The 57,671-nt window shown below is 37.9% G+C and carries 43 protein-coding genes; 25 read left to right on the forward strand and 18 right to left on the reverse strand.

Annotation, left to right across the window (positions count from 1 at the left end; translation table 11 throughout):
* Positions 1-84: 84 nt before the first annotated feature.
* Genes DU508_RS22780 through DU508_RS22790 form a run of 3 tightly spaced genes read right to left on the reverse strand, consistent with a single transcriptional unit; the run spans position 85 to position 5,497 of the window.
* Positions 85-1,506 (reverse strand): DUF6850 family outer membrane beta-barrel protein, encoded by a 1,422-nt coding sequence (locus DU508_RS22780; RefSeq protein WP_115404978.1) that lies wholly within the window; start codon positions 1,504-1,506, stop codon positions 85-87.
* A 5-nt stretch (positions 1,507-1,511) separates the two neighbouring features.
* Positions 1,512-2,846, reverse strand: coding sequence for a DUF4876 domain-containing protein (locus DU508_RS22785; RefSeq protein ID WP_115404979.1), 1,335 nt, complete (start codon positions 2,844-2,846; stop codon positions 1,512-1,514).
* A 2-nt stretch (positions 2,847-2,848) separates the two neighbouring features.
* Positions 2,849-5,497 (reverse strand): TonB-dependent receptor, encoded by a 2,649-nt coding sequence (locus DU508_RS22790; protein WP_115404980.1) that lies wholly within the window; start codon positions 5,495-5,497, stop codon positions 2,849-2,851.
* Positions 5,498-5,757: 260 nt separating this feature from the next.
* Here DU508_RS22790 and DU508_RS22795 point away from each other — a divergent pair, with 260 nt between their 5' ends.
* Positions 5,758-7,659 carry an amidophosphoribosyltransferase gene (locus DU508_RS22795; protein WP_115404981.1) on the forward strand — a complete coding sequence of 634 codons (1,902 nt, stop codon included), beginning with the start codon at positions 5,758-5,760 and terminating at the stop codon, positions 7,657-7,659.
* A gap of 1,645 nt (positions 7,660-9,304) precedes the next feature.
* Here DU508_RS22795 and DU508_RS22800 read toward each other — a convergent pair.
* Positions 9,305-9,931, reverse strand: a complete 627-nt coding sequence (locus DU508_RS22800) for a LysE family translocator (RefSeq protein WP_115404982.1) — start codon at positions 9,929-9,931, stop codon at positions 9,305-9,307.
* 152 nt (positions 9,932-10,083) lie between these two features.
* Here DU508_RS22800 and DU508_RS22805 point away from each other — a divergent pair, with 152 nt between their 5' ends.
* The 7 genes from DU508_RS22805 to DU508_RS22835 all read left to right on the forward strand — a co-directional run bounded on the left by DU508_RS22805 (position 10,084) and on the right by DU508_RS22835 (position 17,220).
* A complete protein-coding gene (locus DU508_RS22805; RefSeq protein ID WP_115404983.1) occupies positions 10,084-11,691 on the forward strand; it encodes an MFS transporter in 1,608 nt (535 codons plus the stop codon).
* A 65-nt stretch (positions 11,692-11,756) separates the two neighbouring features.
* Positions 11,757-12,212 carry a deoxycytidylate deaminase gene (locus DU508_RS22810; RefSeq protein ID WP_115404984.1) on the forward strand — a complete coding sequence of 152 codons (456 nt, stop codon included), beginning with the start codon at positions 11,757-11,759 and terminating at the stop codon, positions 12,210-12,212.
* A 275-nt stretch (positions 12,213-12,487) separates the two neighbouring features.
* Positions 12,488-12,724 (forward strand): type II toxin-antitoxin system Phd/YefM family antitoxin, encoded by a 237-nt coding sequence (locus DU508_RS22815; protein ID WP_115404985.1) that lies wholly within the window; start codon positions 12,488-12,490, stop codon positions 12,722-12,724.
* Entirely contained in the window at positions 12,721-13,119 is a 399-nt protein-coding gene (locus tag DU508_RS22820) for a type II toxin-antitoxin system VapC family toxin (protein ID WP_115404986.1), read from the forward strand. The genes DU508_RS22815 and DU508_RS22820 overlap by 4 nt, the downstream gene beginning before the upstream one ends.
* A 60-nt stretch (positions 13,120-13,179) precedes the next feature.
* Positions 13,180-14,709, forward strand: coding sequence for a glutamine-hydrolyzing GMP synthase (gene guaA / locus DU508_RS22825; protein WP_115404987.1), 1,530 nt, complete (start codon positions 13,180-13,182; stop codon positions 14,707-14,709).
* A gap of 109 nt (positions 14,710-14,818) precedes the next feature.
* Positions 14,819-16,030 (forward strand): type 1 periplasmic-binding domain-containing protein, encoded by a 1,212-nt coding sequence (locus tag DU508_RS22830; RefSeq protein ID WP_115405027.1) that lies wholly within the window; start codon positions 14,819-14,821, stop codon positions 16,028-16,030.
* 23 nt (positions 16,031-16,053) lie between these two features.
* Entirely contained in the window at positions 16,054-17,220 is a 1,167-nt protein-coding gene (locus tag DU508_RS22835; RefSeq protein ID WP_115404988.1) for an RsmB/NOP family class I SAM-dependent RNA methyltransferase, read from the forward strand.
* A 655-nt stretch (positions 17,221-17,875) separates the two neighbouring features.
* Here the strand turns inward: DU508_RS22835 and DU508_RS22840 are convergent.
* The 4 genes from DU508_RS22840 to DU508_RS22855 form a co-directional block, all read right to left on the reverse strand.
* Positions 17,876-18,442 carry a MarC family protein gene (locus DU508_RS22840; RefSeq protein WP_115405028.1) on the reverse strand — a complete coding sequence of 189 codons (567 nt, stop codon included), beginning with the start codon at positions 18,440-18,442 and terminating at the stop codon, positions 17,876-17,878.
* A gap of 77 nt (positions 18,443-18,519) precedes the next feature.
* The gene (locus tag DU508_RS22845) at positions 18,520-19,857 is read right to left on the reverse strand and encodes a porin (protein ID WP_115404989.1); all 1,338 of its coding nucleotides are present in this window, start codon (positions 19,855-19,857) and stop codon (positions 18,520-18,522) included.
* 92 nt (positions 19,858-19,949) lie between these two features.
* Positions 19,950-21,407 (reverse strand): amino acid permease, encoded by a 1,458-nt coding sequence (locus DU508_RS22850; protein WP_115404990.1) that lies wholly within the window; start codon positions 21,405-21,407, stop codon positions 19,950-19,952.
* Positions 21,408-21,538: 131 nt separating this feature from the next.
* Positions 21,539-23,785, reverse strand: coding sequence for a sodium-translocating pyrophosphatase (locus DU508_RS22855; protein WP_115404991.1), 2,247 nt, complete (start codon positions 23,783-23,785; stop codon positions 21,539-21,541).
* Positions 23,786-24,013: 228 nt separating this feature from the next.
* Between DU508_RS22855 and DU508_RS22860 the strand changes: the two genes are divergently transcribed.
* The 5 genes from DU508_RS22860 to DU508_RS22880 all read left to right on the forward strand — a co-directional run bounded on the left by DU508_RS22860 (position 24,014) and on the right by DU508_RS22880 (position 30,124).
* Complete coding sequence (locus DU508_RS22860; RefSeq protein ID WP_115404992.1) at positions 24,014-25,438, forward strand: APC family permease; 1,425 nt, start codon at positions 24,014-24,016, stop codon at positions 25,436-25,438.
* Positions 25,439-25,721: 283 nt separating this feature from the next.
* On the forward strand, positions 25,722-26,669 hold the full coding sequence (locus DU508_RS22865) for a TIGR01212 family radical SAM protein (protein ID WP_115405029.1): 948 nt from the start codon (positions 25,722-25,724) through the stop codon (positions 26,667-26,669).
* A gap of 347 nt (positions 26,670-27,016) precedes the next feature.
* Positions 27,017-28,405, forward strand: coding sequence for an ammonium transporter (locus DU508_RS22870; protein ID WP_115404993.1), 1,389 nt, complete (start codon positions 27,017-27,019; stop codon positions 28,403-28,405).
* Positions 28,406-28,442: 37 nt separating this feature from the next.
* The gene (locus DU508_RS22875; protein WP_115404994.1) at positions 28,443-29,462 is read left to right on the forward strand and encodes a porin; all 1,020 of its coding nucleotides are present in this window, start codon (positions 28,443-28,445) and stop codon (positions 29,460-29,462) included.
* An 83-nt stretch (positions 29,463-29,545) separates the two neighbouring features.
* A complete protein-coding gene (locus tag DU508_RS22880) occupies positions 29,546-30,124 on the forward strand; it encodes a DUF4468 domain-containing protein (protein ID WP_147273676.1) in 579 nt (192 codons plus the stop codon).
* A gap of 17 nt (positions 30,125-30,141) precedes the next feature.
* Here DU508_RS22880 and DU508_RS22885 read toward each other — a convergent pair whose 3' ends face one another.
* From DU508_RS22885 to DU508_RS22895, 3 genes are all read right to left on the reverse strand, one after another.
* Complete coding sequence (locus DU508_RS22885; protein ID WP_233509714.1) at positions 30,142-30,609, reverse strand: SRPBCC family protein; 468 nt, start codon at positions 30,607-30,609, stop codon at positions 30,142-30,144.
* A gap of 32 nt (positions 30,610-30,641) precedes the next feature.
* Positions 30,642-31,169 (reverse strand): TlpA family protein disulfide reductase, encoded by a 528-nt coding sequence (locus tag DU508_RS22890; protein ID WP_115404996.1) that lies wholly within the window; start codon positions 31,167-31,169, stop codon positions 30,642-30,644.
* 480 nt (positions 31,170-31,649) lie between these two features.
* Positions 31,650-32,123: a ribonuclease H-like YkuK family protein gene (locus DU508_RS22895; protein ID WP_115404997.1), complete on the reverse strand. Its 474-nt coding sequence runs from the start codon at positions 32,121-32,123 to the stop codon at positions 31,650-31,652.
* A 220-nt stretch (positions 32,124-32,343) separates the two neighbouring features.
* On the opposite strand from DU508_RS22895, the gene DU508_RS22900 reads away from it, so the two are divergent.
* The 6 genes from DU508_RS22900 to DU508_RS22930 all read left to right on the forward strand — a co-directional run bounded on the left by DU508_RS22900 (position 32,344) and on the right by DU508_RS22930 (position 37,012).
* Positions 32,344-32,562 (forward strand): hypothetical protein, encoded by a 219-nt coding sequence (locus tag DU508_RS22900; protein WP_115404998.1) that lies wholly within the window; start codon positions 32,344-32,346, stop codon positions 32,560-32,562.
* Positions 32,563-32,607: 45 nt separating this feature from the next.
* A complete protein-coding gene (locus tag DU508_RS22905) occupies positions 32,608-33,912 on the forward strand; it encodes a DEAD/DEAH box helicase (protein ID WP_115405031.1) in 1,305 nt (434 codons plus the stop codon).
* 164 nt (positions 33,913-34,076) lie between these two features.
* Positions 34,077-34,307 carry a DUF1456 family protein gene (locus tag DU508_RS22910; RefSeq protein ID WP_047798500.1) on the forward strand — a complete coding sequence of 77 codons (231 nt, stop codon included), beginning with the start codon at positions 34,077-34,079 and terminating at the stop codon, positions 34,305-34,307.
* A 28-nt stretch (positions 34,308-34,335) separates the two neighbouring features.
* Positions 34,336-35,040 (forward strand): GDSL-type esterase/lipase family protein, encoded by a 705-nt coding sequence (locus DU508_RS22915; protein WP_115404999.1) that lies wholly within the window; start codon positions 34,336-34,338, stop codon positions 35,038-35,040.
* Between the two features lie 431 nt (positions 35,041-35,471).
* On the forward strand, positions 35,472-35,747 hold the full coding sequence (locus DU508_RS22920) for a hypothetical protein (RefSeq protein WP_115405000.1): 276 nt from the start codon (positions 35,472-35,474) through the stop codon (positions 35,745-35,747).
* Between the two features lie 860 nt (positions 35,748-36,607).
* Positions 36,608-37,012, forward strand: coding sequence for a DUF1573 domain-containing protein (locus tag DU508_RS22930; protein ID WP_115405002.1), 405 nt, complete (start codon positions 36,608-36,610; stop codon positions 37,010-37,012).
* A 340-nt stretch (positions 37,013-37,352) separates the two neighbouring features.
* On the opposite strand, the gene DU508_RS22940 is transcribed toward DU508_RS22930, so the two are convergent.
* The 5 genes from DU508_RS22940 to DU508_RS22960 all read right to left on the reverse strand — a co-directional run bounded on the left by DU508_RS22940 (position 37,353) and on the right by DU508_RS22960 (position 44,174).
* Positions 37,353-37,649 carry a hypothetical protein gene (locus tag DU508_RS22940; RefSeq protein ID WP_115405004.1) on the reverse strand — a complete coding sequence of 99 codons (297 nt, stop codon included), beginning with the start codon at positions 37,647-37,649 and terminating at the stop codon, positions 37,353-37,355.
* Entirely contained in the window at positions 37,650-38,108 is a 459-nt protein-coding gene (locus DU508_RS22945; RefSeq protein ID WP_115405005.1) for a hypothetical protein, read from the reverse strand. It abuts the gene before it with no gap.
* Between the two features lie 910 nt (positions 38,109-39,018).
* On the reverse strand, positions 39,019-40,695 hold the full coding sequence (gene ettA, locus DU508_RS22950; protein WP_115405006.1) for an energy-dependent translational throttle protein EttA: 1,677 nt from the start codon (positions 40,693-40,695) through the stop codon (positions 39,019-39,021).
* Positions 40,696-41,152: 457 nt separating this feature from the next.
* Positions 41,153-41,341, reverse strand: a complete 189-nt coding sequence (locus DU508_RS22955) for a hypothetical protein (RefSeq protein WP_147273677.1) — start codon at positions 41,339-41,341, stop codon at positions 41,153-41,155.
* Between the two features lie 28 nt (positions 41,342-41,369).
* Positions 41,370-44,174 (reverse strand): substrate-binding domain-containing protein, encoded by a 2,805-nt coding sequence (locus DU508_RS22960; protein ID WP_233509715.1) that lies wholly within the window; start codon positions 44,172-44,174, stop codon positions 41,370-41,372.
* A gap of 281 nt (positions 44,175-44,455) precedes the next feature.
* On the opposite strand from DU508_RS22960, the gene DU508_RS22965 reads away from it, so the two are divergent.
* From DU508_RS22965 to DU508_RS22990, 6 genes are all read left to right on the forward strand, one after another.
* Positions 44,456-45,790: a sugar porter family MFS transporter gene (locus DU508_RS22965; protein ID WP_115405008.1), complete on the forward strand. Its 1,335-nt coding sequence runs from the start codon at positions 44,456-44,458 to the stop codon at positions 45,788-45,790.
* A 1-nt stretch (position 45,791) separates the two neighbouring features.
* The gene (locus DU508_RS22970) at positions 45,792-46,682 is read left to right on the forward strand and encodes a carbohydrate kinase family protein (protein WP_115405009.1); all 891 of its coding nucleotides are present in this window, start codon (positions 45,792-45,794) and stop codon (positions 46,680-46,682) included.
* Between the two features lie 70 nt (positions 46,683-46,752).
* Positions 46,753-49,836, forward strand: coding sequence for a SusC/RagA family TonB-linked outer membrane protein (locus tag DU508_RS22975; protein WP_115405010.1), 3,084 nt, complete (start codon positions 46,753-46,755; stop codon positions 49,834-49,836).
* Between the two features lie 13 nt (positions 49,837-49,849).
* Positions 49,850-51,565 carry a RagB/SusD family nutrient uptake outer membrane protein gene (locus DU508_RS22980; RefSeq protein ID WP_115405011.1) on the forward strand — a complete coding sequence of 572 codons (1,716 nt, stop codon included), beginning with the start codon at positions 49,850-49,852 and terminating at the stop codon, positions 51,563-51,565.
* A 54-nt stretch (positions 51,566-51,619) separates the two neighbouring features.
* The gene (locus DU508_RS22985) at positions 51,620-53,218 is read left to right on the forward strand and encodes a glycoside hydrolase family 172 protein (protein ID WP_115405012.1); all 1,599 of its coding nucleotides are present in this window, start codon (positions 51,620-51,622) and stop codon (positions 53,216-53,218) included.
* A 50-nt stretch (positions 53,219-53,268) separates the two neighbouring features.
* Positions 53,269-54,918, forward strand: a complete 1,650-nt coding sequence (locus DU508_RS22990) for a 2,6-beta-D-fructofuranosidase (RefSeq protein ID WP_115405013.1) — start codon at positions 53,269-53,271, stop codon at positions 54,916-54,918.
* A 494-nt stretch (positions 54,919-55,412) separates the two neighbouring features.
* Here DU508_RS22990 and DU508_RS22995 read toward each other — a convergent pair whose 3' ends face one another.
* The gene (locus DU508_RS22995; protein WP_115405014.1) at positions 55,413-56,939 is read right to left on the reverse strand and encodes a DUF4394 domain-containing protein; all 1,527 of its coding nucleotides are present in this window, start codon (positions 56,937-56,939) and stop codon (positions 55,413-55,415) included.
* A gap of 50 nt (positions 56,940-56,989) precedes the next feature.
* The gene (locus tag DU508_RS23000) at positions 56,990-57,310 is read right to left on the reverse strand and encodes a hypothetical protein (protein WP_115405015.1); all 321 of its coding nucleotides are present in this window, start codon (positions 57,308-57,310) and stop codon (positions 56,990-56,992) included.
* Positions 57,311-57,671: the final 361 nt, after the last annotated feature.

The following is a 57,671-nucleotide window of genomic DNA, read 5'->3' on the forward strand; positions in this document are numbered from 1 at the left end:
AATTGGGCTACAACTGCTCAGAAACTTGCCATTTGGTTTCCTGATAGAATGATATTAGATTTGAATTGATTTTTTTGAGAAGCATTATTTTAGATTGACACAGTTTATTTTACAAAGCCCTGTGGTATAGTTAACACGCATTTTTATCTCGCCAACCTTACTACTCCAATATAGGTAGTCGGGATAAGCTACGCCACGTGTAAAGATATTGACTTGTGTTGCTGGTACGATTACTTCTGTACTTAGAGGTAAACGAGTACCTACATTGAGTTCTGTTGAAAGAAAATCGTCTTTTACTTTGTTCCAATAAATTATTCCTCCAATTTTAGGATTTATATAACTATACCTAAGAGTATGATTCGCAGCAGCATCCTTCTGGTAAAAATCCTTGTAATTGGCTTTAACAAACCATGTAATAGAATTGCTATTCATGATCGATTTATAGTGGCTATACATCAGATTAACATCAGTTATCTTCAGTGTATAATTTCTTGCTTTAAGCCGTACCAAATCATCATCTCCAGTAGTTTGGCAAGCTCCTAAAGCGATTTGATGGCTAACTTTGCCTAACCTTTTATTAATAATAACATTTGCTTTATATGTTTCCAGTTGAAAAGTGCCAAAGGTTTCATCCTCAATTGATCTTTCTTTTACTAACTGATTAGCTTCTTTCGATATCAGATAAGCAAGTCGGCTACTGAAATCCCAATTAATAAATTTTCCTGTGTAGTTTAATTTTAAACCCGTATATGTATTTCTTCTGATGAAATTGGTTGTGTTAATTTCTAAAAATCCATAGCCATAATTCAAGTATGAAATTCGGTCGGGATAAAGCTGTGAGCCTGCAAAATCTCTGTTTTTATAGCCTATTTCAACTTTTTCATCACCATAGCCTGCAATGACTCCTAGGCCTAGCGTATTTTGATTAAATTTATACGAAACTTCAGGGCTGAAAGTAATTTTGTAAGTTGTTACCAAAGATCTGGGATCGACAGATCGGGCAGTAGAATTGTAAAGATAATCGATTCCCGTTCCGATGAATAATTTGTTTTTTAAAATATTGTAAGAAATCAGGCCGCCGCCCAGGTATTTTTGACGTTCAAAGGTGCCTGCTTTACCGGCGACAAAATAATAAGGTGTATAGGAATCTTCTACTCCTTTCAGGCTAAAAGCTAAACTATCTTGCCAGGTTCTGGCGAAAGAGAAGTAACCATAAAGTTTAAAACGATCAATTGTACTGATACCTTCGCTTGCAAAATATGCTTGTGTAGTTTTTTCAGCTTGTTGTGCCTGCCTGAAATGACCTTTTTGGTAATTGTAATTTAAGTTCAGATAAGCAACTTTATTAATATCAGTGCTAGTCAATTGTGTAATTCCCCATTTTAAAGATTTAAAGTTAACTTCAGCTTGCTTAAACAAATAAATACTATCAGTGGTTGTTTGCTCTTGTGCGCGAACAACTACTGATAGAAATATGATAAAATTGATCGTTATTAAAAACCTCACAATAATTATTTAAAAACTGTTTTTGTAGGATCAGCGATTGTTAGATAATCGAAATCTGCTGTTGAGTTATTAGTGTCTTTTAGGATTCTTCTACCGCCCGCAGTGGTTGAAGTTCTGCGAATAACTGACTGGGATGAGTAAGAACCGCCAGGGGTAAAAATAAATCCAGCGTCCAATGCATCAGGGATTCTTTTTGCAGCACGACTAGAAGCTGTTGTATGAGCGATATCAACAGCATCAATTACCAAGCTGTTTGGTAGTTGCTTATAAAATATTGTTGCACTGGTAATGGCTTTGGTTTCGGGAGAAGGAAATGCAGCAAGCTTTGAAGGATCGTCCATTTTGAAAATTGCAATTGCTTCGTAACCATTGCTATTCAGGATCATATCTCTATCGTCAGTCATTAATACTTTTACATTTGGAACATTTGGATTGTCACTGTCAGATGCTAATGGATTAATTCCAGGGATATCCCCATAATATGTTTCAAAGTCCGCCTTACTTAAGTCAATTGTTAAATCAGGGTTTTTTACTGTAATGGTTTTTCCGTCAGATCCTGTATAAGCACCTTTGTGATTTTGTGCGTTTTGAGCAATTATCAAACTAGTACCAGGTTGAACTGGGTATTGTTTGCCAGTGCCTGGAATCATAAAAAAGCTTTTTATATAGATGAAATCTTCATTTGGTTTGCTTGAAGTCATGCCAATTGAGCTTGCCCAGTTGAGTTGACCATTTGACTGATACGCTGATTGGGTTATATCGACACCAGAAACCTTTGTGTTTTTTCCATAAATAAGTGCTATATATAAGCTGTCGGCGTATAAAACTTCATTTGAATTATTAAAAACTTCAATAAACTGATCACGAAATACAGCACCATTGGAAGCGCTTGAGCCACCATAATAAATTTGCTTAATTACCCAATTTCCTAAAGTTCCAGACTTTAATGTTATGGCTAAATTACCACTAGCGGCAGTTACATTAGTTTCCAAACTACCATTAAAAACAATATCTTGTGCAATATAAGTTCCGGTAATATTTGTATAATCTGCTGCTTTGATTGTTAAGCTCGCTATGGCGCTATAATTTCCTGGAACTATACTTGCAAAAACAACTTTACCATCTTTGTCAGCTTTAGCTTTGTTCACAGTCCCATCCATTTTATTTGTTAGAGTAATTTCTGCATTTGTCAAAGCTAAGCCTAAATCTTTGGTAGCAGCATCAAAGCTTAATTGAAAATTTGCTTGAACGGGCTGTACCTCATCCAGTACATTTTTTTTACATGCTGCAAAGCAAATAACTAAGCAGGCTAAAAAAGGAAGTAGTGATTTTTTCATCATGATTAAAATTTAATAGATAATTCTGCCCCAACACTTGTCGGATAGGAATAAATTGTTACATTACCTGTGTCAGGATTATAGTATCTATATCTGACATTTAAAAAATTGTATGCGTTAACTGATAATCTTAAATTCTGCTTTATTTCTTTTGAGATACGGATTGACATGTTTACATAAGAGAAGGGTAATTTAGTTTTACTGTTTGCAGCACTGGTCAAACTTAAATAACCGTATTCTGGATTATTCCGATCAAAGGATGGTATTTCATGCCTAACCATATCGATATCGTAATAGGCAATGGGAAGATAACTGTCGGATAAAGTTTTGCTAATCGTTTGCCAAGAGATATCCGCAAGTAGATTAATCACGAACCCTAGTTTTGGGATGTGGGTAGTGGAACTGAATTTACTCATTAATGTCCAATCATAATATTCGTTGGCAGGATAAATACCAAACCATGCCACTTTGCCCAAATCAATGTTGTTTTGACTGGTAGGTACAACTCTTTGAGTAGAATTGTGATATATGCTATAATTAAATGAGGTGTTAATATTAAAGATAGTTTGAATTGCTTCTATTTTCTTTAAGGCTAATCCCCATTCTAATCCATAATTTTTCGAATTAAGATCATTGCCAACGGTATTTATTCCAACATATCTTCTGCTGTAAGTTCCATTGGGTTTAACAATTGGTCGACTACCTTGAACATATGTATAATCATATTGAGGTAAAACATAGGTCTTGTATACAGTATTATTGCTGAAACCATTTGTATTACTTTTGAAATAGCCAAATAATGAGGTATTAAAAAGTGGTTTTTTCATTCTAAATCCAAATTCAAACTGGTTGGATTGACTTGATTTTAAGTTTGTGTTATCAGGAATAATCCGATCGGTATATACTAATAATATACTTTCATCCACATAGCCTGTGTATTTATTGAGTAAAATAAGGTCTATGTAAGTTGGAGCAGGATAGCGATGAGCAAGTGTAGGTCCTTTTGTTGAAATGCCGTAAGCAGTATTAAATTCGATATCGTTGCTCAATTTATAATTGGCACTTAATCTAGGTTGAATATTGCCTTGCTCATTTTGTATGTCATATCTAAGACCCAGATTGAAACTCAGATCCCTTTTAAAAAACCTAACTTTAAAATTATCTTGAACATATACACCATAATTGACGATATTCGGAAGACTTTCAAAGTCGTAAGGTCTATCGTTTTGATACGCTGTATTTGCCCATCTTGGTTTAGTTGGGTCTACAATTACACCCATTCCAGCATTTCGTGAATAATAGGCATTTCCACCAATGCTGATCTGATGCAGTAGACCACCCGTATAAATTTCATTTGCTAAACTAATGTTGCCATTAAAGTTTAGTGGTTTTCCTGAAATGTGTTCTACAGCTAAGTAATTCCCTGGAATGTAGTACCCTTCGTAAATTACTCCAGATGTATCTTTATCTGTTATACCTTTGGTTGCTCCGTTAAGATATCTTTGATTGTAGGTTTCTTGATATCCAGAACTGTAACCTAAACTGGCATTCAGAGATTTAATAATATTATGGTTGATGTTTAATGATGTTCGGTTACTAACACTTAGATTTCTGCCCTTAGAATAAGTCATTAGTTCCGTTCCATCATCTGGATCTTGTTTCACATTATCAATTTTATAACTGTAATCAATAGATAATGTGTTTTTTAAGCCCTTTAAGAAATAACTTGTCCACATAATGTTTCCACTTACTCGATCGTAAACTTTCGTTTTGTCGCTAGGATTTTCATTAGATTTAAGATAATTCGTGCCAACATTGATCGCTCCCCATTTATTATCAAGTTTATAGCCTTTAGAGATTGAAAAATTAGTTGAACCCCCATTAATACGTGTACTGAATTGATAAGGCAGTTTTCCTGCTTGTCTGTTAATGATCACTGCGCCATCCGTTAAATCACCATATTTTGCAGGAGCAACACCTTGAATAACTTCTATACTTTCAATATTGTCTACAGGAATATCTCTTATATCTAAACCGCTAAATGGCACATCAAAAGTTCCATAGGTTGCACTTCCTATATTTGAACCAACACCCCATTTGCTTACATTTCTATTTTGCATATTGGCATTGTTGGACTGCTGTATGTCATCAATGATAATGGCTATCCCTAAAGAGTTATTTAACGACTGTAAACCTTTAGCCTCGCTTCGCAATGTAATGGTTTGCGGGTTCTGTAAATCAGGCGCAACTAGTTTTTTACCCGGTAAATTGTTTAAAACATCGGTTAAACTAAAAGCCTGTGTTTGCTCAAGTGCTTGCCTATCAAAAACAATGGATGAATTGGAGTTTTGGGTTTTTCTGACTTGATTTACCTCAACATCTTTTAGGGTTAAGCTTAAATCAACCATTTTAAATATTAATTGAGAAGATAGATTTCCTAATGGAATTTTAGCTTCAATTGCCTTTTTGCCTACATAACTAATTTTAAATTCAAAATCAGTAATATGAGTTTTTGATGGGATAGAAAAACTAAACATACCAAGTGTATCAGTATAGGTGTACCGCTCAATATTTGTAAGATTAACAATAGCAAAGGGTATTGGCTGATTTTTCTCATCTACAACCCTTCCTCTTAAATTAATGTTTTGCGCCATCCCAGTGAAACAAATCAAAGTCAATAATATTAAAATATAAAGTTTCTTCAATTTAGACTAATTCTAATTTATTTTGCAAAGGTGTAAAATTTACACTTATTAAGCAAATTATTTAGAAAGATTCTAATTAGTTATACAGGATTTAACAATTAATATCTCAATTATTTTCTGTCAGTGTAACCTCATCATTAAAAAAGAAAACACTTTTGTTTAGGTTGTAATCATATAAAAGGATAACTTTGCGGCTTCAATCCCACACAATGAGTGATCAGATAAAACACGAATGCGGAATCGCTTTTATTCGCCTGTTAAAACCACTTTCTTACTACCAGCAAAAGTACGGTACAGCACTTTACGGCCTTAACAAATTATACCTTTTAATGGAAAAGCAACATAACCGGGGCCAGGATGGCGCGGGCATTGCAACCATTAAACTGGATATGAAACCGGGTAGCAGATACATTAGCCGATATCGAAGCATGGCATCCAACGCGGTGGCAGATATCTTTGAATACGTGCAGAACAAGTTTGTAGATATACAAGAAAATACGCCTGAATTAATGCAGGATACAGAATGGCTCAAAAACAATGTTAGCTTTATCGGCGAGGTGTTATTGGGCCATTTGCGCTATGGTACACATGGCAAAAACAGCATTGAAAACTGCCATCCTTTTTTAAGGCAAAATAACTGGATGACCCGTAACCTGGTTATTGCCGGTAACTTCAACATGACCAATGTTGATGAATTATTAGAGCAATTGTACGAGTTGGGTCAGCATCCGAAAGAAAAAGCAGATACAGTTACTGTATTGGAAAAAATCGGCCACTTTTTAGATGATGAAAACCAGGAGCTTTTTGATGAGTACAAAAAAGAAGGACATGACAATATAGCCATCACGCACAAAATTTCTGAAAACCTGGATATCGCCAATATCCTTCGCCGCTCGGCCAAAACCTGGGATGGGGGTTATTCGATTTGTGGTATGGTTGGTAATGGCGATTCATTCGTCATGCGTGATCCGGCTGGTATTCGCCCGGCATATTACTACTACGATGATGAAATTGTAGTGGCTGCTTCTGAAAGACCGGCATTGCAAACCGCTTTCAACATCCAGTTTAAAGATGTTAAAGAAATCGACCCGGGGCATGCTTTAATTATCAAGAAAAACGGCGAAGTGAGCATGGAGCAATTCCGTGAGCCTACTGAAAGATTATCCTGTTCATTTGAGCGGATTTATTTCTCAAAAGGCAGTGATGTGGAAATTTACCGCGAGCGTAAACAGCTGGGTCGTTTGTTGAGTGATAAAATTCTTCAGGCGGTTAATTATGATTTGAAAAACACGGTTTTCTCATTTATTCCGAATACAGCAGAAGTGGCCTTTTTTGGAATGGTGGATGGTGTTCAGCAGTATGTTCGGAAGCATCAAAAAGATACACTTTTACACAAAAAAGAGCAGCTAACTGATGAGCAACTGGATGATTTATTATCCATGGCGCCCCGAGTGGAAAAACTTGCCGTAAAGGATGTGAAATTGAGGACATTTATTACGCAGGATGCAGATCGCAGCGAAATGGTTGCTCACGTTTATGATACTACTTATGGAATCATTAACAACCATACGGATACTTTGGTTGCACTTGATGATTCGATTGTTCGCGGTACAACATTAAAGCAGAGTATCATTAAAATCGTAGATCGTTTACACCCTAAGAAAATCATCATTGTTTCTTCTGCACCTCAAATTCGTTATCCGGATTGCTATGGTATTGATATGAGTAGAATGGGACAGTTTGTTGCTTTCGATGCCGCCATTCAATTGCTCACTGAACGTGGGATGTGGCAGGTTATAGAAGATGTTTATACAAAATGTAAAGCATCACTGCTATTACCTAAAGAAGAAATCATAAATCACGTTAAAGATATTTATAAGCCATTTACTCCTGAAGAAATTTCGGCTAAAATTGCTCAGATCATTACACCAAAAGGAACGGTTGCCGAGGTTGAGGTTATCTATCAGAGTTTAGAAAACCTGCACGAAGCTTGTCCGAAGAACAAGGGAGATTGGTATTTCTCTGGTAATTATCCAACTCCTGGTGGTAACAAAGTGGTCAATAAGGCATTTGTTAACTGGAAAGAAGGAAATAATCAAAGGGCTTATTAAGCACGAAACAGATCAAAAATAGCTCACATTTAATGTGGGCTATTTTTTTGTTTTAAAAATGAGCCGGTTACTGGCTTTGTTTTTTAAGAGGTGCGGTGCTGAGTTAAAGTTTGTGTTTCATCGCTTTGAGGTTCTTCGCGATGCTCAGAATGACAGGTATATTCGGGTTTTGTCATTGCACTCAGAATGACAAAAGGTGTTGCACCTGCTTTATTACTGGCTTTGTTTTTTTAAGGGTGTGGTGCTGTATCAAAGTTTGTGTTTCATCGCTTTGAGGTTATTCATTAATAACGTTGTTTTCAATTGTACTCATGCTTGCTTCGCAGGTCTTCGCGATGCTCAGAATGACAGGTATATTCGGGTTTTGTCATTGCACTCAGAATGAAAGGTGTTGCACCTGGTTTATTACTGGCTTTGTTTTTTTAAGGGTGTGGTGCTGTATTAAAGTTTGTGTTTCATCGCTTTGAGATTCTTCGCGATGCTCAGAATGACAGGTATATTCGGGTTTTGTCATTGCACTCAGAATGACAAAAGGTGTTGCACCTGGTTTATTACTGGCTTTGTTTTTTAAGAGGTGCGGTGCTGTATCAAAGTTTGTGTTTCATCGCCTGGAGATTCTTCATTAATAACGTTGTTTTCAATTGTACTCATGCTTGCTTCGCAGGTCTTCGCGATGCTCAGAATGACAGGTATATTCGGATTTTGTCATTGCACTCAGAATGACAAAAGGTGTTGCACCTTGGTTTATTACTGGCTTTGTTTTTTTAAGGGTGTGGTGCTGTATTAAAGTTTGTGTTTCATCGCCTGGAGATTCTTCACTGCGTTCAGAATGACAGTGGTTAAATGGGTTTTGTCATTCTGAGTGCAACGAAGAATCTGTGGCCTACAGGTGTTGCACCTGGTTTATTACTGGCTTTGTTTTTTTAAGGGTGTGGTGCTGTATTAAAGTTTGTGTTTCATCGCTTTGAGGTTATTCATTAATAACGTTGTTTTCAATTGTACTCATGCTTGCTTCGCAGGTCTTCGCGATGCTCAGAATGACAGGTATATTCGGGTTTTGTCATTGCACTCAGAATGACAAAAGGTGTTGCACCTGGTTTATTACTGGCTTTGTTTTTTTAAGGGTGTGGTGCTGTGTTAAAGTTTGTGTTTCATCGCCTGGAGATTCTTCACTGCGTTCAGAATGACAGTGGTTAAATGGGTTTTGTCATTCTGAGTGCAACGAAGACCGCGAAGCAGCTACGAAGTAAATCTATAGCCTATAAGCATTATACCTGGTTTACTGCTGACTTTGTTTTTTAAGGGGTGCGGTGCTGAGTTAAAGTTTGTGTTTCATCGCTTTGAGGTTCTTCGCGATGCTCAGAATGACAGGTATATTCGGGTTTTGTCATTCTGAACGCAGTGAAGACCGCGAAGCAGCTACGAAGTAAATCTGCAACCTACAAGCATTACACCTGGTTTATTACTGGCTTGTTTTTTAAGAGGTGTGGTGCTGTATTAAAGTTTGTGTTTCATCGCTTGGAGATTCTTCGCGATGCTCAGAATGACAGTGGGTGAACGGGTTTTGTGCAAAGGAATAATAGACCAGGATTTGCAACATCGTAAAGGCAAAGCTAGATGACACTTTTATTCAAAATAAAAGTACCTAGGCATAAAACTGAATGTAGGTTTTATAGATCAGCCAAAAAGCAAAAAATATAATAATTACTCCGGCAATTTTGTTCAGGGTTTTTAAAGCATCTTCTTTTATTTTATACCGGAGTTTGCTGGAGTAAAAGCTTTTTGCACCGTCTATACTCAATTGGGTTGCCATCGCAATGAAGAAACAAACCAGTTTTTCATTAAGCATATTATTCAGCTTTACTGAAATAATCCCGCTTACAATAATCCAAAACATCAAAGTGGAAGGAGTTAGGATACACATCAAAAATCCTTTTAGAACAAAACTCCGCTTGCTTACCTTCGGAAGGGTTGTCGAATCGTAGTTAACTGTAATTTTTGAAATGAGGTAATATATTCCCACTGCAAGTAAGAAAATACCGCCAATGCTTCCAACATATTTATCAAAGCTTGCTTTGTATTCGAAAAACTGGCTGCCGAAAAGCACTAAGGCAATCAGAAAAATATCACTAATTATAACACCAATAGCCAAAGAAAATCCGGCTTTGAAGCCTCTCTCTATACTGGTTTTAATCATTGCAAAAAATACCGGACCTGTTAAAAACGACGAAATAATCCCTGCCCCAATACCTAATAATATGGCTTCAAACATGTATTGTATTGTTTATAATATGCGAATATGCAATTTTATACCTAAACATAGGGCATTTATTTTTGTTGCATTAGTTGCATAAAAGTTACTGTTAATTAATTTTTTTTTATTTATGTTTAGCCCCACTAAAACTAAATTATATTAAATATAAAATGACAAAGGAAACGACAAAAAATTATGGTACAGCGCTATACACGATTATAACTGTATTCTTTTTTTGGGGGTTTGTTGCCGCATCAAACGGTATTTTCATTCCCTTTTGTAAAACTCATTTCAAATTAACCCAATTTGAATCACAACTGATCGATTTTACCTTTTATGGCGGTTACTTTATTGGGTCACTGATTTTGTATTTTGCATCTCAAGCAAGTAAAGTCGATATCTTAAACAAAATAGGATACAAAAAAGGGATTATCGCTGGTTTGATAATTTCAGCAGGTGGTGCATTACTAATGATTCCAGCGGTTCATTCTGGGTCATTCTTATTTATTTTATTTGCATTTTTTGTCATTGCATTAGGATTCTCTCTACAGCAAACAGCTGCAAATCCATTTGTTGTTGCTTTGGGCAAGCCCGAAAGTGGTGCGCACCGATTAAACTTGGCAGGCGGTATTAATAACTTTGGTGGTTTAATGGGACCTGTAATCGTTAGTGTTGTTCTTTTCGGAACAGCTAATGACGCTGTTGCTAAAGTGGTAGAAATTTCATCAATTAATAATTTATACTATATCCTTGCAGGTTTGTTCTTGGCGGTGGCGGTGTTCTTTGGCATTTCAAAACTACCTGATGTAACGAGTAACGAAAAAATAGAAGCTAGTAGTAAACCAACAGGATCTTTAGTGGTAATGATTTTAGGTTTTTTAATGGTCGCAGCTGCTGGTCCGTTAGCTAACATGACAGGTATAAGCGCATCAATTTTCGTTTATTCATCTTTCGCAATTATTCTTGCAGCTTTATTGTTTGGCTATTTTGTAAAGAAAGAAAACTTAGCAAGTTGGGGTGCCATGCAATATCCACAATTGGTTTTGGGGATGCTTGCCATTTTCATGTACGTTGGTACTGAGGTAACTATTCAAAGTAATTTGGGTGCATTATTAAAATTACCTGCTTTTGGCGGTTTAGATGACGCAGATATTAAACCATATATTTCTTTATACTGGGGAAGTATGATGATTGGTCGTTGGGCCGGTGCAGTAAGTGCATTCAATTTGACCAAGATGACTAAAAATATTTTAACAGTTATTGTGCCTTTTATTGCTTTTGGCATTATCCTAGTTGTAAATCATGCAACCGGTACTGATGTTGGAAATCTTTACATTTATTCTATATGTATTGCTGTAATGATTTTAGCTGTGTTTTTTGGTCAGGAAAAGCCAGCAAAAACGCTCGCTATTTTTGGAACATTAGGTGCGATAGCAATGATAATCGGATTATTAACTACCGGTCATGTTGCTATTTTTGCTTTTGTAAGCGGCGGTTTATGCTGTTCAATTATGTGGCCATCAATATTCTCTTTAGCTATTACTGGCTTAGGAAAATATACTTCACAAGGGTCATCATTCCTAATTATGATGATTCTAGGTGGATCGATTATTCCTCCAATTCAAGGCGAACTAGCTGATAGTGCTGGTATTCATAATTCTTACATCATTCCTGTTTTAGGCTTTGCCTACTTAATTTTCTTCGCTTGGAAAGTAAGCGGAGAACTTAAAAAACAAGGTATAGATGTCGAAAATATTACTGCTGAAGGTGGACATTAATTTTTAATAAAGTATTTTTACGGCCACAAAGATTAATTTCTTTGTGGCTTTTTTGATTTTTAACCATGACTGACAAACCAAGTTTCAATACCATATTCATGAACCTCGCTACTGATTTAGCTGCCCGTTCGCATTGCGTGCGTGCTCATGTTGGTGCAGTTTTAACAAAAGATACCCGGATTATTTCCATCGGTTATAACGGACCACCCGCCGGAACGCACAATTGCGATGAAGAATGGCCGGAGCATGGTTGTGCAAGAGATAGCAAAGGCAGTTGTTCTTTAGCCTTGCATGCGGAAGAGAATGCCATTCTTTATGCCTCTAAAAACGGATCAAAAATAGAAGGATGCACGCTTTATACTACTTTATCGCCATGCATTGCTTGTGCCAGGTTAATTTTATCGTCAGGAATTAAATTGGTTTATTACTCAAAATCTTATGCGGCATATAAGGGCTTGCCAAGTGATGAAGGTGTGGATTTTTTAAGAAAATTTGGAGTAGAGGTGGAGTTGATTGAATAGCAGGTTAACTGGTTAATTGTTTGAACTGGTTAGTTGGTTAGTTGTTTGAATTGGTTAATTGTTTGAAGTGGTTAATCGTTTGAACTGGTTAATTGTTTAATTGGTTAGTTGGTTGATGTGGTTAGTTGGTTAGTTGTTTGAATTGGTTAGTTGTTTGAACTGGTTAATTGTTTAATCGTTTGGTTGCTTGAATTGGTACATGAACACATAAGAGATAAAATCATTAAACTTAAGCTGTTCTTGACAACTTGACAAGTTTTGTTTGTATTTGATTTATGAAAAAGATGTCGGTTGGTGAATTTAAAACTCATTTTTCAGAGGTAATAGAGCAAGTGAAAGAAGGGAGAGAAATAGCTGTAACTTATGGTAAAAAGAAAGAAGTTATAGGATATTTTGTTCCTAAATTAGATAAAAAAGAAGGTAAACGTAAATTAGGAATATTGGATGGCAAGGCCGAAATCATCTTTAGGGATGATTTCAAAATGACGGAAGAGGAGTTTTTGGGATTATGAGCTATTTGCTGGATACGCACACCTTTATTTGGTCGTTAATGTACTCATCAAAACTATCCGTCAAATCACAAGAAATCATTGAAGATAAAAGCAATATAATATTTGTAAGTGCGATAAGTTTTTGGAAAATATCATTAAAGCATTCACTAGGTAAATTAGAGGCATTAAGGATCAGTCCGGAGGCCTTGCCTGATTTAGCAATCCAAACAGGTTTTAAGCTTTTACCTCTTTTGCCGGCTGAGGCAGCTAATTACCATCAATTAGATACTTGCTGGCATAAAGATCCTTTTGGCAGAATGCTGATCTGGCAGGCTATTCAACAAAATGCCTCTTTAATATCAAAGGATGAAAACATATCAAAATATCAAGCCAGCGGATTAAAAATCATTTGGTAAAAAATAGCAAAATCTAAGTTATGGGCACCAAAATCTCATATCTAATTGCTAACTTTGCGGATGCAAGAAAAAATCATTATCGTCGATTTTGGTTCGCAGTTTACACAACTCATAGCCCGTCGAGTTCGCGAACTAAATATTTACTGTGAAATATACCCATTCAACAACCTTCCCGAAATTACTGAAGATGTAAAAGGTGTTATCTTTTCAGGTAGCCCATATTCTGTTCGTCAGGATGATGCTCCTCAAATTGACTTAACAAAATACCATACAAAATATCCTTTATTGGCTGTTTGTTACGGCGCTCAATATATTGCTCAACATTCAGGTGGCGATGTTCAGCCTTCCTCTACACGCGAATATGGCCGTGCCAACTTAAGTTTTGTAGATCAGGAAAATAAATTATTCAAGGGAATCAATATCGATTCTCAGGTTTGGATGAGCCATGGCGATACCATTACCGGCATTCCGGATAATTTCGAATTGATTGCCAGTACGGATAGTGTAAAGGTTGCAGCCTACCATATTAAAGATTCTGATACTTATGCCATTCAGTTCCATCCGGAGGTTACACATAGTATAGATGGTAAGATTTTGCTTGAAAACTTCCTGGTTGATATTTGCGGATGTAAACAAGACTGGACTTCAGCATCTTTCATTGAAACCACAGTTGCAGACCTGAAAGAAAAACTGGGTAATGATAAAGTGGTGTTAGGCTTATCTGGTGGTGTGGATAGCAGTGTTGCTGCGGTATTGCTTCACAAGGCCATCGGAACAAATTTACATTGCATTTTTGTTGATAATGGTTTGTTGCGTAAAGATGAATATGAACAAGTGCTTGAGCAATACAAACACATGGGCTTAAACATTAAAGGAATTGACGCTAAAGATCGCTTTTTAAGTCAGCTTGCGGGATTAAAAGATCCGGAGCTAAAACGAAAAGCCATCGGCCGTGTTTTCATTGAAGTGTTTGATGATGCTGCACATGAAGTTACCGGTGTAAACTGGCTCGGGCAGGGAACCATTTATCCTGATGTGATTGAATCCATTTCAGTAAACGGACCATCTGCAACCATAAAATCGCACCATAATGTTGGTGGTTTACCTGATTTCATGAAGTTGAAAGTGGTAGAACCATTGAACACTTTGTTTAAAGATGAAGTTCGCAGGGTAGGGAAGGCTTTAGGAATTGATGATTCTATTTTAGGTCGGCACCCTTTCCCAGGGCCGGGTTTAGCCATTCGTATTCTGGGCGATGTAACTGCAGAAAAAGTAGAAATTCTGCAACATGCTGATTCCATTTATATTAACGAATTAAAAGCCGCTGGTTTATACGACAAAGTTTGGCAGGCCGGGGCAATCTTTTTGCCTGTTCAGTCTGTTGGCGTAATGGGTGATGAGCGTACTTATGAAAATGTGATTTGCTTACGTGCAGTTGAATCAGTAGATGGTATGACAGCAGATTGGTGCCATTTACCGTACGAAGTTTTGGCAAAAATCTCAAATGAGATCATCAATAAAGTGAAAGGCATCAATAGAGTGGTTTACGATATCAGCTCGAAACCACCGGCAACCATTGAGTGGGAATAATTTAACTGTGCGTTTTCAGTTTGGGGTTTTCAGCTCCAAACTACATAAAATAAGAATTATGCTGGCAAGGTAGAACTTTTGCCGGCATATTTTGTTAAAAATGATAGGTATGAATTTTAAAAGGATTTACTGGATATTGGTTTTGTTTACATTAGTTTTAGGTGCTTGTTCGCCTAAAATAAGAACGCCGAAAACTGAAACAGCCAAACCTGAAGAAAAAGAAAAACCTGTTGAAAAAAAGGCAACAAAAAAGTTTAATCAGGCGGGAATTTCATTACTCATACCATTCAAGCTTAATGAACTTAACCTAAAAACGGCCACTAAATCTGATATTGAAAAATATGCAATGCCTATTGATTTTTATCAGGGCTTTAAATTGGGATTGGATTCAGCTGCAACATCAGGACAAAACTTTAAACTAAGTGTTTTTGATACTCAGGATGATCATGCTCATATCTCATTGCTTTATAAAAATGACCGGTTTAGGCAAAGTGATCTGATTGTTGGTCCTGTGTTTCCTGATGGACAGAAATTTATTTCTAACTATGCTAAAGAAAACAATCTAACAATCGTTTCGCCTTTGGCTGCTTCGAGTCCGGCTGAATTTAATAATCCGAATCTTATCTCGATTGTCAACAACATTGATCTTCATGGAGAAAAGATTGCTGCATATATTGCTAAAAACTACAATACTGCAAGTACAATTGTGGTATTAATCAATCCTAAAAAAACAGAAGACGAACAGTTTGCATCGCCCATAAGATCATATTTGCAACGCAATACCGGTTTCATTGTTCAGGAATATGCTTCTGCTTATACATTTGAAACGAAAATGATTAAAGGAAAGCAATATGCTGTTGTGATAACCTCTTCAGACCGGGCATTTGTTTTGCCCACCATTGAAAAGCTTTTCAAGTTAAAAAACCTTCCATCCGGTGGGTATAACATCAACCTTTTCGGACATCCGAACTGGGTAAAACAAAATTATCCTACAGAGAAAGTACAGGCACTAAATACCATTATCAGTTCCTCTTATAAAATAGATTACAAAAGTGCTGATGTAATTACTTTCATTAAGAAATACCGATATAAATACGGTTTTGAACCAGGAGAGTATGCTTATAAAGGTTTCGATGTTGGTTTCTACTTCGGCAGGTTATTATCTCTTTATGGTGAAGATTACAGAGATTACATTACAAAGGATAAGTATAAAGGGCTCCACAATAATTTTTCATTTATTCATGATGAAAAATTAGGTTATATTAACACCAGTTTGATGCTGTTGAAATATAAAAACTTCGCATTGAACATTGTCGAATAATTTAAAAATATTTTCTTTTTTCTATGCGAGCTGATCATCAGTTAAGGGCCTTTGAACAGATTCTAATCAGTTATGATGGCAATTTGCCTTTGCATCGTTTCCTGCCAGGCTATTTTAAACAGCACAAACAAATGGGTTCTTCTGATAGGAGATGGGCTACCAGACATGTTTACAGCTTCTTCAGATTGGGTAAAGCGCTTCCAAATTTAAGCAATGAGGAAAGACTATGCGTGGCTGATTTTCTTTGTCACGACACTTTAAGCGCCGTAGTAGAAAAGAACTTTCCGGATTTAAAGGAAAAGACCGAAAGCCCCTTAGCTGAAAAACTAAGCCTGATTAAAGGTAAATACCCGGATTTTATTCTGGATGACGTTTATCCTTTTCATGCAAATCTATCAGAAGGTTTAGACCGGGAAGCGTTTTTTACTTCTTTTTTTAAACAGCCGGATTTATTTATCAGAGTAGCAGCTGAGGAGGCAAAAAACATAGCAACGAAACTTAAAAATGAAGGGATAGGAGTAAATCAGGTTTCGGAAGTGGCTTTGGCTTTACCTAATGGAACAAAACTGGAAACGATCTTGAACGAAGGATCTTACCAGGTTCAGGATCTCTCTTCACAATACACCGGTAATTATTTTAAACCGAATAAATGGGATAAGTGGTGGGATTGCTGTGCAGCTTCTGGAGGTAAAACACTTTTGCTTCATAGTATGGAGCCGGTTATTGAGCTGCTGGTTACCGATTTAAGAGAATCTGTGCTGATGAATTTAGATGAACGCTTTCGTTTGGCTGGCATTAAGAAATATCATAAAAAGGAACTCGATCTGCTAAAAAACAATGATCAGATTCTCCATCACTATCAATTTGACGGAATAATATTGGATGCGCCTTGTACGGGCTCAGGCACCTGGGGCAGAACACCCGAAATGCTTAGTTTTTTTGAGGAGCGTAAGATTAATCAGTTCGCTACCATACAGAAAGCAATAGTGCCCAACGTGATTAAATATTTAAAGCCAGGGAAACCTCTGATTTATATTACCTGTTCAGCTTTTGCAGCTGAAAATGAAGCGGTAATCGAGCATTTGTTAGATACACTACCGTTAACATTGGAAAAAATGGAATTGATTAAAGGATACCAGAACAATGCCGATACGATGTTTGTGGCAAGATTGATCAAAGACAAGCTATGATGTGATGATATGATTTTAAGATCAGGTTGCTTATAAAAATGATATTCAGAAGGTTATTTCACAGTTGACGGCTCATCAACCTTTTTCGATTGATAATAAACTGTTTGGTGCGCCACTGATAGGAACAGGAAGGCTAAAGACGAGCCATGATTTGTAAGATGATATGATTTTAAGATCAGGTTGCTTGCAAAAAATGATATAGGAGAATGCTATTCGCTGGTTGGCGGCTCATCAACCTTTTTCGATTGATAAACTGTTTGGTGCGCTACTGATAGGGACAGGAAGGCTAAAGACTAGCCATGATTTGTAGGATGATATGATTTTAAGATCAGGTTGCTTATAAATGATATTGGGAAGTTTAATTCTATTGCAAGGTTGGCTTATCAACTTTTTTCAATTGACAAGAAATACTGATATTTTAGGCAAAATCTATACGTGTTCAAACCAGGATTTGAAATTCTTTTTAAGGTATTTAACTGCCTCTATTAAAACAGCAATTGCCCCGATAATTAAAGTATATTCTTCAAAGCTGTTCATAGTATAGCTTTCTGTTTAGATCAATATACGAAATTTTTGTTACAGATTAAAAATTCAAGGTTGGTGGCTTACCAAGCTTTTTCAATTGTAATCTGTTCGGTATGCCACCGTCCAGGGATTATAACCCGGTATTATTTCTGAATAATTTAATGGCGATAGCTAATAAAATTACACCAAATGCTTTACGCAGAATGTTTAAGCCTGACTTGCCGAAAAGTTTTTCCAGCCTATTGGTATTCTTCAAAACGAAATAAACAAAAAGAATATTGAGGAGAATTCCTATTAAAATGTTTTGGGTATGGTATTCTGTTTTTAAGGAAAGCAATGTGGTCATCGTTCCGGCGCCTGCTATTAAAGGAAATGCCAATGGTACAATTGAAACCGTTTCAGGCGCTTCTTCTTTAAAAATAGTAAGGCCCAAAACCATTTCCATTGCAATGAAGAAAATCACAAAAGAGCCTGCAATGGCAAAAGATTCTACATCCAGGCCAATTACTTTAAGTAATGATTCTCCTAAGAAAAGAAACAGGATCATTAAACCTGCAGCAACCAATGATGCCTTTTCAGATTCGATATGTCCGGCTTTTCTACGAAGTTCAATCACAACCGGAATTGCGCCCAAAATATCTATTATAGCGAAGAGTACCATTGTGGTTGATAGAATCTCCGTAAAGTCAAACTTCATAAAATCGAATTTCATAGGGAACAATTTTAATCAAAGGTAAGGCAATTTGTATTAAATACTCATTATCAAACCATTTATTAGAAATGGAATTGCGTTCTTAATGTTAATACATTGTCTTTTCTGTCATCTGTGTAACCTGGTATTTGGGTTGATTCATTTTTGATAATATCATAATAAAGTACAGCTTTAAAATGAGGGTTGAAATGGTGTAAAAATCCAAATCCAAAAGTATCAAACCGAACGTCGGCTGCTGTTAGTCCTTTATTTACTGAAATATCCATTCCATTCACTTTTGCATTCGGATCATACCAGTCATATTTCAAGATCAGCTGATTATCTGTACTGTTTAGTGTTTGCACTAAGGTAAAATACGCGCCGTTAAAATTTCGGGTATAATATGGAAGTGCTACAGATTTACTATCAACAGGGTAGGAGCCTGGAGTTGTTGAGGTGGTGGCGGTTGCAGATTGTAAACCAGAAATGACTTCAGCCCTGAATTCCGACTTCCAGCTTTTTGTTAACGTGGCCAGTTGTATATCTGCTCCGTAATATCTGCGTGGGGCTACTTTGTTAATGGTTGTGCTGGAAGAATCTTTTACCATGGCCCATGATCCACCTGTGTTTTCCATTTTGTAACTCAGAGGCAAGCGATGGTTTAGTCCGCCCTGCAAGGTGCTTATTCCTCCGGCGATTGATAAGCCCATTTTTTTTAGTTCATATGCTTTATGACTCAGCCGGGCAATAAAGTCTTTACTATTATCAAATTCTCCGGGACCAGCCAAACCTTGTCCGTTGTAGATTCCCAAATCGAGCACAATATTTTTTAATGCAGCATCCTGCCATCGGGGATTTAAAGTAAATGTTGCACCTAAATCACGTTCAGTTTTCATTAAAATTTGCGACATCCGTCCACGTTCCGGAGCTTCCCTAACCGATGATGACAGTTGTAACTCATTTCCGAACGGGCGACCGGAAAGACCTAATGTAACGTAAAGAATTTTCCATTTATTCTCATAGTACCGACCCCAGAAATCTCTGATGGCTACGCCTTGTTCTGTTCCATCAAATTGTAATACAAAGTAAGTGGATGGATTTCCTTTCTCATCCAGCATCATATAGTCTGCTCTTAATCGCCCCCTTCTTAACCTGAACCGATTATTGGTATATTCTCCAAAATTTCCTCCCTGATATTCAGCCAGTGTTCCGTTTGATTGCGCAACTTGAAATTGTGGCTGTAAATATCCGCTAAAAGATAATGAGCCATATTTTTTAGAGATGATTAATAAATGGTTAACCGTTGTTGAGTCCATCACATCATTAATTGTTCTTTGGGCAAAGGCCTCAGAAGAAATGATCAATAAGATGGAAAGCACCACAATATATTTATTCTTGATCGATGATAGACAATGGTTCATTGTAAGGAATTTTTGCAAAGGTAGATCAATTAAATCTTTTGCAAAATTATTGGCATAAAAAAGCCCCGAATTACCGGGGCTTTAAATATTAATTACAATTCTGGTTTAGGAGGATCGACTGGTTGAACAACTTTTCCCTTGTTTCTCAGTACTGAATTCCCTTTGCCATAGAAGAAATAGATTGCTATACCTAAAGCCATCCAGATCGCTAATCTGATCCATGCTTCCAGTGGTAGTGATGACATTAAATACACACAAACAACTACACCCATAATTGGCACGAATGGAACCAATGGTGTTTTGAAAGGGCGAGGTCTGTCAGGATCAGTTTTGCGCAATAACATTACACCGATACAAACTAATGAGAAAGCGAACAGGGTTCCTATAGATACCATATGACCTAAATCTGTAACCGGAACAAATCCTGCGAATATGCTCACAAATACCATAAAGAATATATTGGTTTTAAATGGTGTTCTGAATTTAGAGTGGATACTGCTGAAGAATTTAGGCAACAATCCATCTTTTGACATGGTATAAAATACCCTTGACTGACCCATCAGCATTACCAATATAACAGAGGTATAACCCGCTAAAATGGCAATAATCAGCCCCATTTGTAACCAACTGTATCCAGTAACTTTAAATGCTGTCGCAGCAGGAGAAGCATCACCTTTAAATATGCTGAAAGGCACTAAACCAGTCATTACATGGGCAAACAACACGTAAAGTATTGTACATACCACCAATGAACCTAAAATACCGATTGGCATCCCTTTTTGTGGGTTTTTAGCTTCCTGAGCTGCTGTAGAAACGGCATCAAAGCCAATAAACGCGAAGAATACCAAAGCCGCACCGGCAGCAATTCCTGAAATACCAAACTCTCCCTTTACGCCAGTATTTTCCGGGATATAAGGAGTATGGTTAGCTGGATTGATGAATTTCCAGCCAAGTGCAATAAACAGGATAACAACAGCCACCTTTACTACCACCAGGATATTGTTAAGGCTTGCGGATTCTTTTGTACCCCGTATTAACATTAATGAAAGTAAGGAAACGATTACCACAGCAGGAAGATTGATCCCTCCGCCATCAGCTTCTGCAAATGATTTTGTTAAATAGAGCGGCATTTCAACACCAAACTCATGTAATAGTTTATTAAAATATCCCGACCAGGAAACACCAACCGTAGCGGCGCCCAATGCATATTCCAATACTAAGTCCCAGCCGATAACCCAAGCCATAAACTCGCCCATAGTGGCATAAGAATAAGTGTACGCACTACCTGCAACCGGAATCATTGATGCAAATTCAGCATAACACAATCCTGCAAAAGCACAACCTACTGCTGCCAGTACAAATGATAAAGTTACAGCAGGGCCAGCATGATCAGCTGCAGCAATACCGGTTAAAGAGAATAAACCTGCCCCAATAATAGCTCCAATACCCAGAGCAACAAGGCTGGTACTGCTCAGCGTACGCTTGAGCGTTCCCTCGCCACTTTCAGCAGATTCTGCTATAAGCACATCAATAGGCTTTTTAAGATTCATAATTTGTTTAGTCTTTTTATGTTTGTTGATTTTATGATAATAAGCGGTAAACCTAAATAAAAATTACGAAAAAGAAAAAGGGATTTTGCTAAAATCCCCCTTTCAGTATTATTATCTCTATGATTTTACAACTAATTTGTTAAAGTGTCTGTCGTATTGGTTAAAGTATCGGTAATTGTGTTGCCTAAAGCATCTGTTTTTTGCTCAATCCGGATTTCTTTACGAACTTCCTGACGATGATCGTTAGTTACAGCCTTAACTGCGATGTAAGGTGCAATAACCAGTGAAACAATCGACATTAATTTGATCAAAATGTTCATTGAAGGACCAGATGTGTCTTTAAATGGATCTCCAACTGTATCTCCGGTAACTGAAGCCTTATGCGGTTCTGATTTTTTATAAAACATTTCCCCGTTGATCATCACGCCTTGTTCAAATGATTTTTTAGCATTATCCCATGCACCCCCGGCATTGCTCTGGAAAATTCCCATCAATACACCTGTTACCGTAACACCAGCCAGTAAACCGCCTAAAACCTCAGGGCCAAAAGTAAAGCCAATGATAATTGGTGTGATTAAGGCGATGGCGCCTGGCAACATCATTTCGCGGATAGAAGCCTTGGTAGAAATGGCCACACACTTTTCATATTCTGGTTTAGCCTTATATTCCATGATACCGGGAATTTCTCTAAACTGACGACGAACCTCCTGAACCATGTCCATGGCTGCTTTACCAACAGCCTGGATGCATAACGCAGAAAAAATAAACGGAATCATTCCGCCAACAAATAATCCGGCCAAAACCGGAGCTTTATAAATATCAATGGCAGTAATTCCTGCAATACCCACAAATGCAGCAAATAAAGCCAGCGAGGTTAATGCTGCCGATGCAATGGCAAAACCTTTACCGGTAGCGGCCGTGGTATTTCCTACGGCATCTAAATTATCTGTTCTTTCACGAACCTCAGGTGGTAACTGACTCATTTCTGCAATGCCTCCGGCATTATCGGCGATTGGTCCGAAAGCATCAATTGCCAATTGCATGGCAGTGGTAGCCATCATACCAGCAGCAGCAATTGCCACTCCATAAAGTCCGGCGAAGTGATATGAGGCCATAATTCCGCCCGCCAAAACTAAAATTGGAATAACAGTCGATTTCATCCCGACAGATAAACCGGCAATGATATTGGTGGCGTGACCAGTTGAAGATTGTTGTATGATAGAGTTTACAGGGCCTTTTCCCATTGCTGTGAAATACTCTGTTACAATACTCATGATCGTGCCCACAACTAAGCCAACTATAATTGCATAAAACACGTTAATGCTCGAAAACTCATAACCGCGTAGGTTTAAAGTTTCGGGCAACATCCATTTCACAATAAAAAAAGAAGCAACCGCAGTAATCACGATTGAAGACCAGTTGCCTAAATTTAAAGCGTTCTGTACATTTGATTTTTCATCTTTAATGGTTACAAACCACGTTCCGATAATGGAAAAGATAATGCCCAAACCACAAATAACCATTGGCAACAGGATAGGAGACATGCCTCCAAATTTATCTATTACTGTAATTTCTTGCCCTAAAACCATGGTGGCCAATATTGTTGCTACGTACGATCCGAATAAATCGGCACCCATACCCGCAACATCTCCCACGTTATCACCCACATTATCTGCAATTGTAGCAGGGTTTCTAACATCATCTTCCGGAATCCCGGCTTCAACCTTGCCCACTAAATCTGCACCTACGTCGGCTGCTTTTGTATAAATACCACCACCAACACGGGCAAATAAAGCAATTGATTCAGCTCCGAGAGAAAAACCTGTTAAAACTTCAATTGCTGTTCTCATTTCCACGCTATTCGCATTGGTTACATGAAATAGTTGAAGGAAAACGATGAACAATCCGCCTAAACCCAATACCGCAAGTCCGGCAACACCCAGCCCCATTACAGTGCCACCGGTAAAAGATACTTTTAATGCCTGTTTTAAACTGGTTCTTGCTGCCTGAGTGGTTCTCACATTGGCTTTCGTGGCAGATTTCATTCCAATATATCCGGCAGTTGCCGAAAATACAGCTCCAATAATAAAGGAAATGGAAATAATCCAGCTGGAATGCATCGGAACACCATTTATTTCTGTTATTGTTCCGGAGTAGGCCAGTAAGGCTGCAGTAAAAATTGCAAAAATACTTAAGACTCTCCATTCCGCCTTTAAAAAGGCCATTGCTCCATCAGCAATATAGCCGGCAAGTTCCTGCATGTTTTTGTCGCCGGCATCTTGCTTATTTACCCAGGCGCTTTTAATCAGCATGACAATTATTCCAACAAGGCCCAAAGCCGGAATACTGTAAATTAAATTGTTTTGTAAAAAATCCATAGTTAAATATTTGGTTAGTTCATTATATCAGGTTCTTAATACACGCTCATTTTTAAAGAACATTGATATTGCAGTTTGAGTTATTAGTTTAGCAATATAATAATTTTATTTTCTTAAGCTTAAATATTTAGGAAACGGAAGAATATTTTTTATTCGATTAAAATAATACACCAGAACAGGTTTGTTTTTCTTTTTTTTAAATAAATTAGCCACAAACTAAACTTAATTATGGAGAAAGAACCTCAGGACCAAACGTTCAAAAGAGCGCTTGGCCTTTTTGATGGTACCATGCTTGTTGTCGGTTCGATGATTGGCTCAGGTATTTTTATTGTAAGTGCTGATATAACCAGGCAGGTAGGCTCTGCAGGCTGGTTAATCCTGATCTGGGCATTAACAGCAGTAGTAACCATTATTGCTGCGATAAGCTATGGCGAGCTAAGTGCCATGTTCCCAAAAGCGGGCGGCCAATATGTATATTTAAAGGAAGCTTATAACAAGTTAATTGCGTTTTTATACGGCTGGAGTTTCTTTGCTGTGATTCAAACCGGAACAATTGCCGCGGTAGGTGTTGCCTTCTCCAAATTTGCCGCTTATTTATATGCGCCCTTAAGTGATAAGAACATATTGTATGATGGAGGTAGCTTTAAACTGAATGCTGCCCAGCTGGTATCCATCGCCACTATAATATTGTTAACATATATTAATAGTAAAGGTGTAAAAGACAGTAAAATTTTGCAAACCATTTTAACCATCATCAAAATTCTGTCTCTTTTCGGATTAATCATTTTTGGTTTTTCACTGGCTGCAAATGCTGAGATATGGAATGCAAACTGGGCTGATGCCTGGTCAACGCGTAGTTTTGATCCTAAAGCAGGTGTTTGGGCTGATGTAGCCGGGAAAGCACTCCTTTCTGGTATAGCTGCTGCGATGGTAGGTTCTTTATTTAGCAGTGATGCCTGGAATGGGGTGACCTTTATTGCCGGCGAAATTAAAAATCCCGAACGCAATGTTGGTTTAAGTTTGTTTTTAGGCACTTTCATTGTTAGTGTAATTTATATCCTGGCCAACCTGATGTATCTGGCGGTTTTGCCATTGCAGGAAATTGCTACAGCTGCCGATGACCGGGTAGCGGTAGCCGCAGCCCAACCGATTTTTGGAAGCATTGGTACTTATATCATTGCCATCATGATTATGATCTCCACTTTCGCCTGTAATAACGGATTGATTATGGCAGGGGCAAGGGTTTATTATACCATGGCAAAGGATGGTTTATTCTTTAAAAAAGCTGCGGTTTTAAATAAAGCCAGTGTGCCGAGCTGGGCACTCTGGGCACAATGTGTTTGGGCATCAGCATTATGTTTAACAGGTAAATATGGCGATTTATTGGATTTTGTGATCATCATTGTAATGATTTTCTATATCCTTACCATATATGGTATATTTATTTTACGCAGAAAAATGCCAAATGCTGATCGTCCGTATAAAGCGTTTGGTTACCCGATTCTACCCGCATTTTATATTCTTGTTGCCATTGCAATTTGTATAGGGTTATTGGTTTTTAAAACCAGTACCTGCGGTTGGGGTGTTGCGATTATGCTGATTGGGATTCCTATTTATTATATAAGTAAGCCTAAAGAGGATCAGGATTCGTAAGATTTAAGGGTTTTAAGATTAGGTTGTTTACCAGAAATGCATTGGTAGTGCTATTCCCAGATTGGTGTATTACCTGCCTGTTTTAGATTGGTAATCTGTTTGGTATGCCACCGACCAGAAGAAAGATTTAACCGTTCAGATTTAAAACCTGAACGGTTTTTTATGCTATAGATGACTGCATATTATCATTCAGGTATTCTTCTTTATGTTCGGAAATGACCTCAGTTTGTAATCTTGAAAGTCAAAAGCTTATACTTAAATGTATTTGTGTATTTTTGTGGCAATGGGAACACAGGTAGATTTAGGTATTAAAGGATATAGGAATTATGGAACGCATCTGCGTGAAAAATACCATGGTCAGCGGGTGTTTAAAGTGATCGTAGATGGTGGATTTACCTGCCCTAACCGTGATGGGAGCAAAGGGTATGGAGGATGTACTTATTGTAATGTAGATTCTTTCACACCAGAGCCATCCCGTAAAATGCCAACCATAAGAGAACAACTCGAAGAAGGAATCAAAAGGGCTAAAACAGGTTATAAAGCCGATAAGTTTATTGTTTACTTTCAACCAAATACCAATACTTATGCGCCAACACATTATTTAAAAATGATGTACGATGAAGCACTTTCTGTAGATACTGAAAATATTGTTGGTTTTGCTGTTGGTACCCGTCCTGATTGTATTGATGCTGAAAAGGTTGCTTTGCTGGAGAGTTATGCTGATCGTTTTGATGTGGATCTGGAAATGGGGATGGAGTCTATCTACGATGAAACCCTGAAACAGATTAACAGGGGCTGTAGTCACGGGGAATTTGTGGCCGCAGTAAAGCTTTTGGAAAACAGCAAACTCGATCTTTGTGTGCATACTATCTTTGGCTTTCCATGGGAAACGAGGGAACAAATGCATGGTTACATTCATGAAATTAATCGTTTTCCTCAAATTAAGTTCGTTAAATTCCATCATTTACATATTGTAGAAGGTTCAATCATGGGCGCCAAGTACAAAAAGGAACCCTTCAAACTTTTTACCCTGGAAGAATACACTGATTTACTTTGTGAGTTGATTCCTCTACTTCGTCCGGATATTGTTATTCAAAGACTTTTTGGCATTTCAGACTGGGATTTACTAATTGCGCCTAATTGGGGACTAAATAAATCGTCTATTCAAACCTATATTGACAAAGAGATTGAAAAAAGAGGTGTGATCCAGGGATCTCGCTATTTATTGTAATTTCTCTAAAAAAAATTTTTTTTAATTAAAAAACCCATGAATTTCCATGGGTTTTTTGTTTTTAGTAAGTTTTTTATGTCAATATCATTCAAAAATTAGATAAAATTATATTATTGTCTTAAAAACAAGTATTTTGTTTTTGTTAAAAATGGGTATAAAAAATATACGTTTTTTGGTTTTATTGCATTTTTATATTAATTTTTTGTATGTTTTTATAAAAATCACTGGTTTTTGTTAGAATTTTTATGTTATATAGTGTAAAAGTTACAATATGTTGTATTTTTATCAAAATAATTATTGAATTATTAATATAATTAAGTGAATACAAACAAATTAAACTAAAAACTATGAGTAAATTTTCCTTAAAACAGTTTGCGCCGTTCGTGATCCTGATGATTGTTGCGATTACGGCCCTATTCATTCCTCTACTTCCTAATTTCGATGACGGTAATTACAGTGCTCCTGATATTGCATTTGTTTTAGTATCGGCGGCTTTGGTGTTTTTAATGACTCCTGGTCTTGCATTTTTTTATGGCGGTATGGTTCATCGCAAAAATGTATTATCAACCATGATTAAAAGTGTGGTCGCAGCCGGTGTAATTACTGTTCTTTGGATTGTGGTAGGTTTCAGTCTTGCATTCGGAGATACGATTGGCGGGTTTATAGGAAATCCTAAGACTTATCTGTTTTTCCAGGGTGTAAACTCCGGACCAGCGTGGGGAACTATTCCACTATCGCTATTTGCAGTTTTCCAGTTAATGTTTGCTATTATTACACCTGGACTAGTTGTAGGAGCAGTTGCAGAGCGTATTAAATTTACCTCTTACATTTTGTTTATTGTATTGTTTGCGATATTTGTTTATTCGCCTTTAGCGCACTGGACCTGGTCTGCAGAAGGATTTCTGTTAAAAATGGGGGTTCTTGACTTTGCCGGTGGTACAGTGGTGCATATTTCTGCTGGTATGGCGGCATTGGCAGGCGCACTGGTTTTAAAACGTAGAAAATCTCACCTGGAGCATAAAGAAGTTCCACCTGCTAACATTCCATATGTATTAATCGGAACAGGTTTACTATGGTTCGGTTGGTTTGGTTTTAATGCCGGTTCAGCTTTAGGAGCCAGCTCTCTTGCGGTTTCTGCATTTTTAACCACAAACACCGCTGCCGGCGCTGCTGGTTTATCCTGGATGTTCTTTGATGTGGCCAGAGGCAAAAAGCCATCCGTATTAGGTTTCTGTATTGGTGCTGTGGTGGGCTTGGTTGCCATTACTCCTGCTGCAGGTTTCGTAAGTATCCCTTCCAGTATATTCATTGGTGTTTTTGCTTCAGTAATTTCTAATCTGGTTGTTTCGTGGAAACAAAAAACAAGTTTAGATGATACTTTAGATGTGTTTCCTTGTCATGGTGTGGGCGGTATTGTAGGTATGATTTTAACAGGCGTGTTTGCTACTAAAACGGTTAACAGTTCAGGTGCTGATGGTTTATTCTATGGAAACCCTGAATTTTTCTTTACTCAGGTTAAAGGCGCTGTAATCGTAGTCATATTTAGTTTCGTGGTTTCATTCATTATCTTCAAATTCATTAACCTGATCCAGCCAATCCGCGTTTCTGAAGAAGAAGAGGAAATGGGCCTTGATGAATCACAACATAATGAAAAATATTCTCAGGGTACATTGCTTGTTGAGGAAAAAGCTATTTATATCGAGAAAAATAGTCCACTAACTGAAACAATAATCTAACCACTTTACCATATCTAAACCCAAATAAAGCTCAAACATGAAGAAATTTTTAACCGCTATTTTCGCAATGGCAGGCACTACGTGTGCCCTGGCTCAAGAGACGCCAACATCACCACTTGAAATTTCAGGATCGGTGGACACCTATTTCAAATACGATTTTGCTAAACAACCCAATAACATCACTACATCTTTTGCTACTGATCATAATTCGGTTTCATTAGGGATGATTGATTTAGTGCTGAAGAAAACTACAGGGAAGGCATCCTTTGTCGGAGAGCTTTCCTTTGGTCCGAGAGGACAAGAACAGTCACTTCTCGATGCTTCAAGCAATGGTTCATCCTTTCATATCCAAAATTTGTATGTAAACTATGATTTTACAGATCAGTTTTCAATTACAGCGGGTTATATGGGAACCTTTGTCGGGTATGAAGTAATCTCTCCTGTTGGAAATTTTAACTATTCAACATCGTATCTGTTTACCAGCGGGCCATTCCAGAATGCTGGTATTAAGGCAACTTATAAATTCTCTGATAAAGTGAGTTTAATGGCTGGATTGTTCAATGACTGGAATGTTTACACTGCAACCCGTGGGGTATCAAGCATTGGTGGCCAGTTAATGGTTTCGCCTGTTGAAGGTTGGACAGCTTATATCAATGTATTATCTGGTGCAGGCGGCGGTGGCTATGGAACCATTGAAGATTTGACCACTTCCTATCAGGTAACGGATAAATTTAAATTGGGGCTAAATGCGGCCAATTATGATATCAATAACGATGGTGGCGGTTATGCAGGTGTGGCTTTATATCCGCAATTTGCTTTTACTGATGCTGTATCTTTGGGCTTAAGGGGTGAGTATTTTAAAACCAAAAATGTTGCAGGTTTTGGAGCAACAAAATATACTGCCGTTACCTTGACTGCAAATATTAAATCAGGAGGTTTAACTTTTATACCTGAAGTAAGATTAGACCATAATGGCGATAAACCGTTTTTTAAAGAAAACGGACTGGCGGCACCAAATGCAGGCCAGTTCTCTTTAGCAGCTGTTTACGCTTTTTAAACGAAACAGAAATGATCATGAGCCGTCAGTATTTAAACTGGCGGCTTTTTTTTACCTTAGTGATCAGAATTAAAATAAACCAAATGAAATACACACTGGCTATAATCTTTTCCATTTTCATTGTTAAACTACCTGCTCAGGAAAAGCAATTTTCCAAGGATGAGCAGGGAAAATTCATTTACTATCAAGTGGTTGATTCGCAGGTGGTAAGCAAAGCAGTTTTATTGGAAAGAGCGAAGCATTTCATCCATTCATCGAACAAAAAGCTGATGAAACCAGAACGCAGTACTGATACTTCTGTTTTAGCGAATGGAAAACTGATAATCGATAAAACAATATTGGTTGCCGGACATCCAAGCGGAGAAGTAAATTACAATTTCGTTTTCGAGGCAAGAGAAGGGAAGTACCGGTTTTGGTTAACTGATTTTGAATATATTCCTTATCAAAGAGATCGTTATGGTAATTTTGTTGCCACCACAAATATTGGTACGCCGCTGGAAAAACGGGTTGATAAATTGAATGCCGGTACCTGGAAAGATATACAAGCCAGCGCTTATGCAAAAGCGGTAAAGTTTGCAGATTCTTTTAAAAAATTTCTGGCCACTGATAAAAAAGTGCCCGAACCCGTTAAAAAAGAAGTTATTTCAACCAGGAAGTGGTAAATGCTTTACATCTGTTTTTACATTTTGCCTAAAAGTTCCTCTACCTTTTTATAGCGAAAGTTAAAAATTTCGTTGATTTTCTTTTTAACCATTACTCCATTTGCAACAGTGCCAATTGGTCCCCAGCCAATGCTGTAATGAAGAATATCGTTCATGGATACACCACCTTCAGTTTTTTGAAAATGATGTTGATGATGCCAGAATGCAAAGGGGCCAAATCGTTGCTCATCCACGAAATATTCTTTGTCTTTTACATGTGTAATTTCGGTTACCCAATCTAGCTTAACGCCAAACAGCGGAGATACTTTATAAGTAATGATTAGTCCGGGATACATTTTTGCGTGTTCCATATTGGGAGATGTGACATCGAAAGTCATATCTGTTGGGGTAATTTCTGCCAGGTTTAAAGGTGATGAAAAAAAATCCCAGGCCGTATCCAGATCAACCGGAATGTGCTGAGTGAACTCTAATCTGTATATTTTCAAAATTTAGCTTTATAAAGCAAACAGCCGAAAAGTTATTTTGTTGGGGATGATGAATTTAATTTATTTCCGATTAATTTCACTAAAGAATTGAATTCGTTCTTCTCATATCCGATGGATTGGTAAATAATTTTTCCATCCTGATCAATCAAAATATTTCTGGGAATAGATTGCTTTGCAAATTTACTGAAAATGCTTCTGTCCAGATCCGGAAGTATTGGAAAGGTAAAGTTATGTTTGGCTTTGTATGGAATTAATTTATCCCAACCTTCTTCTCTTCCAAATACAAAGAATTCAAAATTCTTATTGTCTTTGTATTTATCCCAAATCTGTTTTTGTGCCAGTGGCAACTCAGTATTGCATGGAGGGCACCAGGTTGCAAACAGGTTTATTAAAATCAGTTTACCTTTATAATCTGACAGATTAACTGTTTTACCTTTTTCTATTTCGAAATTAAAAGAAGGTGCCTGATCGCCAATTTTTGTATAGGTGCCATTTTCATCGTTTTGAGCAAAGGCATTAACGGCAATAAATAAACAAAGGAATAGGAGTATCTTTTTCATTATTATAAATTTGTTTTCAAAGGCAATGAAGCTGTCATGATTTATTTATTCCACTGTGTGGTTTTTGAAATCATGACGGTTTCATTAGTATAAATTTGTTTTCAAAGGTAATGAAGCTGTCATGATTTATTTATTCCACTGTTTTGTTTTGAAAATCATGACGGTTTCATTATTATAAATTTGTTTTCAAAGGCAATGAAGCTGTCATGATTTATTTATTCCACTGTGTGGTTTTGAAATCATGACGGTTTCATCTGTTTAAATTTATTAATATATCTTCCATTGTTTTTTCAATGGTTTTTCACTTGTATCTATTTTTTATGGAGTTCAGGAGAACGCTTTGCTAAGTTAATGGGCCTTGTAAGCTCCGTTGGCTTTAACTTGCTGCGTCCGGTTTAATCATTCCCCTGTGAACTTTTTAAAAAAAAATATATGATAGAATTTATGTTAAAGATACTCCTATAATTTTTTTTAGCAAAACTAATGCACCATTTTATCTGCGCAGGTAGAACTTGCAAACGCCTCTGGTTTAGCTTTAAAAATAAAGCCCATGCTTAATATATAACCCATTGCATCATTTAAAGCTTTGTTTGATTTGAATGAAGGATTAGTGTTGATATCAGCATGTACTTCCAATGCAACATCATAAATGTCCAGCAAATCGCAAATAGAGTACGCCGTTTCAATAGATTTTTGTACTTCCATAAGCATTCTTTCCTTTATGCTCACTTGTTGTGTGTTTTTTTCCTGATGAATATACATGAAGCCACCATGATGTTCCCGCAACAACACGATTACGGTTGCAAAATCGGTAACCAGTCCCTTAACCTGGGAATCTGTTCCGATGCAAACTTTAAGCTTGTAGCCATTTTCTGTTTCTCTGATAATTGCTCTTTCAATTTCTTCCAGGATAGAAGATTGGATAATTTCGCCACTAAATTTTTTCCAGGTCATACATTCGGTTTTTTTGGGGTTAACAAATGGTAATGAGGTTTTTATAAAAATAAGTGCTAGAAATTAAAGTATTGTTAATATGAAATTGTTTATTTGCTAACAGACGCTTAGTTTTCAACAAGTTAAGCCTTTTTAGGCTTAAAATTAACAATTGTTTCATATTAATTACAACCGATGTGCCGTTATAATTGTTAAGTTTAATATCATAATTCAACCAGGTATGAGAGCAGAATTGATTCAGGAACTACAGCTGCTGCAAAATAGCAGAGCCAATAAATTTACAGATGATTTAACTGATAGATTAAAATCTTCAGTCGATCTGGTAACGGAGAAAGTAAATTCTTCCATGTCTAAAAGAGGTAATATGTTGATGTTGCTGGAGAGGAGATTTAATTTTTCTGCGTTAAAGAAAATCAAAACCAGGTTTTTAAAGTTCTAAGGGATTTCAGATTCACGGAGATGAGAAATGCTTATCTTTGCTGAAATGATAGAAAACGCCTTAAAAAGATTAAACATTGCTCAGCTCAATGAGATGCAGGAATCTGCACTAAAAGCAGTAAAATCTGGTAATGATGTGCTGTTAATTGCACCTACAGGATCTGGCAAAACCCTTGCATTTTTACTGCCTTTACTGGCGCATTTAAAACCTGGCATTAAAGGTGTTCAGGCATTGATTCTGGTGCCGTCTAGAGAACTTGCTTTACAAATTGAACAGGTTTTTAAACAAATGGGCACTCCTTTTAAAGTGAACTGTTGTTATGGCGGACATGCAGTAAGGGTAGAAAAAAACAATCTGGCCCATCCTCCGGCAGTGCTCATTGGTACGCCCGGTAGAATAGCTTATCATTTAGAACATCAAAATTTTGATGAGTCATTTGTAGAGAATTTAATTCTGGATGAATTTGATAAGTCTTTAGAGTTTGGCTTTGAATCGGATATGTCTTATATCATTGGGTCATTGTTATCATTGAAACAACGCATTTTAACTTCAGCTACCAAAATGGAAGAAATTCCTGCTTTTGTGAAGTTGAAAAATCCCGTTGATATTGATTTCTCCAAAAATGTTCAGGCGAAACCAGATTTAAAACTGAAAAAGGTTACAGCACCTGCTGCCGATAAACTGGAAGTGCTGTTCAAGCTATTAAGCAAAATTGGAGGGAAGAATACATTGGTTTTTTGTAACCATAGGGAAACAGTGGACCGGATTAGCGATATCCTTTTTGAACATGGTTTAGGACATGATGTTTTTCACGGTGGAATGGAACAAACCGACAGGGAAAAAGCACTGCTGAAATTTAGAAATGGGAGTCACAAAATTTTAATTACTACCGATTTAGCTGCCCGGGGTTTGGATATTCCCGAAATTGAACATATTGTACATTATCAATTGCCCTATACCGAAGATGCCTATATACACCGCAACGGAAGAACTGCCCGAATGCATGCCAAAGGTACCGCTTATGCGGTTATCACTCCTGAAGAAAATTACAAATATCTTCCGGAAGATATAGAAGAGGAGCATTTATCAGATCATTACGAAATCCCCGAAGCAAGTGATTGGGTCACTTTATATCTGGCTCACGGAAAGAAGGATAAAATCAATAAAATAGATATTGTAGGCTTATTTTTGCAAAAGGGCGGTCTTAATAAAGATGATTTGGGCTTGATCGAGGTAAAGGATACCACCAGCTATGTTGCAGTAAAACGCAAAGAAGTGAATGGATTACTTCAGGCTTTGGCCGGAGAGAAGATTAAAGGAAAAAAACTCAAATTAGCGGTAGCGAGTTAGGTTCATTGGTCATTGGTCATTGGTCATTGGTCATTAGTCATTAGTCATTAGTCATTAGTCATTAGTCATTAGTCATTAGTCATTAGTCATTAAATTTGGGTAAGCAAGTTAGGCTTTTAAGTTAACACTCAATTATTTACTCATTCAAAATCAATCATTAAATTATGAGCAACAACGACATTTTAAAAAAACTGAGAGTAGCTTTATCATTAAAAACGGAAGACATTATCACGATATGTGATCTTGTTGGTTTTAAAGTGACGAAGGCAGAATTAGGCGATATTTTTAGAAATGAAGATCACGAAAATTTTAAACCTTGTGGCGATCAGATTCTTCGCAATTTTTTAAATGGCTTAGTCATTTATAAAAGAGGGCCAAGAGAAGAGAAAAAATAAAATATTAATACCTTTTGCGGTTTAAAAAATGAAAATAATACTATCCCTATTTATTTTTGTAACCAGTGTATACACTTTACAAGCACAAAATCTAAAGGAAGATTTTTCTGATGATTGGGCAGCTTTATCAAAATATAAAAAAGAAAACGAATCGATCGGACTTCCTAAAAAGAGGGAGAAGCGTGTTGTTTTTTTAGGAAGCTCTATTTTTGAATTCTGGAAGCAGAAAGATCCAGAGTATTTTAGTAACAATGCTTACGTAGATAGAGGAATTAGCGGACAAATTTCGCCACAATTGCTAATCCGTTTCAGACAAGACGTTATTAATTTAAAACCTAAAGCCGTTATTATTTTAGCTGGCAGTAATGATTTAGCCGGCAATAAAGGACATGTTTCGAACGAAACGATTCTCAATAATATTAAATCAATGGCTGAATTAGCCAAAAAAAATCGTATAAAAGTTATTCTTTGCAAGTATTTGCCAGTTTATGAATATCCTTGGAATAAATCGCTTAAAGGAACAGCAGAACAAATTATTTCACTTAATGAAGCTATAGTTGCTTATGCTGAATCGAAAAACTTTACCGTTTTGGATTATTTTACACCATTGGTTGATGAAAGAAATGGCCAAAAAGCTGTATATACAACTGATGGGGTTCACCCTAATTTAGCAGGTTATAAAGTAATGGAAATTGTAACTGATGAAGTTATTAGAAAGACAATAGGGAAATAGCAATAAGCTGAAACAAAAACGGCACGATTAAAATCATGCCGTTTTTGTTAACCTGATTTCCATGGACTGTGGCTCACGGACCATTTGTTGGTTTCGTTCTGTGAGCTATAGACCTTGAGAGCAGGAGCATTGAACAATTTGCTCTTTCTCTGTCAGAAATTATTATTCCGATAAATTTGGTTGTTTTACTTAAATTAAATATTTTAGAGATACCTAATTAACTTGATCAGAATTTATGATGAATCCAACATAATGAAATAATTATTAAACATATTAGACAATAATTATTTATTTCCAATTTATTCCTGTTTTGCAGTCATAGTTTTTTTAGATAAATTTAACCTGGAAAAAAATAAACAAAATAAAAATCCTAAAAAGATGAAAAAAACATTTCTATTATTAACAACTCTCTTTCTAATGCTTTTTGTGGGTTGAAAAAAGACGTTTACAACTCTGAGGTGGAAGATTTTTCCATTGAGAGCATTCAAAAATTTGCTGAAATTAAAAATTTAGCGACATCAGAAGCTAGAAAGATTGCTTTTGGGAAATTGTCTAATTTCGAGAAATCGTCGTTTTGGAGATATCATATATCAGAAGCCATGAAAGATTTTGGAGTTCAACAAAATACGCTTTTAAAAGAAATTTATACCCAAATAAAACCGTCAGTTTATGATTCAATAGGTAATGATCGGAGCAATATTTACTAATGTTATTATACCGAGCTGGATAAAAAGGTCAAAGAATGTCTTCAGCGATAATCAAATCTCTAACTTTTTTATTTTCTTCAAAAAGAAGAGATTCCAAATCAAATAGTCAACGACGATAGAACTCCTTCAAATGCAAATAAGTATATAGCTTTTTCGAATAAGATAAATAAACTGGCTTTACAAGATCCAAATCCTGGCGACCCCCCTGTCCCCGTTAGCGGCGGCAGCGGTGGCGATTTACCTCCATGTATGTGTAATTTGGGAAGTAGTTATACCTGTCGAAAGACAACTACGCACGTAGGAACAGATGGAGTTTGGCAAGAAACCACTTATGGTTCTTGTAGCAACTCAAGTAATAACTGTAAGTCTAATAATTGGGGATGTGGTTTTGCCGGATTATTTTATTGTAATGGTAACCAATGTTCATATTGAAAAAAGATTATGAATTTTTACAAATTAATTTCAAAAACTACCATTTTCTTCTGCGTAATTGGTTTAATATTGGCAATTGGTCAAAATAGTTATGTTAACAGAATTTTTGCAATTTGTATTAATTCGTTAGCTATGTTTTTTTTAATAAGAACTTTAAATTATCCAAATAAGAACAGAGTCGTTTTGCTGATAGTTTATGCTATTCAAATTTTTTCGTTAAAATTAGGCATTTTATCTTATTTGGTAACTATTGGACTTGGTTATATCCCTTATTTTAGTTTCGAAAATCTTAAGCATACCTCGGATCTGTTTACCTTTTCAACGAACAGGATTTATATGCCAACAAACCTAACAGGTATTGGTGTTAATATGTTGTCTTTAGGTATTTTTTTATTTTTGGTATTTTATCGTTATAAAAAAGAAAGCTTATGAAATTAGAAAATATTTTATTGAGGTTGGTTTTTGTGATTTCTGCCTTACTATTAATGCAATGCAGTAATAATCGTAAAGCACAACTGAATTACAAAAATGTCCTGAAAGTAGAGAATGATTCTATAGATTTAGGTAATATTAAGTTATCCGACTCTTTACGGATAACTTATAAGCTTTCTAATATTAGTAGTAATCAGAAAATCAGAATAAAAAGTGTTGGTACATCATGCGGATGTAGCAAAGCCTATTTTTCTGACTCAACAATCAGTCCTGTTTCATCTGAAATATTGAGGGTTTCTTTTTTCTCAACCGATAAAGGAAATTTTAATAAAACTATTGTGTTAGAGACAGATTCAGAGCCCATATACAAAGTTTTGACCTTTTATGATAAGTTGGAGTAGTTTCCATTCTTCCACCCCGTGGTTTGTAGCTCACAGATCTATTTTATTCGTTTCATTCTGTGAGACATACCGAGAGTTTAAAACTTCTCGGTTATTATTTTATTTTTCGGTTTTGCTCTTCCTTTTTTGTTATTTTATTCTTAATAAATAGATAATATATAAAATTTCTTATGGGAGAAATTTTAAAAAAAAGAGATAATGCGTTTTCTGATTTATGATTTTTTGTTTTTTTTCTAAAACTTACAAATACTACAATTTGATAAATAATTACTATAATCAAAAAGATAATTGAGAATAATATTATTTGTTTTGTACTCATAAGAAAAATATGATTATAATTTTATATTACATCTGCACAAGCATCTAGGCCAAATGCGGCATTATCGTAATCATGATGCCAATTCCAATAGGCATCCATAGCGCAATTAATATCAAGAATATTTTCAGGTCCGGCAAAAATGATTGTCATGATACAACCGTTTATAGCTGAAGTATATTGTTGGTCAGCTGCGGCAATCAATTTGTTATAAGCAAACAAACAATTGTCGACTAAAGATAATTTATTCAGTTGAGAAAAGCCACTTTGAAAACCCCCCATAGCAATAATGAATAGACACATTGTAATTAATTTTTTCATTCATTTTTTATTTAAGATGCGTGAAATAGAAGAATTGATACTTGAATTCTGAGATTTTACTCTAATATTTAATATATTTTTGAGGTCTTCCTTAGGTAAGGTTTTCAACTGAGGGTAGTCGAACATTAACGATTTAATGCTTTGGTTTTGGTTGTATAATAGAGTTGCAAATTCTTCCGCCCCAACTACCTTCGCATTTTTCATTATTGTTTTTAAATCGTCTAAACTTTTTGCCTGTTTCACTTGTTTATTGATTAACTCTTTATCAGCTTTACTAACATTAATCTTTCCTTCTAGTGTCAAATTGATTAAACTGTTAGAACTTTCCTGTAAAAGAATAAAACTTTTGTCATGTTGCACGGCTTCTTTAAGGTCAGGCAATGATAGATTTTGTTCATTTTTACAACTTTCTACTAGGGTAAATATAATCGCAATGCATAAAAGGTTTAATTTTTTCATGATCGGTAATTTTTATACTATCAAAATAAAGAAAGATAAAGAAGGATATGTCTTTTTTTTGTAAAAAAAACTTTATTGGATTCTGGTTGGTGTTCATCCAAATTTAGCGGGTTACAAAATTATGGAAGAAATGACTGAAGCTGCCATTAAAAAGGCTTTGAAAAAAACACTGATATTTTTTTAAAATGCTAGTGGTGTTTCTGTAACATTTAGACTTTGCTCATTGTGAACCAGCGAAGAGGTTTGGAGGGTGGCGACTCAATCCTTCTGTAATTGAATCAAGATAACAAACAGATTGCTTCATCGTTCCTCCTCAGCAATAACGGTTGAATGAGCCATCCTGAGACACCTAAAACACCTTAGCTATATTTTCTATATCCATGCGGTAAAAACTTAAGGTTTGAGTGGTATGGCTTGGGGCTGTTGATCAGACTGACGAAGTTTTCCCTGCCCGCCATCCGGCTAAACTTCGTGAGTCAGTCAGCCTCAACTTGCGAAGTTTCAAAGGGCATTGCTGTGGCAGAACTTCGACAGTTTTGAACGGGCCGTCATTGTGAACCAAAGAAAGAGGTTTGTAGGGTGGAGTTAATCAATCTTTAATTGAATCAAGATAACAAAACAGATTGCTTCGTCGTTCCTCCTCAGCAATGACGGTTGGAATGAACCACCTGAGACACCTAAAACACCTTAGTTATATTTTCTATATCCATGTGGTAAAAACTTAAGATTTGAGTGGTGTGGCTTGGGGTTGATTGATCAGACTGACGAAGTTCCCCTGCCCGCCATCCGGCTAAACTTAGTGAGTCGGGGAGCCTCAACTTGCGAAGTTTCCCCAGCCCGTAAGCCAAATGAAACTTCGTAAGTCTATCCCATCTCGATGCGCTGTGCAGACAAAAACCAGCCAACGAATTCAAATTAACTTCTTATATCTAATACGTTTCGGTGCAACATCTCCTAAACGTTTTTTGCGATTTTCTTCGTAATCAGAATAATTTCCCTCAAAGAAATAAACTTCAGAGTTCCCTTCGAAAGCTAAAATGTGCGTACAGATACGATCCAGGAACCACCTGTCGTGACTGATTACCACGGCGCAACCGCCAAAGTTTTCTAAAGCTTCTTCCAAAGCACGTAAAGTGTTCACATCAATATCATTGGTCGGCTCATCGAGTAAAAGCACGTTCGCGCCTTTTTTCAAGGTTATGGCGAGGTGAACACGATTACGTTCCCCACCAGATAAGATGCCTACTTTTTTCTGTTGATCGCCGCCATTAAAATTGAATTTAGAAACATAGGCACGTCCGTTAACTGCTTTATTGCCGAGTTGAATGTTATCCAAACCATCGGTAATATTTTCGTAAACAGTTTTATCGGCATCTAAATCGTTGTGCATTTGATCCACATAGCCCAATTCAACAGTTTCGCCCACACGAAAAGTACCCTGATCTGGTTCTTCTTGTCCGGTAATTAAGCGGAACAAGGTGGTTTTACCTGCGCCGTTTGGTCCGATGATACCGACAATACCAGCTGGTGGAAGCGAGAAATTAAGGTTATCGAATAAAACTTTGTCGCCATAAGCCTTGGTTACGTTTGTCGCCTCGATCACTACATTACCCAAACGTGGCCCTGCAGGGATGAAAAGTTCCAGTTTATCTTCTCTTTCTTTTCCATCCTCTGATGCCAGTTTATCATAATTGGCTAAACGAGCTTTTGATTTTGCGTGACGGGCTTTAGGGGCCATACGAACCCATTCTAACTCCCGCTCTAAGGTTTTCTGGCGCTTGCTTTCCGTTTTTTCTTCTTGTGATAAACGTTTTGCTTTTTGATCTAACCAGCTGCTGTAGTTTCCTTTCCATGGAATACCTTCGCCACGATCGAGTTCCAGAATCCATCCGGCTACGTTATCCAAGAAATATCTATCGTGGGTTACGGCAATTACCGTTCCTTCGTAGTTTTGTAAGAATTGCTCCAACCAATCAATACTTTCCGCATCAAGGTGGTTAGTAGGTTCATCCAGCAATAAAACATCTGGTTTTTGCAATAACAAACGACACATCGCCACACGACGGCGCTCACCGCCAGAAAGCACACCAATTTTGGTTTCAGGATCAGGACAACGTAATGCATCCATTGCCCGTTCTAATCTGGAATCGATTTCCCAGGCACCCAAAGCATCAATTTTATCTTGTAGTTCGCCTTGTCTGGCCATTAATTTATCCATGGCATCAGGATCAGAATAGTTTTCTTCCAGTCCGAAAGCCTCATTCACTTCCTCATACTCCTTTAAAATAGCGGTAACTTCTGCAACACCTTCTTCTACTACTTCACGAACTGTTTTTTCCGGATCCAGAATTGGCTCCTGTGCCAAATAACCAACAGAATAACCTGGAGAGAAAACAACTTCGCCCTGATAGGATTTATCTAAACCAGCAATAATTTTTAGCAATGATGATTTACCAGAACCATTCAAACCGATAACACCTATTTTGGCGCCATAAAAGAAAGAAAGATAAATATTTTTTAAAACCTGTTTTTGTGGGGGGTAAATTTTATTTACTCCCGCCATAGAAAAGATTATTTTTTCGTCCATATCGTCTGTATGTATTTTAAATGTGTATTTGTTTCGAAAAGGGACAAAATCGGGAACAAAATAAAAATGTTTTCAAAGTAAAAATTTAAATTTTCAGCACCTTACATTCATCCTAAAGGGTACAAAGATAAGGAAGGGAAGGATGTAAGCAAATGGTTTATCAGATATAAATCGAATATGCAGAACCATCTACACATTTAAAAAAAATAAGACTTAATCAATATCGTAAAAAGCATGGTACGATAAGGTTTAAAAGGCCTGAAGGGTGGGAACATAGTTAATAATTAATTATGAACCATTAGCAGTTGGTATTGTGATTCCTCATCTTTAAAAAAGCAATAGCATAAAAGGGCTATTCGTGGAAATTATCGATTTCACTATATTTGTGATAGTTAGAATTAAATCAACGGGACGATTTAGATTAACAGTGTAAGCCTTGCCATGAGCAAGGCTTATTTTATTTAATGATTTCCCACGTACCATCTTGCAAACCGAGATGTATAACTCTATCATCAATTCCCATTTTATGTTCACATTCAATTGCCCTGATGGTATAATTACCAGATGCAAATGTATTTACGACTTCGTAGTACTTTTTTTTGGTCTTTAAGATGGTGCCAATAGATAGTTGTTCCCAATTTTCCATAATCAAATATAATGTTAACTCGTTTAAATCAATTACCATTTTTTACCATCGCTTTTCTAAACTCACTCGGTGTGGTTCCGTACCGGGCTTTAAATACAGTTGAAAAATATGTTGCTGAAGAAATCCCTACCATGTAGCTAACTTCAGCAATTGTATGATCCTCATTGCTGAGATAGTATTTTGCTTTTTTCAGTCTCCGGTTTAGGATGTAATCGGATATACTGCAGTTGAGCAGCGCTTTAACTTTTCTGTAAAGCTGTATTCTGGAAATCCCGATCGAGCGACAAAGGTCTTCCACACTAAAGTCTTCATTGCTGAGATTGTGCTCCACAATTCCGGAGAACTCGTTAAGGAATTTTTTATCCAGTAAACTGGCCGTTGTTTTCTTCGCTCCGGCACTGATGTCGCTGGTATAGTGTTCTTTTAGTATGCCGCGGTTCCGCAGCAGGTTTTCAACATTGGCGTGGAGGTAATCAAAGTTAAACGGTTTGGTCAGATATAAATCCGCCATGCTTTGCACCCCGTTAATTTGTTGTTCAATACTACCCTTTGCTGTTAACAGAATAATCGGAATATGGGAGGTTCGGAAATCAGTTTTAAGTTTGTTTGCCAGGTCTGTGCCCGATCCATCAGGAAGTACAACATCGGAGATGATCACATCCGGAATTTTTTCATAGGCTTCTAAAATCCCGGAATGGAGTGTAGATGCACTGAAAACCTCATAATCGTGCTCAAATTTTTCGCTGAGGTATTGTAAAAGATCAGGATTATCCTCCACAATCAACATGGTTTGTTCTTTTAGCGGGTTGAATGTTTGATCTTTTGTGGTTTTGAGGTTCTCTTCAAGATCAGTGGTATAAATTTTTACCTGATCATACAACCTGGAGTTTTTATCCTGATACCTTGAATCTTCAGGCTTAGCGAGCCCGGCATTGTTTAATGGCAGTTTAACGGTAAAGGTGGTGCCTTTCCACTTCTCACTTTCTACATCAATGGTACCTTTGTGCAGTGTGATCAGTTCTTTGGAAAGCGACAATCCAAGGCCCGAACCACGGGATTGACCGGAACCTACCTGATAGAACTCTTCAAAAATATTCTGAAGTGCGGTTTCGTCCATTCCAATGCCGTTATCCTCAATACTGATGATGAACTGTTCAGCAGTTGAAGATAAATGAACATAAATCCGCCCGTTGTCGGCGGTAAATTTAAGGGCGTTCGAAAGTAAATTGAACATCACTTTGTCCAAAATATCAGCATCAAACCAGGCCATCATTTCTTTTCCGCCGCCGATGAGCCGCAAATCTATATTTCGCTTATTTGCCAGGTGCCTGAAATGTTCAAGGAGTTCAGTAAGAAATTGAACCAGATTACCTGCAGCGGCGCGAATCTCAAATTTATCATGTTCAATCTTTCTGTAGTCGATTAGCTGGTTAACCAGTTTGAGCAATCTGAATACATTTTTATTGATCATCCGAAGGTTGTTTCCACTAAGCTGATTTACTTTTGGGTCTTTCAGTAAATCTTCAAGAGGTGATATAATCAGCGTTAAAGGTGTCCGGAATTCGTGAGAAATATTGGTAAAAAAGTTGAGTTTGGTTTCTGTTGCCTGTTCAGCTTTCGCCGACATTTCGATCAATTGGTTTTTCTGATCAATGATTTCAGCATTTTTAAGTTCAAGCCGTTTATTGATCTTTCTGTTCTCCAGCAGCGAATGAAAGGCCAATCCTCCGAATACCACTACCAGAACCAGGGTAATAACAATTACATTGAGTACCAGCCGCTGGTTGTTATATATTTCCAACTGATCTTCCAGTAGTCCCTTTTGTCTTTCAATGTCTTTCTGCTGACTACTGAATTTTGCCCATTGCATTTTCATCAGTTCGACATTGGTACTGTCAATAACCACCGTTTGAAGTACATTTTCTTTTTGGAATGGTTTATTTGAAAGAATGGCAAAAGCAGTACTGATGGCTTCCTTTCCCCCGGTTGGATACAGAAGACTTGCCGTAAGGGTTTTGTTGCCTACAAGCTCCAGGCCTGCACGTGCACCCGGAAGCGCATCAACACCGATTACCTTGGTTTCCTTTTGAAGATCAAGTTCTTTAAGTACATTCCAGCTACCAGAAGCCATGACATCATTATGTGCGAAAATAATATCGGTACCTTTAAGCTTTGACTGATGAGAACGCAATTGATTTTCTGCCTGCTCTTTAAGCCAGTCGCCATAGAACTGAAATTTTACTTGTATTTCCGGATATTTTTTAATCTGATCAATGAATCCTTTCGAACGCTCTATCGCAGGTGAAGAGCCGGGAAGTCCCATAACTTCTCCAACACTGCCTTTCCTTTTAAGTAAAGCATTGGCAATATAGTCGGCAGCCATTTTACCAATCTGGTAGTTATCGGCACCTACGTAAGCGGTATAGTGTGGCGAAGAAGTCTTTCTGTCAATTAGGATAACCGGGATGCCCATGTTATAAGCTTCCTCTACAACTGCAGCGAGGGGATGAGCTTCATTGGGCGAAATAATAAGCAGATCAATATTCTTTTTGAGCATCTCACGTACTTGTTTAACCTGCCGGTTGCTGTTCCCATCAGCATCCATGTACAGGAATTCTGCAGAAGGATGAAGCGAAAGCTCCATTTTCATTTCCTCCAACATCGTTCGTCGCCAATGATCGGAGGCAATGCATTGAGAAAATCCAATGAAGAATTTTTCTTCCTGTTTATGATTATTGCATCCAAACAGGAACATAAGGCCGCACAAGTAGCTAAAAACAACTTTTTGAATGCTCCATTTGTATGCTGCTGGCTGATGTATTTCAACACTCATAAGGTTAGGATATTGGTTAGTTCAGGTTAAAGCTATTAAATGTAATCTGTATTTTAAAATCACGTGGTGCTCTTATCACTATTACATGTAACGAGAACGAAAGATAGCTGATACATGAGTTAAAGTGTTCGGCTTTCTGGTATTTTTATTTGATGTATATGCTTGATAATGAGTGTTTTATTTTTTGTTGCGTTTTTTAATGTTTTTGATATTTTTTTGGTAGTACTGATTAGTGTGAGGAGGTAAATTGCGTCAGATTCACTAACCAAATAATATCATAGATGAAAAAAAACTCTGTCCTGGCCTGGTCCATGGTTGTTGCATTAGGTGGGTTCCTGTTCGGTTTTGATACCGCCGTAATATCGGGAGCTGAAAAGTCCATTCAGCAATTCTGGTCGCTTTCGGTCTTTCAGCACGGTCTGACCATTTCAATTGCTCTTATAGGTACTGTAATAGGTTCGCTTTTAGGCTCAAAACCTTCTGATAAATTCGGAAGAAAGTATACGCTTGTTTTTGTTGCTATTGCCTACCTGCTCTCTTCGTTGGGTACTGCTCTTGCTGATAACTGGTACTTCTTTCTGGCTTTCCGCTTTCTGGGTGGTTTAGGTGTCGGAACTTCTTCGGTAACTGCTCCGATTTATATTTCAAAAGTATCTCCTGCCGAGAAAAGAGGACAACTTGTAGGCCTTTTTCAATTCAATGTTGTATTGGGAATTTTAGTTTCTTATCTTTCTAATTACCTGCTCAGTCAAACAGGTGAACATTCGTGGAGGTGGATGCTTGGTGTTCAGGCCGTGCCTTCGATTTTATTTCTGGTATTAATCCGTTTTATTCCGGAAAGCCCGCGCTGGCTTATTCTGAAAAGAGGAGATACCGAAAAAGCGCTTCGTACGCTTAACATTATCAATCCTCAAAATGCAGAACAGGAACTTGCCGCTATTCTAAAGTCTGATACGACGAATAAAGATCATCATCAAAAGGTACCAGGTCTGTTTTCCGGACAGTACAATTTTCCGGTAATGCTGGCCGTATTGTTTGCTATTTTCAATCAGGTGTCTGGTATCAATGCCATTATATATTATGCACCAAGAATTTTTGCCATGGCAGGATTGGGAGAGCATTCATCACTACTTTCTACTGTAGGAATTGGTGTGGTTAATTTTGTATTTACGCTCATTGCCATCAATTTCATTGACCAGATCGGCCGGCGGGTATTGATGCTTATTGGATCTGTAGGACTTATTATTTCCCTCTTTCTGGTTGCTTTCACATTCTATTATAATATTCAGGGTGGCTTGGCTATACCGGTATTCATCATGGTTTTCATTGCTTTTTTTGCTTTTTCGCAGGGTGCTGTCATTTGGGTTTTTATTTCTGAAATCTTCCCCAACCAGGTACGGGCAAAGGGACAAACTTTAGGCAGCTCTACCCATTGGATTATGGCGGCACTGATTGCATTTTATTTTCCTTATCTCACTGAAATTCTCGGTGGAGCGGTAACCTTTTTCTTCTTTGGAAGTATGATGGTTCTGCAACTGATTTTTGTATGGCGAATCATGCCGGAAACCAAAGGAAAGTCGCTCGAACAAATTGGATCTAACATCATAATGCACTGATATGTCTTTAAAAAATAAACCTATAATATGCTTTGGAGAAGTTCTTTGGGATGTACTTCCTGATGGACCACAACCGGGAGGAGCGCCACTAAATGTTGCCTATCATTTAAATAAGCTTGGACTTCATCCGGCCATTATCAGCCGGGTGGGTAATGATGACAATGGAAAATGGCTCACAGAACTGATGGATCAATGGAATCTTGACAGAAAATTTGTTCAGATTGATGAAGAGCATCAAACCAGTGAAGTAGTCGCCAGCCTGAAAAATGGAAATGAAGTTTGCTACGAAATTGTATTTCCGGTGGCCTGGGATTTTATAACCCCCGAAAACGCTATAGTTCATCAGGCAGCTTCAGCAGAATATCTGATCTATGGTTCACTATCCAGCAGAAATGATATTACCAGAAATACACTCTTCGAATTGCTGGAGGGCGATGCAATAAAGGTACTGGATATCAACCTGAGGTATCCGTTTGTAAAACGTGCAATCCTTGAACCTTTGTTAAAAAAAGCAGATATAATCAAATTCAATGAGGCAGAGCTTGATACGGTGCAAACGCTTTTTGGTGGATCTTATGGCACAGAGAGAGAGAAAGTAGCCTTTGTACAGGAAAGATTCAGTACTCCGGAGATTTTGATCACAAAAGGCGAATCGGGAGCAGCTTATTATATCGGACCAGAGAGATTTTACCATTATGGTGCTGAAGTACGGGTAAAAGATACCATAGGAAGCGGTGATGCTTTTCTTGCTGCATTTATATCCGGACACCGAAAACGCAGCGATCCGGCCCAAATACTAAAAAATGCAATAGCGATGGGTGCATTTATCGCTACGCAGAAAGGTGCTTGTCCGGATTATGAACTGGAAGAGTACCTGGATTTCCAGATCTGACGGCAATTTGAGCCAAGATCGGAAAATTGCTGATCAATTAATTCTAACCAAATAAAACCAATAATGACCAATGAAAAAGATTATCTTTTATTGCTGTTTGATGCTCATTTATGTGCTGGACAGCTCAGCCCAGATTAAAACCGTAACGGGCACGGTAACCGATCAGCAGAACAATGCCATTGAGGGCGTTTCAGTTGTGGTGGTAGAATCAGGAAAAACGGCCATTACTGATGCCAAAGGAAGGTTTAGCATTCAGGGAGAATCGGGGCAAACGCTGAAATTTGGCTACGTAGGTGCCGTGCCTTATAGTTTAAAAATTGGAAATGCCGAAAACCTCACTATACAGCTTGATCTTAATAACTCGCTTAACGATGTAGTGGTAACTGGTTATCAAAAAGAGCGGAAAAAAGACCTTACTGGTGCCGTATCGGTAGTCAATGTTCAGGAAATCAAGGATATTCCATTGGGAAATCCAATCAAGGCATTACAAGGCAGGGTGCCTGGTGTGTTTATCAGTGCCGATGGTGCGCCCAACGGCGGTGCAAGTGTGCGGATCAGGGGAATAGGAACGCTCGGTAACAATGATCCGCTTTATGTTATAGATGGAATTCCCACTAAACGGGGGTTACAGGAATTAAATCAGAACGATATTGAATCGATTCAGGTGCTTAAAGATGCTTCTTCAGCAACCATTTACGGTTCAAGAGCCGCAAATGGGGTTATCATTGTAACAACCAAGCGGGCCAGGGCAGGCTATAGTCGTGTCGATTTTGATGCATCTGCGTCGCTGCAATTTTATACTTCAAAACTTAAAACCCTGAATGCCGAAGAACGGGGCAGAGCTTACTGGCAGGCTGCGGTTAATGATCGTTCTGATCCAAATCTAAATCAGATTTATAAATATGAATGGAACAATAATTTTGATAATCCGGTACTAAACCGGGTGGTGATACCAGAATTTATAGATGCTGCCAAAACCATGAGATCCGCAAATACCAATTGGTTCGATGAAATTTCGCAGCAATCGCTCCTGCAATCCTATAATGTATCTATCGCCAACGGTAACGAAAAAGGGAACAGCTTGTTTTCATTAAGTTATTACGATAACAAGGGAATTATCAGGGAAACAAGAGATAAAAAACTAACTGCCCGGGTAAATTCAGATTATAGTTTGCTTAATGGTAAGCTTCGTATTGGAGAAAACCTGTCGGGCACCTATATGAAAGATGTATTGATTCCTACCGGAGATGTGACCGGATTATCGCAGATCGTGTTCTCCGTTGTGCCCATCTACACCGTGAATGGTGGTTGGGGTGGTCCGGCAGCGGGAATGGCAGACAGGCAAAATCCTGTTAGGCTCATTGAAGATAACAAGCAGAACTTTAATAATTTCTGGAGGGTATTTGGTAATGTTTATGCCGAATTACAGATTATCCCAAACTTATTGCTAAAAACCAGCTATGCCATTGATTATAATGGAAATTATGCCAGAACGCTACGCAAATCCTATACTTCCGGGTTTCTTTCCGATCCATCTAATGCCGTGAATACCAATAGCAACTATGATGGTAACCGAATCTGGCAAAATACGCTTACCTATTCAATAAAATCAGAAAAACACCAGGCGGATTTTCTGATTGCACAGGAACAGATCAACACCATTTATCAGGGTTTCGGGGCGAGTAGACAGGGTTTGGCATTGGAGAATAGCGATTATGCCTATCTTGATGCCGGCTCTACAAATAAGGATAATGGTGGAAACGGTACCAGTAGCGCATTGCTTTCTTATTTTGCAAAGGCCAATTATACCTACAATGATCGATATCTTTTCTCAGCAACTATCCGGAGAGATGGCTCTTCAAGGTTTGGAAAAGAGAACCAGTTTGGTTATTTTCCTGCATTCTCAGCAGGATGGAGGTTAAGTGAGGAACAATTTATCAAAGAGTCGCTTCCGGTTGTTTCTGATCTGAAACTACGCTATGGATGGGGAAAAAACGGAAATCAGGAAATAGCCAATAATGCAACTTATACCCTATATTCAGCAGTTTATGGAACCAATGCAATTGGAAACTATGATGGTGGCACGGCTTATGATATTACAGGATCAAATACGGGACAACTCCCTTCCGGATTCGCATTAATTCAACAGGGCAACAATACACTCAAATGGGAAGAAACCTCTCAACATAATATAGGTCTTGATTTTGCACTACTCAGGAATGAATTGTCGGGTTCGGTAGATTATTTTATCAAGAAAACATCCGATATTCTGATTAGCCCCGCCTACCTCGCTGTAATTGGCGAAGGGGGCGCCAGATTTGCCAACGGCGCATCAATGCAAAATAAAGGCCTCGAGTTCTTGCTATCGTGGTCTAAAAAAATTGGAAATAACTGGAATATCACATTAACCGGGAATGCGGCTTCTTACCGAAATAAAGTAACGGAATTGCCACCTGAAATTTTGACCTCTTATCCAGGCAATGGTACAGATAAAAATATTTTGGGCCGGCCCATCACTTCTATATTCGGATATGTGGCCGATGGCATTTTTAAATCAGCGGCAGAGGTTAATGCACATGCTACACAACCTGGAAAAGGAATTGGCAGGATCAGGTACAAAGATCTGAACGGAGACGGTGTGATCGATGCACTGGATAGGGATTACATTGGAAACAGTGCTCCAAAATGGATATATGGCCTGAATACTTCAATCAGCTACAAGGATTTCGATCTTTCATTCTTTCTACAGGGTGTTCAGGGATCAATGGTAAACAACGGCTATAAATACCTGACAGATTTCTCTTCTCTGGCTCCCGGAGCGAATTTTGGAACACGTACCCTTGATGCGTTTACCCCACAAAACAGCTCATCAGACATACCTTCACTAACCCTGGTAGACCGCAACAACGAAGGGCGCACATCAACGTATTTTCTCGAAAGCGGTTCTTACCTGAAGCTTAGAAATATCCAGCTGGGTTATAATCTGCAAAATGCCCTGAAGAATCTTAAAGTTCAGCGGGCACGGGTTTTCGTTCAGGCCAGTAATGTATTTACCATTAAGAGCAAAAGTTATACGGCAACCGATCCGGAAAATCCCGGAAATGCCTATCCCATTCCACTGATCACAACAGTAGGTTTAAATGTTTCATTCTAAAACGATTAATAAAATGAAAAAAATTATCATATACCTTATACTCTGCCTGATGTTTAGCTCCTGTTCAAAGGTGCTTGACGAAAAACCACAAGGAGTGGTGTCTTCAGAAGATCTCAATACTCCTGAAAATGCAGAAAAAATGGTTATTGCAGCCTACTCGGCTTTGGGTAACGATTATTGGGCAACACCTTATAGCAGTATGTGGGCTTATGGAAGTATCCGAAGTGGAGATGCCTATAAAGGAGGAGATGGTCCCGGAGATGTGGGAGATTTCAATGCCTATGAAACTTTTAACCTTAACCGGGTGGATCTTGGTAATGCAGATGGAACCTGGTTTAGGCTATATGTAGCTATAGGCAGGGTTAATGATGCGTTAGGTAGAGTTAATAACCTTACCACTGCTGAACTTCCTAATAAAACAATCAGACAAGGTGAACTCAGATTTTTAAGAGGTCATTTTTATTTTCTGTTGAAGATCCTCTTTAAACGCGTACCCTTTATTGATGAAACGATTGCAAAAACCGATTACGATAAGATTTCGAACGTTGATCTCAGCGATCAGCAACTCTGGGACAAAATCACTGCTGATTTTCGCTTTGCGGCAGATAATCTTCCGGATGTTCAAGCCGATAAAGGAAGGGCAACCCGATTTGCAGCCAAGTCATATTTAGCAAAAGTGCTATTGTACCAGGCCTATGTACAGGACGACCGGAATAATGTAACCACGGTAGACGCAGCTAAATTAACAGAAGTGTTAACGTTAACCGATGAGGTAATCAACTCTGGAAAATACAGCCTTAGTACTGATTACGCCAATAATTTCCTGTCCAGATTTGAAAATGGCACTGAATCTGTTTTCGCTATACAATATTCAAAAGATGACGGAACGCCGAACGGCAGGACCGACAATGGTCATTCACTCAATTACCCAATGAATGTTGAGTACGGTTGTTGTGGTTTTCACACACCAAGTCAGAACTTAGTGAACGCGTTTAAAACTTCAACAAGCGGTTTGCCTCTATTCGATTCTTACAATATTGTTAATACGGCAGCAGGCGATGATTTTAAGACTGAAGGTTTTGATCCCAGGCTGGATCATTCTGTTGCTATTCCGGGACATCCGTACAAATACAGGCCAAACTTTATTTTTCAGATTTCCTGGACAAGAGCACCGCAAATTTATGGAAGGTTTATGAGCCTGAAAGAAGTGGTATTACCTGATGATCCTGCGTTTAAGAAGTTTCCTCCTTTTATGTCAAGCTCCAAGAACTGGGATATTATCCGCTATGCTGATGTACTTTTGTTTAAAGCCGAAGCTTTGATTGAGTTGGGGAGGTTCAATGAGGCACTTCCATTGATCAATGCGATCAGAACCAGGGCCTCAAACAGCACCTCACTTTTAAAACAGGCAGATGGCTCGGATATCTCCAATTACAGAATTAATACTTACCAACCCGGAGTGAATTGTACCTGGAGCCAAACTTATGCCAGGGAGGCGCTTCGGTATGAGAGAAGAATGGAGTTTGCAATGGAAGGCTACCGCTTTTTTGATTTAGTAAGATGGGGCATTGCTGCAGAATATCTGAATGCTTATTTTTCTGTAGAAAAGAACAGGGCATCACATTTAAGAGATGCTGTATTTAAAAAGAACAGAGATGAGTATCTGCCTATTCCATTAAACCAGATCAATTTTAGCAAAGGCCTTTACAAACAAAATACAGGCTGGTAAGGAGCACTTCTGCCAGCCTTAATTTAGAAACAGAATGATAGTAAATTAAAGAACATGTTAAAAATTCTGAAATTGATTACGTTTATGGTCATTGCTCCGTTCTGCGGAACAGTTTCTGCGCAGCAGGTCGTTTCCTTGTCCAGTCTGTTAAAGGAAATGACAGATACCCGGGCAGTAACCTACTGGCCTGAGCATAGCTTTACCACCAAGCAGGTTAGTAGTTATGACCGTAAATCGGTTTCACCTGATCAACCGGGCTGGTACAGCAATTCAGATTTTTCTCAGTACATCAGAACTGAAGAAAAATCGGGGCGGAGTGAAAATGTAATGCTGGATGTTAATGGCCCCGGTGTAATCGTAAGGTTTTGGCTCACTACTTTCAAAAGAGCCGGCACTTTAAGAATTTATCTCGATCATCAGGATAGCGCTACTATTAAGATTCCATCCTATGATCTGCTCAAAGGCGAATTAGCGCTTGGACCTGCACTGTTGAATCCTCATTCTTCTTATCAAAAGGAAGAAAAAGGAGGAAGTACACTTTATCTTCCCATTCCCTACGCTTCACACTGTAAAATTACCTGGGAAGAAAGTGAGCAAGAAAAACAGCCCAGGTATTACCAGATCAATTACCGTAGCTATACACCTGAAACCAGGGTAATTACTTTTGACCGGGAACAGCTTAATATGGAGAGAGAACTCATTAATCAAACGGAAAAACGCTTATGGAATGAGCAAACAGACAAAAGAGGCACTGGCAACTATTTGAAACAAAAGTTACCAGCAGGGAAAACCGCATCTTTAACGCTTCGTTCCGGATCATCTGCAATTGACCTGATGCAGATAAAAGTTATGGCTCAGGATCCATCACAACAGGAACAGGCCTTACGATCTACCATCATCAGAATTAGTTTTGATGGAAAAGAAACGGTATGGTGCCCTGTTGGAGATTTTTCAGGAAGTGGCGTTGGCGGCAAACCATTAAAGAGCTGGTACCGTACGGTAAATGCCGGTGGAGAGATCATCAGCAGATGGATAATGCCCTATAAAAAATCTGCCAGGATTTCCCTCGAAAATATAAGCGATGTTCCCGTTGATATAGAACTGACCACTTTTACGGATCATTATGATTGGAAGCCCTCAAGTCTTTATTTTCATACCAGCTGGAGACAAAACAGGAGGGAACCGATATTTAAATTCGATGCTCCAGATGCTGCGGAACTCAACTTTATTACTATTTTCGGCAAAGGTATTTATATGGGGAACAGCCTTTCTGTATTTAACCACATGCATACCTGGTATGGAGAGGGCGACCAGAAAATATGGGTAGACGGCGATAAATTTCCATCCGAGTACGGAACAGGCACCGAAGATTATTACAATACTTCCTGGGCACCGGTGGTGCTTTATCAAACGCCTTTTGCAAATGCTCCTCGTGCCGATCATGAGGATTCTTTTGGGTATAATACGTTTACGAGAACCCGAAACCTTGATCGTATTCCGTTTCATGATTTTTTTAAAATGGACATGGAAATGCTTGGATGGCAACAGGGGGAGGCAGATTTTGCGGTAACCACGTACTGGTACGGAGCAATGGGTGCAACCAATAACATTAAAGATATGAAAGCGGAGGCAAAGGCCAGTTTACCTAAATAAGCACCTCATCTGGAATTCAACAAACTGATAATAACGATAAACCAACAAATATGAAAAATACAATAAAGATGATACTGGGCATAGGAATTTTAATGTCTATCTTTCAAAGCGCCATTGCAGATGATATTACCATTAAGATCAGCAAAAGATACCTCAATCTTCCAGTTTCTCAAAAGCAGGCAAGGGGAAATATGAAATTTGAAATCTCCGGAAAAACAGAGCGAACTTTTAAAATCCGCTTATCGGGTGATGAACCTGAATACTGGGTGTTTTGTGATGTCAGTGCGCTGAAGGGGAAAACCATCAAAATCAGTTATGATGGTGTGTCTTCAGGATTGCAGAAAATTTATCAGAATGATGAAATTGCAGGTCAGGATATTTTGTATCAGGAAAAAAACAGACCCCAGTTCCATTTCACAACAAAAAGAGGCTGGATAAATGATCCAAACGGGCTTATCTTTTATGAAGGGGAGTATCATCTTTTTTATCAGCACAATCCTTACGAAAGAGAATGGGAGAATATGTCGTGGGGTCATGCAGTTAGTAAAGATATGATTCACTGGCAGGAGCTGCCCACTGCCCTTAGTCCGGATGAGCTAGGTACCATGTTCTCCGGTTCGACTGTAATCGACTATCAGAACACGGCAGGTTTTAATAAGGGCAATACACCAGCTATGGTAGCGGCCTATACGGCAAATGCAGCCGATAAACAAACGCAATGTATTGCTTATAGTCTGGATAAAGGACGCACATGGACAAAATACAGTGGTAATCCTGTTATTGATTCAAAGGCAAAATGGAACAGCAATGATACCCGTGATCCGCGCATTTTCTGGTATAAGCCAGGAAATCATTGGGTAATGGTTCTTAATGAAAGAGACGGACATTCGATCTACAATTCAAAAAACTTGAAAGAGTGGACCTTTGAAAGCCATACAACAGGTTTCTGGGAATGCCCTGACTTATTTGAATTGCCTGTTGACTGTAATAAGGGTAAAACAAAATGGGTAATGTACGGTGCTTCTAACACCTATATGCTGGGCTCATTTGATGGGAAGAAGTTTGTGCCTGAATCGGGTAAACACTATTATGTTACAGGGTCAATATATGCAGCACAAACCTTTACCAATATTCCCGAATCGGATGGAAGGAGAATACAGCTCGGTTGGAGCAGGATCAGCCACGAAGGGATGCCTTTCAATGGGATGATGCTTATGCCAACTGAACTCACACTCAAAACCACAAAGGATGGCATCAGACTATTCAGTGAGCCTGTAAAAGAAACGGAGCAGCTCTTTAGCAGTTTAAACAAATGGGAAAATCTGAGCGCTGCCGACGCCAATGAAAAACTAAAATCATATCATGACAATGACAGGCTTAGGATTAAAACGAGCATAAAATTATCTCATGCCACAAGTGCAGGATTAAGTCTTAACGGGCAACGATTGTTGGATTATGATATGAACTTCAACCTGGTAAATGGGGTGTTCTATTCGCCACAGGATATGACCAGCATGGAAATCTCTGCCGATATCTACATTGACAGAACCTCTATAGAGGTATTTATAGATGGCGGAGCTTATTCTTATTCGATGGAACGTAAAACAGACCCTAAAAACAGGGAAGGATTACACTTTTGGGGAACTAACATTGAAGTGAAGGGGTTAGAAGTTTATTCAGTAAAATCGATATGGAAATAATTGTCATTCTTGACATAGTGAAGACCTGAGAAGCAAGCCTGAGTATAATTGAAAACAACGTTATTAATGATAATCTCCAGGCGATAAAACCCAAACTTCAATACAGCACTGCGCCTCTTAAAAAACAAAGTTAGTAATAAACCAGGTACAATGCTTGTAGGTTAGGGATTTACTTCGTAGTCTTCGTTGCACTCAGAATGACAAAATCCATTTAACCACTGTCATTCTGAACGCAGTGAAGAATCTCCAGGCGATGAAACACAAACTTTAATACAGCACCACACCTCTTAAAAACAAGGCCAGCAGTAAACCAGATGCAACACCTTTGGGCTATAGATTTACTTCGTAGCTGCTTCGCGGTCTTCGTTGCACTCAGAATGACAAGGCCCAAATATACTTGTCATTCTGAGCATCACGAAGACCTGAGAAGCAAGCATGAAAACAATTGAAAACAACATTATTAATGAAGTCTTCAATCGATAAAACCTTTCTTCTTAGAAACCTATACCTAGAGCAAAAGCTCTTGCCGGGTTTGTGATTGTGGCGCCAGCTGTAGCTGCGCCAGTGGTTAAATTGACACTGTAAACCCTTTGTGTTCCATTTACAGTAAATAAACCATACACCAATCCACTTGTTCCACCAATATCAAAACCATTGTTTGATTCTACGTTAATCCCTAAAGGACCAACATCAATCAAAGTTCCGTTATTAGGTGGATCTTGTTTATATAGTCTATCGCCTGTTGAATCAATATCGTACAGTACTGTAGTTGTTGCGCCAGCGAAATTATTGGTATATGCCGCTCCGGATATTGCTGCGGTTGCTAAAGAAATATTTCCATCAACGATGACACTTCCATCAGCAGGATTGAAACGTAAATTCTGGCCTAAATTGCTTACAATTCTAATCCGGTCTACTGTTGGATTAAAATCAAAACCGAATTGTGTGCCATTTAATAATGCAGTGAGTGGTGCTGTACCAACCACTGCAGCTGCTCCGGATGATGCATTTATGGTATAAATGCGACTTGTACTACCCAAAGCGTAAAGCTGTCCGTTTAGAGGGCGCATATCGATGCCCAAAATATTTTCGCCTGTTTGAATGCCAGTGATGGATTTGATGCTTACAGTTGGAGTGGCTGCCAATGGGTTGAAAATTAACAATTCGTTATTATTGGATACTGCATAAGCCACAGGCTCAGTAGGAATGGCCAATGCAGTGATGTTTACGGGCAGGTTTCCAATTTTAGAAGCTTTTCCGGTATTCGTGTCAACAGTATATAATGCTGATGTACCTCCAACCGATAATGCTGCAATGGCAGCTGATTCATCAGGATTGATGTCGAATCCGCCCATTTCATTAACATCGTAGCCTAAGCTTCCCACCTCAACGAGTTTTCCATCATTCGGTGGATCTTGTTTGTAAAGTTTATCGGTGGCGGCATCAATGTCAAAAAGTACAGTGGTGGTTGCTCCTGCTTTATTTTGCGTGTACGCTACTGAAGAAATTCTGGCATTGGTAATGCCATTAATTGCACCATCTGCAATCATCACAGTCCCGGTTTCTGGATTTAAACGAAGATTTTGACCCGTATTGGTTACTACACGAATCCGGTCTACTGTTGGGTTAAAATCAAAGCCTACCGAAGTCCCGTTTAATGCTGGTGTAAATGGAGCAGTAGAAATTGATCTGGCCACGCCTGTTTTGTAATCGATTACGTATAAACGGCTGGTACTTCCTATACCGTACAATTGCCCTGTTGCCGGACGAAAGTCGATACCTAAAATGGTTTCGCCTGTTTGTAAACCCGAAATACTGACCTGAGCAGTAACGGAAGAAGGGTTTTTAGCATTAATCAACAATAATTTGCTATCGGCAGTTAAGGCGTAAAAATTAACATCCGGACCTGGAACCAGCATTTCATCATTGTTATTGTTTCTGTCTTTTTTACAAGCAGAAAATAAAGCCGGGATCATAAAGGCAAACAGGGCCATTATGATAAAGTGTTTAGTTTTCATCATGGTTTTAAAGTTTAATATGAATAAGATATTTTGGATAGAAGTTTAAACTTCTATTTTGGAGGTTGTTCAGGTACCTGAAGGTGGCAGTATGTTAAAATGAAATTGCCAGAATATAAATTATTCTTTAAGGCATGATTATAGGTAAAATTAACATTCGAGGCATTATCCAGAAACAGGTCTGTAAGTTTAATTTTTTCTTCTAACTGATTTTGTTTTTCTGAAGATTCGGATTTTTCAGCGTTTTCCGAAGGGTGTTCTTTAATCATCTCCGTAGTCAGCTTCGGTAAAGGCATTGCATACACAACAATTCTGCTCGTAAATGCGATAAGCAGAATTAATGTAATAAAAAGCTTTTGATAAAAAGATGCCATAAATCCGCATTTTGGAGTCTAAACAACATATACGTTGAATATAATCACATGGATTTTAGAGATAAAAAATATCTTAAAGTCTGTTGGTTATAGGAGTATCGAAAAGCAATCCCATTCGCTGAAGAAACATCATGAATGAGCCAGCCCTACTTATTTTTGTGTTTAGATTTTAAAACAAAAACGATTATTTATAAGTTGTTTTTACAGGCTTAAGAGGGCTTTAAAAATAACAATTTGATTTTTGTCTGTTTTATGATCAAAAAGGTGTCACTAAACTTTTTATTTTTCTGTCAAAACATGTAAATTGCCTTAGTTAAAAGTTACAATTTGTCAGTTTAAGACTCCTGTAAAATCCTTACAA

Origin of the sequence: Pedobacter chinensis, assembly GCF_003339865.1 — a bacterium.
GTDB classification, from domain to species: Bacteria; Bacteroidota; Bacteroidia; order Sphingobacteriales; family Sphingobacteriaceae; genus Pedobacter; species Pedobacter chinensis.

What these genes read in the sequence shown, in the direction of transcription:
- DU508_RS22790 (WP_115404980.1), bottom strand. Translation starts at nt 5,497, where the DNA reads ATGGCGCAAAACATTAATTTAAGAGGAAGGGTTGTAGATGAGAAAAAT.
- guaA (WP_115404987.1), top strand. Translation starts at nt 13,180, where the DNA reads ATGCAAGAAAAAATCATTATCGTCGATTTTGGTTCGCAGTTTACACAA.
- DU508_RS22845 (WP_115404989.1), bottom strand. Translation starts at nt 19,857, where the DNA reads ATGAACCATTGTCTATCATCGATCAAGAATAAATATATTGTGGTGCTT.
- DU508_RS22810 (WP_115404984.1), top strand. Translation starts at nt 11,757, where the DNA reads ATGACTGACAAACCAAGTTTCAATACCATATTCATGAACCTCGCTACT.
- DU508_RS22820 (WP_115404986.1), top strand. Translation starts at nt 12,721, where the DNA reads ATGAGCTATTTGCTGGATACGCACACCTTTATTTGGTCGTTAATGTAC.
- DU508_RS22855 (WP_115404991.1), bottom strand. Translation starts at nt 23,785, where the DNA reads ATGGATTTTTTACAAAACAATTTAATTTACAGTATTCCGGCTTTGGGC.
- DU508_RS22910 (WP_047798500.1), top strand. Translation starts at nt 34,077, where the DNA reads ATGAGCAACAACGACATTTTAAAAAAACTGAGAGTAGCTTTATCATTA.
- DU508_RS22985 (WP_115405012.1), top strand. Translation starts at nt 51,620, where the DNA reads ATGTTAAAAATTCTGAAATTGATTACGTTTATGGTCATTGCTCCGTTC.
- ettA (WP_115405006.1), bottom strand. Translation starts at nt 40,695, where the DNA reads ATGGACGAAAAAATAATCTTTTCTATGGCGGGAGTAAATAAAATTTAC.
- DU508_RS22830 (WP_115405027.1), top strand. Translation starts at nt 14,819, where the DNA reads ATGAATTTTAAAAGGATTTACTGGATATTGGTTTTGTTTACATTAGTT.
- DU508_RS22915 (WP_115404999.1), top strand. Translation starts at nt 34,336, where the DNA reads ATGAAAATAATACTATCCCTATTTATTTTTGTAACCAGTGTATACACT.
- DU508_RS22785 (WP_115404979.1), bottom strand. Translation starts at nt 2,846, where the DNA reads ATGATGAAAAAATCACTACTTCCTTTTTTAGCCTGCTTAGTTATTTGC.
- DU508_RS22870 (WP_115404993.1), top strand. Translation starts at nt 27,017, where the DNA reads ATGAGTAAATTTTCCTTAAAACAGTTTGCGCCGTTCGTGATCCTGATG.
- DU508_RS22940 (WP_115405004.1), bottom strand. Translation starts at nt 37,649, where the DNA reads ATGAAAAAATTAATTACAATGTGTCTATTCATTATTGCTATGGGGGGT.
- DU508_RS23000 (WP_115405015.1), bottom strand. Translation starts at nt 57,310, where the DNA reads ATGGCATCTTTTTATCAAAAGCTTTTTATTACATTAATTCTGCTTATC.
- DU508_RS22900 (WP_115404998.1), top strand. Translation starts at nt 32,344, where the DNA reads ATGAGAGCAGAATTGATTCAGGAACTACAGCTGCTGCAAAATAGCAGA.
- DU508_RS22840 (WP_115405028.1), bottom strand. Translation starts at nt 18,442, where the DNA reads ATGAAGTTTGACTTTACGGAGATTCTATCAACCACAATGGTACTCTTC.
- DU508_RS22965 (WP_115405008.1), top strand. Translation starts at nt 44,456, where the DNA reads ATGAAAAAAAACTCTGTCCTGGCCTGGTCCATGGTTGTTGCATTAGGT.
- DU508_RS22805 (WP_115404983.1), top strand. Translation starts at nt 10,084, where the DNA reads ATGACAAAGGAAACGACAAAAAATTATGGTACAGCGCTATACACGATT.
- DU508_RS22875 (WP_115404994.1), top strand. Translation starts at nt 28,443, where the DNA reads ATGAAGAAATTTTTAACCGCTATTTTCGCAATGGCAGGCACTACGTGT.
- DU508_RS22980 (WP_115405011.1), top strand. Translation starts at nt 49,850, where the DNA reads ATGAAAAAAATTATCATATACCTTATACTCTGCCTGATGTTTAGCTCC.
- DU508_RS22850 (WP_115404990.1), bottom strand. Translation starts at nt 21,407, where the DNA reads ATGAATCTTAAAAAGCCTATTGATGTGCTTATAGCAGAATCTGCTGAA.
- DU508_RS22795 (WP_115404981.1), top strand. Translation starts at nt 5,758, where the DNA reads ATGAGTGATCAGATAAAACACGAATGCGGAATCGCTTTTATTCGCCTG.
- DU508_RS22960 (WP_233509715.1), bottom strand. Translation starts at nt 44,174, where the DNA reads ATGAGTGTTGAAATACATCAGCCAGCAGCATACAAATGGAGCATTCAA.
- DU508_RS22995 (WP_115405014.1), bottom strand. Translation starts at nt 56,939, where the DNA reads ATGATGAAAACTAAACACTTTATCATAATGGCCCTGTTTGCCTTTATG.
- DU508_RS22990 (WP_115405013.1), top strand. Translation starts at nt 53,269, where the DNA reads ATGAAAAATACAATAAAGATGATACTGGGCATAGGAATTTTAATGTCT.
- DU508_RS22890 (WP_115404996.1), bottom strand. Translation starts at nt 31,169, where the DNA reads ATGAAAAAGATACTCCTATTCCTTTGTTTATTTATTGCCGTTAATGCC.
- DU508_RS22815 (WP_115404985.1), top strand. Translation starts at nt 12,488, where the DNA reads ATGAAAAAGATGTCGGTTGGTGAATTTAAAACTCATTTTTCAGAGGTA.
- DU508_RS22970 (WP_115405009.1), top strand. Translation starts at nt 45,792, where the DNA reads ATGTCTTTAAAAAATAAACCTATAATATGCTTTGGAGAAGTTCTTTGG.
- DU508_RS22800 (WP_115404982.1), bottom strand. Translation starts at nt 9,931, where the DNA reads ATGTTTGAAGCCATATTATTAGGTATTGGGGCAGGGATTATTTCGTCG.
- DU508_RS22895 (WP_115404997.1), bottom strand. Translation starts at nt 32,123, where the DNA reads ATGACCTGGAAAAAATTTAGTGGCGAAATTATCCAATCTTCTATCCTG.
- DU508_RS22945 (WP_115405005.1), bottom strand. Translation starts at nt 38,108, where the DNA reads ATGAAAAAATTAAACCTTTTATGCATTGCGATTATATTTACCCTAGTA.
- DU508_RS22860 (WP_115404992.1), top strand. Translation starts at nt 24,014, where the DNA reads ATGGAGAAAGAACCTCAGGACCAAACGTTCAAAAGAGCGCTTGGCCTT.
- DU508_RS22835 (WP_115404988.1), top strand. Translation starts at nt 16,054, where the DNA reads ATGCGAGCTGATCATCAGTTAAGGGCCTTTGAACAGATTCTAATCAGT.
- DU508_RS22955 (WP_147273677.1), bottom strand. Translation starts at nt 41,341, where the DNA reads ATGGAAAATTGGGAACAACTATCTATTGGCACCATCTTAAAGACCAAA.
- DU508_RS22930 (WP_115405002.1), top strand. Translation starts at nt 36,608, where the DNA reads ATGAAATTAGAAAATATTTTATTGAGGTTGGTTTTTGTGATTTCTGCC.
- DU508_RS22865 (WP_115405029.1), top strand. Translation starts at nt 25,722, where the DNA reads ATGGGAACACAGGTAGATTTAGGTATTAAAGGATATAGGAATTATGGA.
- DU508_RS22975 (WP_115405010.1), top strand. Translation starts at nt 46,753, where the DNA reads ATGAAAAAGATTATCTTTTATTGCTGTTTGATGCTCATTTATGTGCTG.
- DU508_RS22905 (WP_115405031.1), top strand. Translation starts at nt 32,608, where the DNA reads ATGATAGAAAACGCCTTAAAAAGATTAAACATTGCTCAGCTCAATGAG.
- DU508_RS22880 (WP_147273676.1), top strand. Translation starts at nt 29,546, where the DNA reads ATGAAATACACACTGGCTATAATCTTTTCCATTTTCATTGTTAAACTA.